Origin of the sequence: Halorientalis sp. (assembly GCF_028275115.1) — an archaeon.
GTDB lineage: Archaea > Halobacteriota > Halobacteria > Halobacteriales > Haloarculaceae > Halorientalis.
Window position 1 is genome coordinate 1 of record NZ_JAQCNH010000019.1, and the last position, 55,829, is coordinate 55,829.

At 65.2% G+C, this 55,829-nt stretch carries 55 protein-coding genes and 2 pseudogenes (1 of these 57 running past the window's edge); 26 read left to right on the forward strand and 31 right to left on the reverse strand.

Annotated elements, in window-relative coordinates; translation table 11 throughout:
* The first annotated feature begins 170 nt into the window (after positions 1-170).
* Complete coding sequence (locus Q0964_RS02075) at positions 171-1,517, forward strand: alkaline phosphatase family protein (protein ID WP_299262941.1); 1,347 nt, start codon at positions 171-173, stop codon at positions 1,515-1,517.
* Positions 1,518-1,586: 69 nt separating this feature from the next.
* Here Q0964_RS02075 and Q0964_RS02080 read toward each other — a convergent pair whose 3' ends face one another.
* Both Q0964_RS02080 and Q0964_RS02085 read right to left on the reverse strand, forming a co-directional pair.
* A complete protein-coding gene (locus tag Q0964_RS02080) occupies positions 1,587-2,006 on the reverse strand; it encodes a universal stress protein (RefSeq protein ID WP_299262943.1) in 420 nt (139 codons plus the stop codon).
* Between the two features lie 36 nt (positions 2,007-2,042).
* Positions 2,043-3,290 carry an inorganic phosphate transporter gene (locus tag Q0964_RS02085; RefSeq protein WP_299262945.1) on the reverse strand — a complete coding sequence of 416 codons (1,248 nt, stop codon included), beginning with the start codon at positions 3,288-3,290 and terminating at the stop codon, positions 2,043-2,045.
* Between the two features lie 119 nt (positions 3,291-3,409).
* Here Q0964_RS02085 and Q0964_RS02090 point away from each other — a divergent pair, with 119 nt between their 5' ends.
* Entirely contained in the window at positions 3,410-4,300 is an 891-nt protein-coding gene (locus Q0964_RS02090; protein WP_299262947.1) for a cell division protein CdpA domain-containing protein, read from the forward strand.
* Positions 4,301-4,335: 35 nt separating this feature from the next.
* Here Q0964_RS02090 and Q0964_RS02095 read toward each other — a convergent pair whose 3' ends face one another.
* Positions 4,336-4,779, reverse strand: coding sequence for a mechanosensitive ion channel domain-containing protein (locus Q0964_RS02095; protein ID WP_299262949.1), 444 nt, complete (start codon positions 4,777-4,779; stop codon positions 4,336-4,338).
* 64 nt (positions 4,780-4,843) lie between these two features.
* Complete coding sequence (locus Q0964_RS02100; RefSeq protein WP_299262950.1) at positions 4,844-5,170, reverse strand: hypothetical protein; 327 nt, start codon at positions 5,168-5,170, stop codon at positions 4,844-4,846.
* Between the two features lie 146 nt (positions 5,171-5,316).
* On the opposite strand from Q0964_RS02100, the gene Q0964_RS02105 reads away from it, so the two are divergent.
* A complete protein-coding gene (locus Q0964_RS02105; protein WP_299262952.1) occupies positions 5,317-5,640 on the forward strand; it encodes a transcription factor S in 324 nt (107 codons plus the stop codon).
* A 3-nt stretch (positions 5,641-5,643) separates the two neighbouring features.
* Positions 5,644-6,243 (forward strand): DUF6517 family protein, encoded by a 600-nt coding sequence (locus tag Q0964_RS02110; RefSeq protein ID WP_299262954.1) that lies wholly within the window; start codon positions 5,644-5,646, stop codon positions 6,241-6,243.
* Positions 6,244-6,303: 60 nt separating this feature from the next.
* Here the strand turns inward: Q0964_RS02110 and Q0964_RS02115 are convergent, their stop codons facing one another.
* The 4 genes from Q0964_RS02115 to Q0964_RS02130 all read right to left on the reverse strand — a co-directional run bounded on the left by Q0964_RS02115 (position 6,304) and on the right by Q0964_RS02130 (position 8,433).
* Positions 6,304-6,636 (reverse strand): hypothetical protein, encoded by a 333-nt coding sequence (locus Q0964_RS02115; protein WP_299262956.1) that lies wholly within the window; start codon positions 6,634-6,636, stop codon positions 6,304-6,306.
* A gap of 3 nt (positions 6,637-6,639) precedes the next feature.
* Positions 6,640-7,359 carry a tRNA (adenine-N1)-methyltransferase gene (locus Q0964_RS02120; RefSeq protein WP_299262958.1) on the reverse strand — a complete coding sequence of 240 codons (720 nt, stop codon included), beginning with the start codon at positions 7,357-7,359 and terminating at the stop codon, positions 6,640-6,642.
* 1 nt (position 7,360) lies between these two features.
* Positions 7,361-7,744: a nascent polypeptide-associated complex protein gene (locus Q0964_RS02125; RefSeq protein ID WP_299262960.1), complete on the reverse strand. Its 384-nt coding sequence runs from the start codon at positions 7,742-7,744 to the stop codon at positions 7,361-7,363.
* 176 nt (positions 7,745-7,920) lie between these two features.
* Positions 7,921-8,433, reverse strand: a complete 513-nt coding sequence (locus Q0964_RS02130; RefSeq protein WP_299262962.1) for a PUA domain-containing protein — start codon at positions 8,431-8,433, stop codon at positions 7,921-7,923.
* 167 nt (positions 8,434-8,600) lie between these two features.
* Here Q0964_RS02130 and Q0964_RS02135 point away from each other — a divergent pair, with 167 nt between their 5' ends.
* Positions 8,601-8,783: a DUF8178 family membrane protein gene (locus tag Q0964_RS02135; RefSeq protein WP_299262963.1), complete on the forward strand. Its 183-nt coding sequence runs from the start codon at positions 8,601-8,603 to the stop codon at positions 8,781-8,783.
* Here Q0964_RS02135 and Q0964_RS02140 read toward each other — a convergent pair.
* On the reverse strand, positions 8,780-9,277 hold the full coding sequence (locus Q0964_RS02140; protein ID WP_299262965.1) for a LabA-like NYN domain-containing protein: 498 nt from the start codon (positions 9,275-9,277) through the stop codon (positions 8,780-8,782). The genes Q0964_RS02135 and Q0964_RS02140 overlap by 4 nt on opposite strands.
* A gap of 359 nt (positions 9,278-9,636) precedes the next feature.
* Here Q0964_RS02140 and dapA point away from each other — a divergent pair, with 359 nt between their 5' ends.
* From dapA to Q0964_RS02180, 8 genes are all read left to right on the forward strand, one after another.
* Positions 9,637-10,557, forward strand: a complete 921-nt coding sequence (dapA, locus tag Q0964_RS02145; RefSeq protein ID WP_299262967.1) for a 4-hydroxy-tetrahydrodipicolinate synthase — start codon at positions 9,637-9,639, stop codon at positions 10,555-10,557.
* Complete coding sequence (dapB, locus tag Q0964_RS02150) at positions 10,554-11,312, forward strand: 4-hydroxy-tetrahydrodipicolinate reductase (RefSeq protein ID WP_299262968.1); 759 nt, start codon at positions 10,554-10,556, stop codon at positions 11,310-11,312. Before dapA ends, dapB begins: the two co-directional genes overlap by 4 nt.
* Positions 11,309-12,139, forward strand: a complete 831-nt coding sequence (locus tag Q0964_RS02155) for a 2,3,4,5-tetrahydropyridine-2,6-dicarboxylate N-succinyltransferase (RefSeq protein ID WP_299262970.1) — start codon at positions 11,309-11,311, stop codon at positions 12,137-12,139. The genes dapB and Q0964_RS02155 overlap by 4 nt, the downstream gene beginning before the upstream one ends.
* Positions 12,136-13,383, forward strand: coding sequence for a diaminopimelate decarboxylase (gene lysA, locus Q0964_RS02160; RefSeq protein ID WP_299262974.1), 1,248 nt, complete (start codon positions 12,136-12,138; stop codon positions 13,381-13,383). Before Q0964_RS02155 ends, lysA begins: the two co-directional genes overlap by 4 nt.
* Positions 13,371-14,276 (forward strand): diaminopimelate epimerase, encoded by a 906-nt coding sequence (gene dapF, locus Q0964_RS02165; protein WP_299262976.1) that lies wholly within the window; start codon positions 13,371-13,373, stop codon positions 14,274-14,276. The genes lysA and dapF overlap by 13 nt, the downstream gene beginning before the upstream one ends.
* On the forward strand, positions 14,276-15,391 hold the full coding sequence (locus tag Q0964_RS02170) for a M20 family metallopeptidase (protein ID WP_299262978.1): 1,116 nt from the start codon (positions 14,276-14,278) through the stop codon (positions 15,389-15,391). The genes dapF and Q0964_RS02170 overlap by 1 nt, the downstream gene beginning before the upstream one ends.
* Before the next feature lie 40 nt (positions 15,392-15,431).
* Positions 15,432-15,641: a hypothetical protein gene (locus Q0964_RS02175; RefSeq protein ID WP_299262980.1), complete on the forward strand. Its 210-nt coding sequence runs from the start codon at positions 15,432-15,434 to the stop codon at positions 15,639-15,641.
* A gap of 133 nt (positions 15,642-15,774) precedes the next feature.
* On the forward strand, positions 15,775-16,233 hold the full coding sequence (locus Q0964_RS02180) for a hypothetical protein (protein WP_299262982.1): 459 nt from the start codon (positions 15,775-15,777) through the stop codon (positions 16,231-16,233).
* Here Q0964_RS02180 and Q0964_RS02185 read toward each other — a convergent pair.
* Both Q0964_RS02185 and Q0964_RS02190 read right to left on the reverse strand, forming a co-directional pair.
* Positions 16,220-16,345, reverse strand: coding sequence for a hypothetical protein (locus Q0964_RS02185; protein ID WP_299262984.1), 126 nt, complete (start codon positions 16,343-16,345; stop codon positions 16,220-16,222). The two genes, Q0964_RS02180 and Q0964_RS02185, sit on opposite strands and share 14 nt — an antisense overlap.
* The gene (locus tag Q0964_RS02190) at positions 16,338-16,991 is read right to left on the reverse strand and encodes a potassium channel family protein (protein ID WP_299262986.1); all 654 of its coding nucleotides are present in this window, start codon (positions 16,989-16,991) and stop codon (positions 16,338-16,340) included. Before Q0964_RS02190 ends, Q0964_RS02185 begins: the two co-directional genes overlap by 8 nt.
* A gap of 219 nt (positions 16,992-17,210) precedes the next feature.
* On the opposite strand from Q0964_RS02190, the gene Q0964_RS02195 reads away from it, so the two are divergent.
* A complete protein-coding gene (locus Q0964_RS02195) occupies positions 17,211-17,387 on the forward strand; it encodes a hypothetical protein (protein ID WP_299262988.1) in 177 nt (58 codons plus the stop codon).
* A 164-nt stretch (positions 17,388-17,551) separates the two neighbouring features.
* On the opposite strand, the gene Q0964_RS02200 is transcribed toward Q0964_RS02195, so the two are convergent.
* Together Q0964_RS02200 and purB are read right to left on the reverse strand one after the other, a co-directional pair.
* Positions 17,552-18,202: a helix-turn-helix domain-containing protein gene (locus Q0964_RS02200; RefSeq protein ID WP_299262990.1), complete on the reverse strand. Its 651-nt coding sequence runs from the start codon at positions 18,200-18,202 to the stop codon at positions 17,552-17,554.
* Positions 18,203-18,256: 54 nt separating this feature from the next.
* Positions 18,257-19,645 (reverse strand): adenylosuccinate lyase, encoded by a 1,389-nt coding sequence (gene purB / locus Q0964_RS02205; protein WP_299262992.1) that lies wholly within the window; start codon positions 19,643-19,645, stop codon positions 18,257-18,259.
* Positions 19,646-20,108: 463 nt separating this feature from the next.
* Between purB and purH the strand changes: the two genes are divergently transcribed.
* Positions 20,109-21,722 (forward strand): bifunctional phosphoribosylaminoimidazolecarboxamide formyltransferase/IMP cyclohydrolase, encoded by a 1,614-nt coding sequence (gene purH, locus Q0964_RS02210; protein ID WP_299262994.1) that lies wholly within the window; start codon positions 20,109-20,111, stop codon positions 21,720-21,722.
* A gap of 179 nt (positions 21,723-21,901) precedes the next feature.
* On the opposite strand, the gene Q0964_RS02215 is transcribed toward purH, so the two are convergent.
* Entirely contained in the window at positions 21,902-22,102 is a 201-nt protein-coding gene (locus Q0964_RS02215) for a hypothetical protein (protein WP_299262996.1), read from the reverse strand.
* A gap of 215 nt (positions 22,103-22,317) precedes the next feature.
* Between Q0964_RS02215 and Q0964_RS02220 the strand changes: the two are divergent.
* Positions 22,318-22,802: pseudogene (locus tag Q0964_RS02220) on the forward strand (zinc ribbon domain-containing protein); the annotation flags it as partial.
* Positions 22,803-22,871: 69 nt separating this feature from the next.
* A complete protein-coding gene (locus Q0964_RS02225) occupies positions 22,872-23,318 on the forward strand; it encodes a hypothetical protein (protein WP_299262998.1) in 447 nt (148 codons plus the stop codon).
* On the opposite strand, the gene Q0964_RS02230 is transcribed toward Q0964_RS02225, so the two are convergent.
* The 6 genes from Q0964_RS02230 to Q0964_RS02255 form a co-directional block, all read right to left on the reverse strand.
* Positions 23,315-24,520 carry an acyl-CoA dehydrogenase family protein gene (locus tag Q0964_RS02230; protein ID WP_299263000.1) on the reverse strand — a complete coding sequence of 402 codons (1,206 nt, stop codon included), beginning with the start codon at positions 24,518-24,520 and terminating at the stop codon, positions 23,315-23,317. The two genes, Q0964_RS02225 and Q0964_RS02230, sit on opposite strands and share 4 nt — an antisense overlap.
* A gap of 172 nt (positions 24,521-24,692) precedes the next feature.
* Entirely contained in the window at positions 24,693-25,256 is a 564-nt protein-coding gene (locus Q0964_RS02235) for an SCP2 sterol-binding domain-containing protein (RefSeq protein WP_299263002.1), read from the reverse strand.
* A 210-nt stretch (positions 25,257-25,466) separates the two neighbouring features.
* The gene (locus Q0964_RS02240; RefSeq protein ID WP_299263004.1) at positions 25,467-26,198 is read right to left on the reverse strand and encodes an SCP2 sterol-binding domain-containing protein; all 732 of its coding nucleotides are present in this window, start codon (positions 26,196-26,198) and stop codon (positions 25,467-25,469) included.
* 208 nt (positions 26,199-26,406) lie between these two features.
* Positions 26,407-26,775 (reverse strand): 2Fe-2S iron-sulfur cluster-binding protein, encoded by a 369-nt coding sequence (locus Q0964_RS02245; RefSeq protein ID WP_299263006.1) that lies wholly within the window; start codon positions 26,773-26,775, stop codon positions 26,407-26,409.
* Positions 26,772-27,032: a hypothetical protein gene (locus tag Q0964_RS02250; protein WP_299263008.1), complete on the reverse strand. Its 261-nt coding sequence runs from the start codon at positions 27,030-27,032 to the stop codon at positions 26,772-26,774. Before Q0964_RS02250 ends, Q0964_RS02245 begins: the two co-directional genes overlap by 4 nt.
* 2 nt (positions 27,033-27,034) lie before the next feature.
* Positions 27,035-28,066, reverse strand: coding sequence for a ferritin family protein (locus Q0964_RS02255; RefSeq protein WP_299263010.1), 1,032 nt, complete (start codon positions 28,064-28,066; stop codon positions 27,035-27,037).
* 266 nt (positions 28,067-28,332) lie between these two features.
* On the opposite strand from Q0964_RS02255, the gene Q0964_RS02260 reads away from it, so the two are divergent.
* Positions 28,333-28,989, forward strand: a complete 657-nt coding sequence (locus Q0964_RS02260) for a helix-turn-helix domain-containing protein (protein ID WP_299263012.1) — start codon at positions 28,333-28,335, stop codon at positions 28,987-28,989.
* 53 nt (positions 28,990-29,042) lie between these two features.
* Complete coding sequence (gene folP / locus Q0964_RS02265) at positions 29,043-31,484, forward strand: dihydropteroate synthase (RefSeq protein WP_299263014.1); 2,442 nt, start codon at positions 29,043-29,045, stop codon at positions 31,482-31,484.
* Positions 31,485-31,490: 6 nt separating this feature from the next.
* Here the strand turns inward: folP and Q0964_RS02270 are convergent, their stop codons facing one another.
* Positions 31,491-32,549 carry a glycosyltransferase family 4 protein gene (locus Q0964_RS02270; protein WP_299263016.1) on the reverse strand — a complete coding sequence of 353 codons (1,059 nt, stop codon included), beginning with the start codon at positions 32,547-32,549 and terminating at the stop codon, positions 31,491-31,493.
* Between the two features lie 187 nt (positions 32,550-32,736).
* Here Q0964_RS02270 and Q0964_RS02275 point away from each other — a divergent pair, with 187 nt between their 5' ends.
* Genes Q0964_RS02275 through Q0964_RS02285 form a run of 3 tightly spaced genes read left to right on the forward strand, consistent with a single transcriptional unit; the run spans position 32,737 to position 36,436 of the window.
* Entirely contained in the window at positions 32,737-34,563 is a 1,827-nt protein-coding gene (locus Q0964_RS02275) for a S9 family peptidase (protein ID WP_299263018.1), read from the forward strand.
* A 53-nt stretch (positions 34,564-34,616) separates the two neighbouring features.
* On the forward strand, positions 34,617-35,552 hold the full coding sequence (locus Q0964_RS02280) for an ABC transporter ATP-binding protein (protein ID WP_299263020.1): 936 nt from the start codon (positions 34,617-34,619) through the stop codon (positions 35,550-35,552).
* Entirely contained in the window at positions 35,549-36,436 is an 888-nt protein-coding gene (locus Q0964_RS02285) for an ABC transporter permease (RefSeq protein ID WP_299263021.1), read from the forward strand. Before Q0964_RS02280 ends, Q0964_RS02285 begins: the two co-directional genes overlap by 4 nt.
* Positions 36,437-36,737: 301 nt before the next feature.
* Here the strand turns inward: Q0964_RS02285 and Q0964_RS02290 are convergent, their stop codons facing one another.
* Together Q0964_RS02290 and Q0964_RS02295 are read right to left on the reverse strand one after the other, a co-directional pair.
* Positions 36,738-37,793: an NAD(P)-dependent glycerol-1-phosphate dehydrogenase gene (locus Q0964_RS02290; RefSeq protein WP_299263022.1), complete on the reverse strand. Its 1,056-nt coding sequence runs from the start codon at positions 37,791-37,793 to the stop codon at positions 36,738-36,740.
* 273 nt (positions 37,794-38,066) lie between these two features.
* Positions 38,067-39,056 (reverse strand): NAD-dependent epimerase/dehydratase family protein, encoded by a 990-nt coding sequence (locus Q0964_RS02295; RefSeq protein ID WP_299263024.1) that lies wholly within the window; start codon positions 39,054-39,056, stop codon positions 38,067-38,069.
* Positions 39,057-39,399: 343 nt separating this feature from the next.
* Between Q0964_RS02295 and Q0964_RS02300 the strand changes: the two genes are divergently transcribed.
* Positions 39,400-39,564 (forward strand): hypothetical protein, encoded by a 165-nt coding sequence (locus Q0964_RS02300; RefSeq protein ID WP_299263026.1) that lies wholly within the window; start codon positions 39,400-39,402, stop codon positions 39,562-39,564.
* 170 nt (positions 39,565-39,734) lie between these two features.
* Here the strand turns inward: Q0964_RS02300 and gltB are convergent, their stop codons facing one another.
* The 3 genes from gltB to Q0964_RS02315 form a co-directional block, all read right to left on the reverse strand.
* Complete coding sequence (gltB, locus tag Q0964_RS02305) at positions 39,735-44,348, reverse strand: glutamate synthase large subunit (RefSeq protein ID WP_299263028.1); 4,614 nt, start codon at positions 44,346-44,348, stop codon at positions 39,735-39,737.
* Between the two features lie 259 nt (positions 44,349-44,607).
* Positions 44,608-46,059 carry a proline--tRNA ligase gene (proS, locus tag Q0964_RS02310; RefSeq protein WP_299263030.1) on the reverse strand — a complete coding sequence of 484 codons (1,452 nt, stop codon included), beginning with the start codon at positions 46,057-46,059 and terminating at the stop codon, positions 44,608-44,610.
* 662 nt (positions 46,060-46,721) lie between these two features.
* Positions 46,722-47,204 carry a DUF7984 family protein gene (locus Q0964_RS02315; RefSeq protein ID WP_299263032.1) on the reverse strand — a complete coding sequence of 161 codons (483 nt, stop codon included), beginning with the start codon at positions 47,202-47,204 and terminating at the stop codon, positions 46,722-46,724.
* 260 nt (positions 47,205-47,464) lie between these two features.
* Here Q0964_RS02315 and Q0964_RS02320 point away from each other — a divergent pair, with 260 nt between their 5' ends.
* The gene (locus Q0964_RS02320; protein WP_299263034.1) at positions 47,465-49,390 is read left to right on the forward strand and encodes a beta-CASP ribonuclease aCPSF1; all 1,926 of its coding nucleotides are present in this window, start codon (positions 47,465-47,467) and stop codon (positions 49,388-49,390) included.
* 354 nt (positions 49,391-49,744) lie between these two features.
* Here Q0964_RS02320 and Q0964_RS02325 read toward each other — a convergent pair whose 3' ends face one another.
* From Q0964_RS02325 to Q0964_RS02345, 5 genes and pseudogenes are all read right to left on the reverse strand, one after another.
* A complete protein-coding gene (locus Q0964_RS02325) occupies positions 49,745-50,806 on the reverse strand; it encodes a phosphotransferase family protein (protein WP_299263036.1) in 1,062 nt (353 codons plus the stop codon).
* Complete coding sequence (locus Q0964_RS02330) at positions 50,799-51,674, reverse strand: endonuclease III domain-containing protein (RefSeq protein ID WP_299263038.1); 876 nt, start codon at positions 51,672-51,674, stop codon at positions 50,799-50,801. Before Q0964_RS02330 ends, Q0964_RS02325 begins: the two co-directional genes overlap by 8 nt.
* A gap of 379 nt (positions 51,675-52,053) precedes the next feature.
* A pseudogene (locus Q0964_RS02335) lies at positions 52,054-52,200 on the reverse strand (RNA-guided endonuclease TnpB family protein); the annotation flags it as partial.
* 528 nt (positions 52,201-52,728) lie between these two features.
* Positions 52,729-53,142 (reverse strand): DUF371 domain-containing protein, encoded by a 414-nt coding sequence (locus tag Q0964_RS02340; protein WP_299263040.1) that lies wholly within the window; start codon positions 53,140-53,142, stop codon positions 52,729-52,731.
* A gap of 39 nt (positions 53,143-53,181) precedes the next feature.
* Entirely contained in the window at positions 53,182-53,328 is a 147-nt protein-coding gene (locus Q0964_RS02345; RefSeq protein ID WP_299263041.1) for a hypothetical protein, read from the reverse strand.
* 124 nt (positions 53,329-53,452) lie between these two features.
* Between Q0964_RS02345 and Q0964_RS02350 the strand changes: the two genes are divergently transcribed.
* Complete coding sequence (locus Q0964_RS02350) at positions 53,453-55,303, forward strand: glycoside hydrolase family 2 protein (RefSeq protein WP_299263044.1); 1,851 nt, start codon at positions 53,453-53,455, stop codon at positions 55,301-55,303.
* 248 nt (positions 55,304-55,551) lie between these two features.
* Positions 55,552-55,829, forward strand: the 5' portion of a protein-coding gene (locus tag Q0964_RS02355) for a coiled-coil protein (protein ID WP_299263046.1). 613 nt of this gene lie beyond the right edge of the window; the window shows 278 of its 891 coding nt (coding positions 1-278); it begins with the start codon at positions 55,552-55,554; its stop codon lies off the right edge, out of view.

A 55,829-nucleotide genomic window follows, 5' to 3' on the forward strand; every position in this document is an offset into this window, starting at 1 on the left:
TTTCACGTGACGGTCGTCCCCGAAAACTTCGAGTCCCGCACAGCGTCCTCGACCGACGACGCCGATCAGGACGACCGAGAGTAAAGACAGGTTTTGCCGGTGTCCCGGACGGCCGCCGATATTCCTCCGGGAAAAGAAGCTTCTTGTGCCCGCTCCTGATAGCTGACGATATGGGTCTGTTCGATCGGCTTCGTGGCGACGACGGTCCTCGAGTTGCGTTCTTCGGCATCGACGGGGTTCCGTATCGTATGCTTTCGGAGCACTTCGACGAGTTCGAGAACCTTGCCGCACTGGCAGAGGACGGTAGCGCGGGGGCCATCGACAGTATCGTGCCCCCCGAATCGAGCGCCTGTTGGCCGTCGCTGACGACCGGGGTCAACCCAGGGGAAACTGGTGTCTACGGCTTTCAGGATCGAGAAGTCGGTTCGTATGAGACGTACGTCCCGATGGGGCGGGACGTACAGGCCACCCGGGTCTGGGACCGTGTCGAGAACGCCGACCGGCAGGCGACGGTAATGAACGTCCCGGTCACGTTCCCGCCACAACGTGACGTCCAGCGGATGGTTTCGGGTTTTCTCTCGCCCGGCATCGACAAGGCGGCCTACCCGGACGAACTTCGGGACCACCTCGACGAGATCGACTACCGCATCGACGTGAACGCCAAACTCGGCCACGAGGAAGACAAAAGCGAATTTATCGCCGACGCCCACGAGACCATCGACCGCAACCACGAGGCGTTCAAACACTACGTCGAACAGGACGATTGGGACCTGTTTTTCGGCGTTTACATGACGACCGACCGCGTCAACCACTTTCTGTTCGAGGACTACGAGAGGGACGGCGAGTACAGAGCGGAGTTCCTCGAGTTCTACCGGAAAGTCGACCGATATCTCGGCGAGATGCGCGAGCTGCTGCCCGACGACGTGACGATGGTCGTCGCCTCCGACCACGGCTTCACCACGCTGGACTACGAGGTCCACTGTAACGAGTGGCTCGCCCAGAACGGCTGGCTCAGCTACGAGACCGACGACCACGACGAACTCGGCGACGTCGGCGAAGAGACGATGGCCTACTCGCTTATCCCCGGTCGCTTCTACATCAATCTTGAGGACCGCGAACCTCGCGGACTCGTCCCGGAGGACGACTACGAGGACGTCCGGGACGAACTCAAGGCGGAACTCGAAGCGCTCGAAGGACCGGACGGGAGGAAGGTCGCCGACCGCGTGGTCACTAAGGAAGACGCCTTCCGTGGCGACCACGACGATATCGCGCCCGACCTCACGGTCGTTCCGAACCACGGTTTCGACCTGAAATCCGGATTCAAAGGCGACGACGACGTGTTCGGCAAGGGGCCACGTAACGGTATGCACAGCTTCGACAACGCCAGCCTGTTCGTCGACAACGCCGACGCGCGCATCGAGGACGCCGACCTGCTCGACATCGCGCCGACGCTGATGGACCTGCTCGACCTCGACTACGACCGGACGACCTTCGACGGCTCGACGCTACTGTCCTGAACCGCCGGTCACCGTTTTTCGACCGCTCGTGCTCGATTACCACGCGCTTACTCGCGGGTCGCCTCGCTCTCACCGAACGACCGTCACCGGCACCGGCGCCCGCCGGAACACCGTCTCCGCGACGTTTCCGACCATCAACCGGTCGGCAACCGAGCCACCGTGGCTGCCGAGGACGATTGTGTCGTAGCCCTCGGCAGTGTCGAGGATCGCCCGCGCCGGATGGCCGGTCCGGACGTTCACGTCCACCTCGGCGTCGTGGTCGACCGCGATCTCGCTGGCCCGGTCCGCGACCGCCTGGCCGTGTTCCTCGGCCGCCTCCTGCATGTCGTCGGCCAGGGCTATCGACGTGGCCTCTCCCCACAGGAACGACGGCCCGCCGACGACGGTCAAAACGGTGACCGCGTCGTCCTCGTCGTCGTACACGTCGAGTGCGTATTCGAGCGCCCGTTCGGCCATCTCGGAGTCGTCCATGGGGACGAGAACGTGCATGCCTGTCCTACGACGGACGTCGACAAACCTGTTGGGTCACGCCAGCAGGGTAAAGAGGAGATAGGAGCCGACGACCGACAGCACCGGCGTGAGGACCCACAGCGTGACGATTCGGGCCGTCGCGGCGGGGTCGAACAGGCTCTCGGCGGTCACTTCCTCGGGCTCTTCTTTCCCGATTCCGGGAACGTCGACTTCCTCCGGGGGCTCCGTTGGCGCTTCGGCTTCACCGCTCGCGAGTTCACCGACGGTCGGTCCCGCCCCCTCGTCGGCGGCCGGTGAGGCGGTCAGCGATCCCGTCCCCAACTCCGCCTCGGCCCTGCCCGGCGGCGAGGGGGTCGCCAGTTCCGCCAGCGTGGCGGTGCGGCTCGCCCGTCCCCAGCCCAGGCCGATGATACAGCAGGTCGTACTCACCGCGAGACTCGCCGGGATGCCCAACTGTGAGAGGACGGTGATGATTGTCGCACCGACGAGCGAGACGATCAGCGCCGCCAGAATCGGCAGATCTGTGATGTCGTTGCCGACCGTCGCCAGCGTCCGCCGGGCGATGGTGAATCCGCCGAGGCTGATTGCCGCGACGGCCAGCAGGATGCCCTGATTCATGCTGATGGAGCCGTTGCCGACCAGCGGCGCGACGGCGTTGGCCACGTTGGACGCCCCCGCGCTGAACCCCATATAGCAGGCGATCACGAGCACCAGCCCGGCGCCGATCAGGTCCTGTCGTGAGGCGTTCTCGTTGAGTCTGGGCCGTGGGACGGTTCTGGACCGGTCGATCCGTAACAGGGGGCCACTCATCCGACCGAAAGAGAGGCGAGCGTCAAGATGAGGGTAGAAATAACGGCCGATGAGGGCACCGACGCCGAAGCCGAGTAGCGGCGCGACGATCCACGCCGAGACGATGGTGAACATCAGCGCTCCGTCGAGCGTCCCGGTCGCCAGCCCCAGACCGACGATGGCACCGACCGCTGTCATCGATGTGGAGGCGGGGACGCCATAGATGTTCGAGACTAGAAGCGCCAGTCCCGTAAAAAAGAGGACCCCGACGCTGGCGGTCGGCGAGAACTGTGCGGCCGGGACGATGCCGTCGCTCATGGTGTCGATGACGTTGCGCCCGACGGTCCACGCACCCACGAAGGCAAAGCCAGTGAACAGCGCCGCTGCGGTGGTCTTCCTGACGACTCGGCTGCCTACCGCTGGCCCGAACGCGACACCGGTCGACGAACCGCCGATGTTGTAGCCGACGAACGCTGCGACGAGCAGGCCGACGACGACGAGTGCCGTGACCATCGATTCGTTTGGCGTATGGAGCCAGCCCTTTTGAGGTTTGGTGCCTCGTCACCGGGCACCCGAACTGTCTGCCGCGTGTCTGACGGGTCGTTTTGTGGACCGGTCACGTATCCCCCCGCATGACAAATCTGACGAACGTCTACGACGGCGGCGTCGTGGGTCGACGGCGGCGAGTCCTCGGGCTGTCGCTGTTCGGCCTCGGGACGGTGATGGTCGTCGCTGCCATCGCCGTCGCGACGACGGGGCTATCCGACCTATTCGGCCTCACGACCTTCGGCGCGCGGGAGTTGGCCGGCGTCCTCGCGGGGCTGGGATTACCGGCGGCCTTCCTCGGTAGCTTCACCGTCCTCCCCGCTTCGCGGCGCGCTAGGGCCGCGGCCGTAATCGGGGCGAGCCTCTCGGTGTTCGGCGTTGTTCTGTTCCGTGCGGCCTATCCCTACCGGTGGGTCGGCTCGACGAGCGGTCCGGGCCTCACCCTGCCTGTCGTCGTCGTCTACCTCCTCGGGACGCTCACGCTGTTCTGGTGTCTGTTCCTCGCCGTCGCCAAGTTCAAAACTCGCACCGACCCCGGCGGCACGGTCCGGATGGAGGTGACTGACGAGGGAACCACGCGCATCCTCGAAGTCACCGGCTCCGTCCCCGGCTTGGGCGGGATCGGCCTGTTCGGCCGGAACCCCGACGGCGAGGTCCAGACACAGACCAACCCCACTGGAGGCGACGACAGTGATGTCCTCTACGCACGCGAAGAGACCACCACCCCGACTGGCGGCCAGCAGGCCGCGAGCGACGGCGGCGCAGCGGCTCAGCGGGGTGGGATAGACGACGCTGAACCCGTCCCGGACGAGGTTGTCGAGGCCGCCTCAACCCGCGGCCAGCCCGACGCCTACTGTGGCAACTGTGAACACTTTCAGTACGTTCGGGTCAACGACGAGATCCGCCCCGCCTGCACCCTCCACACCGAGGTTATGAACGACATGGAGGCCTGCGACGAGTGGCGGGCCAACAACTGACCCCGTCGCCCCGCCGGTCTGTCGCTCCGCTTTTTTTACCTGGTCTCGACGTCCCGATTGACGACCACCAGCCGGTCACCGCTGTCCAGCTCGAACCGGCTCTTCCGGAGTCCGAGCTCGTCGACGACGCCCGTCCCTGCGCTCGTCGTGACGGTGTCGCCGCGGTTGAAATCCGGGGCGCGAAGCAGGAAGACGCCTGCTACCGTGTCCTCAATCACCTCCGAGAGGGCGTAGGAGGCGCCCAGCGCGATGGACCCGACTGCGGCCCCGAGACTCGCAGCCAGGCTGCCGAGACCGACGACGTCCAACAGTGCGAGGCTGGCTCCGAACCAGGGCGAGATGCGCACGAGCGGCACGATCAGACCGACGACGAGCCCCTGTTCGGTGGGTCTGGTTCTGGACAAAACCGGCCGGAGGACGGCCGTCACCGCCTCGCTGCTGACGTACGCGAGGACGGCAGAGACGACGCCGCCAAGCAACTGGGGACGCCCCGACGAGACCGGCCACGAACGCCTCGAACGCCCTCAGTACCGGTTCCGAGAGTTACAGGGTCTGGCTCGCGGCTCGCTCAAGCGATGGAACGGTGATACCGATTGTCCCAGCGGCCATCGCCGAGTGGCACCCGGTGCCCGGGAGTGTCTCCGCGACCCGTGTGTAGACCACAACCAGTGTAACCAGTCCGAGGCCAGCGCCAAACGCGAAGGGAACGAGGAAATCAAAACGGACGAGACAACCCGACGCTAGCGGCCCCAGCGCCGTCTCGACCACCTCCGTGATGTCGACGCCGCCGGCGATGGACAGCGGTAGCACGACGGCCAGAGATGGGCCGGCAACCGCGTCAGCCGTCCGCGCCAGCGCGAGAATCAGCATCCGACGGTCCGTCCCGAACGTCTGTCCATATGAAGGCACTCTTTGTGCGGTCGCTGTGGTCCGACCCCCGGAGTTCCCGCAGACCGGCGCCGATTGCTGTGTAATCCGAGGGGTTTTATGGGGCCATCGTGTAATCGAAAGCTAACATGGAGTTCTGTGACGAGTGCGGTTCGATGATGAAAACTGACGACGGAATGTGGATCTGCGGAAGCTGTGGGCACGAGACCCCTCGCGACGAGGAGACCGAAATGGCGATGACGTCCATCCAGTCCCAGGAGGAAAGCGAAGTCATCGACACCTCCGAGGTGGAGGCCGAGGACATGGGACCGACCACCGAGACCCGCTGTCCGGAGTGTGGCAACGACCGCGCGTTCTGGGAGATGAAACAGATCCGTGCCGCCGACGAGAGCGAAACCCGGTTTTTTACCTGCACCGAGTGTAGCCACAAGTGGCGTGAAGACGATCACTGACGGATGAGCGGTGACGGAACCCCGCGGGTGCCCGAGGACGCCCTCGACGGTTGGGCCGTCACCGACAGGTCGAGCGAAACCGTCTTCGAGTTGCCGGTCGCCCGCGTCGTCGGCCACACTGCCGTCTACGACGACGAGGACCTCCGGTCTGCGGTGAGCGGTCTCACCGGAGGAACCGTCGACCGCATGTGGCGGTTTTTTTTTGCGACCCGACTCGAGTTCACCCCGGCGCTCCCACCGGCCGTCGGCCCGGCGGCCGTGTTCACCACCGTCCGCACACAGGCAAACAGCGTGTTCAAGAACCGACTGCAGGACCGTGGCTTCGGCGAGGTGTCGAAGGCCGGTCACGACCGGATTCGTGTGGACAGCGGCGACCGCGCCTCGCTGCAGGCCTACGAGGCCGCTATCGAGACCAGCGTCGTGGACGTGCCCGTCGAGGGGTACCTCGCCGTCTGGTCGACCGGCGGCGAGTTCCGTCTCGCCGGCGGCGCCTATCCTGCGGCGTCGCTCTCTGACCTGCTGGGCATCTCGATTCCCGGCATTGACATCGACCCCAACTCGTTCCGTCAGGAGCTGATTTCGATCGTCAAATCCGTTCGTTGAGCCGCTCTGAACGCCGCGACACACACCAGTCGCCAGCAACTCGGTCCGCCCGTTACCGAGCTACCGACGCACCCGCCCGGGCGCTGCATCGGCGCCGAGCAACGCCACTCGGGTCTCTCCGACGTACACCTCCGCCGTGTACCCGCCGGCCCGGAGCATCGTGTCGAGTCGTTTCAGCGTTTCGCCCTCCGTTCGGACGATACGGACAGCCTCCCGGAACCGCTCGATCTCGATGTGGACCGGCCTGCCGACCGACGGGAGACGCAGGCGCGCGTCGTCGATGTCGACCAGTAGGTTGACGGCCGCCTCCACCGCGGGCGCAGCCGCTATCGTGAGTGCACTGTCGACCACTTCGAGACGCCCCGGCCGGTCCGGGTCGCGTCGGTCGGACACGGCTCACTCCCGGCGAGCGAACGTCAGGAAGCCGGTGTGGCCGACGCCCGCCGTCGACGGCCGAGACCCCCGCTCGTCGAAGTCCATCTGCCGCTGGATCGTTTCCAGCGTCTCGACGCCCTCCAACCCGACACCGCGGGCGGCCCGGACGGCCTCCCGCGTCCCCTCCACGAACGGTGAGTACACTGCGAGGCAGCCGCCGGGCGTCAGCAGATCCGCGGCGTGTTCGACCACCGTCGGTGCGTCCTCGGTGTCGAGCGTCAGCACGTCCACCGGCCCGACGTCAAGTTCGGCCGTCACGTCGCCCGTCCGCACGTCAACCTGCTCGGCGACGCCGGCCAGTTCCATGTTCTCGCGTGCCACCTCGGCGAACTCGGAGTCGCGTTCGTAGGTGGTCACCTCGGCTCCGGCCCGCCCCATGTACGCCGCAAGCACGCCGGTTCCCGTCCCCGCGTCCAGCACCGTGTCGCCCGCCGAGACGCCGGTGTGGCCCATGATAAGTCCGACGTCGCGGGGCATCATCGGTGCGCCCGTGCGCTCGAAGTGATTGAAACAGTCCGGGCCCCTGAGTTCACGAACGGTGAACGCCTCGTCGAGGTGCGTGGTAACGACCTCGCCCGCTGTGGCGTCCTCGGGTACCTCGAGAATCCCCAGATCCGTCTCTAGGGTCTCGCCCCGTTCCAGGAGATACTCGCGGTCGTTCCGGACCAGAAGCAGCGCCACGCTACTCCAGGCGCTCGACGGCCGCCGCGAGGTTGCCGTCCTCCGCCTCGAGGGCCTCGCGCGCGTCGTCCTCGCTCACACCGGCGCGGTTAGCGACAATCTCGACGTCGGCGTCGGGAATGCCATCGCTGTCACCGCTCCCGCTAGGATCACCGCCCTCGATTGCCGACCCGTCGCCAGCCTCGCGGGACTCGGGCGTGCCGATGACTTGGTACGTCTCCTGGCCCTGGGCGTCCATCCGCTGCACTTCGGCGTCAGTGAAGACAAGTTCCTCCTCGGCTGTGCGGATGACGACTTCCTCGGCGTCGAGTTCCTCGATGTCGATGCCGAACTGGTCCATCATCTGTTGCATCTTCTGCGGATCGAAGCCGCCTCCTCCGAACATACTCGGAGGTTGCGGCGCTGGCGGAAAACCCCTTCGGGACCACCTTTTTCCGCCTCGGGTTCGCGGCAAGGCCGCGACTCACTCGGCGCAAAAGTGGGTGAAAAAGCGGAACTCGGGCCGCGCACGAGTTCCGGTGCTGTGTGAGCGCCTCCACAACCGCACCACCACCGCCCTGCTCACCCCTCTACCTCCGTCCCGTCCGCGTCCGTCTCGCCATCCTCGGCCGGCCCGACCCCGTGGCGCACGAACACGGCCATCCCTGTCTCGAAATCTAGCATGTCCCAGCCAGACAGTTCGGCGCGGCCAACGCCGAGCAGGGTGTCGTCGTCGCGGACGACCGCCACTTCGTCGCCCGGCCGGACCGCCGGGTCGGCCTGCTGGACGAACTTCGCGAAGGTGTTGCGCCCCTCCCGAACGAACGGGTCGCTGTCCTCGCCGACGACGACCCGATAGGCCGGCCCGTCGAGCGCGTCGAGCAGCCGTCGCGCCCCTGCTGGACTGAGTGTGAACCGGCCATCGACGGCGTACGTCACCAGCCGACCGGCGTCGGCGACGACCTGCTGTGGCCGGCCGGAACTCGTCCGATACACCTCCAAGTCCTCGTCGGGCGGAAAGAGCGCCTCGCCCGCGCTCGCACCGAACTGGTAGTCTGCGACCCGGCGGAGCGTCCGCCCGTCCTCGTTGTTCATTGCGTTTTCGTTTCCGAGCCAACGACTAAACACCTTCCACCCGTGGCAGAGTCCGTGAACTGCGTTACCAATCCACGTGATACTTCCATACTGTCACGAATTATCACTGCCCTCGCTGGCGGTTTTTGGATGGATTTATACGCTATAATTACATAGCTCGGAACAACATGCCACGCAATTCGGTGAAAATCATCGTTGGTGCGGTCCTGCTGTTGATCGGATCGGTGCTCATCCTCGGGGCGGGCCTCCAGGAGGTTCCGATGCCAGCCGTCACCGCCAGCGTCGCGGCGATGCTGCTTGCGGCCGGGTCGGTGCTCCTGGGTACCTCCGAGGGCGGCCAGCCGGTTTAGAGCAGGAACGTCTCCTGTTCTTCGCTGAGGTCGCGGAACGTGTCGGCCGCCTCGACCAGTTCTTCGGCGGTCGACTCGCGAAAGGCCATGATCTCGACCTTGCAGCCCTCGTGTTTCAGGTGACGGCAGAGCCGCGAGAAGTCGCCGTCTCCCGTACAGAGGACCACGCTGTCGACGTGGTCGGCCAGCGTCACCGCGTCGAGGCTCATACCGACGTCCCAGTCGGCTTTTTTCGAGCCGTCGCCGAACGTCTTGATGTCCTTGATCTTCGTCTCGAACCCGATGTCGACCAGCGCCTCGAAGAAACTCTCCTCGTCTTCGGCCTCGGCGCGGATCACGTAGGCGATCGCGCGAGTCAACTCCCGGCCGTTGACGCCTTCTTCAAGTAGTGACGCGTAGTCGATGTTGCGTGTATAGAGGCTCCGGGCGGTGTGATAGAGGTTCTGCGCGTCGGCGAGCATCGCCACGCGCTGCCCGGGATGCACGTCAGTCATACGCAACTGTTGAAGACCCCATCTGATAAAAGCTGTCGGATGGGCGACGGCTGGGAACGTGGTGGAGAGGTGTCGCAACTCCTAAGTCGTCTCGTCACACTCGCTCGTGTATGCAACGGTCCACGCCGGAACTGTCTGGTCCAGTCACCAGCCGTCGGTGTGGCGCGGTCCGTTTTGGGGGGACTCGCTCGCGGGCGGCGAGCGCCCACTCGCCCAGTGCGTCGCGGCAGAGCCGCCACGTGAACGGTAAACGCACGCGGTAGGCTCACGGCGGGCGTAGCATCCCCGTCGCGGGCCGCACTCGTTGTTCCGCGCGCACCGACTTCCGACCGACCCCAACTCACGGACACACAACAGCAATGACACACGAGACGTTCACCGGCGTGTTCCCCGCGATGACCACGCCGTTCCACGAGGACGAGAGCATCGACTTCGAGACACTCCGCGACCACGCACAGTGGCTCGAGCAGCGCGGCGTCGATGGCGTCGTGCCGATGGGCACGACTGGCGAGAGCGCGACCCTCTCCCACGACGAACACGTCGAGGTCATCGAGGCCGTCACCGACGCCGTCGAAGACGTGCCAGTTGTCGCCGGTTCGGGCAGCAACAGCACCCGCGAAGCGCTGGACCTCTCCGAACGGGCCGCCGACGCCGGCGCCGATGGCTTGCTTCTGATCTCACCGTACTACAACAGGCCCGAACCCGCCGGCATGGAACACCACTTCCGGCAGGTCGCCGACGCTGTGGACCTCCCGCAGATCATCTACAACGTCCCCTCCCGGACGGGCCGCAACATCGCCGTCGAGACTGCTGTCAACCTGGCCGACCACCCCAACGTCGTCGGCTACAAGGCCGCCTCCGGCGACATGAACCGTATCACCGAGGTCATCGAGCGCACGCGTGCGGAGACCTTCGCCGTCCTCTCGGGCGACGACGCCATGACCCTGCCCATCATCGCAACCGGTGGCAGTGGCTGTATCAGCGTCTCGGCCAACGTCGAACCCGCCCGGACCTGCGCGATGGTCGGTGCGGCGCTGTCGGGCGACTACGACCGCGCCCGGGAGTATCACCACGAACTCGGCGAACTCTTCCGGGTCCTGTTCACCGAGAGCAATCCCATCCCGGTCAAGGAGGCCATGGAGATACGCGGACACTACGACTCCGGTCGGATGCGCTCGCCACTGTCCCGTGCCGGCGAGGCGACCCTTGACGCGCTCCGTGACACGCTCGCGGACCTCGCCGACGAGGACGCCCCCGAACCGGCGGAGGTCGAGCGATGACACGGGTCGCGGTCAACGGTGCGGCCGGCCGGATGGGCCAGACCGTGATCGAAACCGCGGCCGACCGCGACGACGTGACCGTCGTCGTCGGCCTCGACGTGTCTGGTCCCGACGAGGTGCAGGGCGTGCCGGTCGCCGACGCCGCCGCCGCTGCCGACGCGCTCGTAGAACACGACGCCGACGTAGCGGTCGACTTCACCGCCCCCGACGCCACGCGCTCGCTGGCCGAGGCCTGCACCGATGCGGGCGTCGGCATGGTCGTCGGCACCACCGGGTTCGACGAAGACGGCTTCGCCGCGCTGGACGACGCCGCCGAGGCCGTCCCGCTGTTGAAAGCTACCAACTTCGCCCGCGGCGTCCACGCCCTGCTCCGGGCGATTTCGGAGGCCCTGCCCGCGGTGTCCGACTACGACCTCGAACTGATGGAGACACACCACAACGGGAAGATCGACGCGCCCTCCGGGACGGCGAAGACGATGCTCGAAACCGTTCAAGACGAACGCGACGTGGAACCGGTCTACGGCCGGGAGGGCCGTGCGCCGCGCGACGAGGACGAGATCGGCGTTTTCGCCCGTCGGGCCGGCGATATCCGCGGCGAACACGAACTGATCGCGGCGGGCAACGACGAGGTGCTCTCGCTGTCCCACCACGCCGAGGACCGGAGCGTCTTCGCGGCCGGCGCGCTCGACGCCGCGGTCTGGATCGAAAGCCAGGAGCCCGGCCGATACGACTTCGGGAACGTCATCGACCAATGAGCCTGCAATCCGACATCGAAGACCTGTGGAACCGCTACGACGACGGCCTGACCGCCGACGGCGCCACTGCCGAGGACGCCGACACGCTCGACACGTTTCTCGACGCCCTCGAGGCCGGCGAGGTCCGTGCCGCCGAACCCGCCGGTAGCGACTGGCATGTCAACGAGTGGGTCAAACAGGGCATCCTGTGTAACTTCGGCCTCCGCGAGATCGAGTCCCGCGAGTACGGCGACGTGGCCTACCACGACGTGCTGCCCCTGCGCGAGACCGGCGACATCGGCGACCGTGGCTCCCGCAACACGCCGGACGGAACCGTTATTCGTCGCGGTGCCTACGTGGGAAGTGACGCGATCATAATGAGTCCGTCGTTCGTCAACATCGGCGCGTACGTCGGCGACGGCACGCTCGTCGACTCGTGTGATACGGTCGGGTCGTGTGCCCAGATCGGCGAGAACGTCAAGTTGGGTGCGAACACGCTGGTCGGCGGCGTCCTCGAACCGGTAGAGGACGACCCTGTGATCGTCGAGGACGGCGTCTCGCTTGGCGCTGGCTGTCGGGTCACGTCCGGGTTCCGCGTCGGTGAGAACTCCATCGTCGGCGAGAATACCCTCCTGACGCCGCGGATTCCGGTGTACGACCTGGTGGACGACGAGGTGCTGTACGGCGAACTCCCGCCCGAGCGCCGGGCGTTCGCCCGCTACGTCGAATCCTCTGTCAGCGACGAGGACCTGATTCCCGGCGCAGCGTACAAGCCGGCGGTCGTCGCCACGGATATCGAGACCGAAACCCTCGAAGGGACCGAGCGTGAAGACGCACTCCGAGAATGACGACCGGGCCCGCGGTTCGCCGGTTGTCCGCGTGGGACGCCGAGTTGCTGCGCGGTCTGGCCGCCGAATACGACACGCCACTGTACGTCCTCGACCCCGAGCGGGTGCGCGAGAACGCCGCCCGCCTCCGGGCGGCCTTCGACGCCGAAGAGATCAGCTACGCCGTCAAGGCAAACACTACCCGCCCAGTGCTTGCGACGCTCCGGGCGACAGGCGTCGGAGCGGAGTGTGCCTCGGCAGGCGAAGTCGAGCGTGCACTCGCCGCTGGGTTCGCGGGGGAAGACGTGCGGTACACGGCAGTCAACCCACCGGAGCGAGACCTAAACTACGTGACCGACGTGGCGGCGGACCACGACCTGGTCGTGACCGTGGGGGCGGCAGACGCGCTCGACCGTCTCGACGAGCGCGACTTCGACGGCCGGCTCTGCATCCGCGCGAACCCGGGTGTCGGTGCCGGCCACCACGAGAAGGTCGCAACCGGGGCGGCCCCGAAATTCGGGGTCCCGATGGGTCGAGTCCCCGACCTCGCGGCCGAGGCGGTCGACCGCGGGTTCCAGCTGGTGGGTCTGCACGCCCACGCCGGCAGCGGCATCTCCGGTGAGGACCTCGAAGCACACCGCGAACTCGTCGCACGCATGGGTGAACTGGCCCGGAGCGTAATCGCCGACGTGAGTTCTCTGGGCTTCGTCAATGTCGGCGGCGGTATCGGGGTTCCGTACCGCGCAGACGAGGACCCGCTGGACTTGGACGCGGTGGCGACGGCGACACGGGATGCCTTCGGCGACGTGGATGCTCGGCTGGGAATCGAACCCGGTCGGTACTTCGTCGCGGACGCAGGTGTCCTGCTGACGCAGGTGAACACGGTGAAGCCGACCCCAGAGACCACCGTCGCAGGCGTGGACGCCGGGATGACGACGCTGGTCCGTCCAGCGATGTACGGTTCCTACCACGCGGTCCGCTCGCTGGCAGGTGACGCCGACGAACGCGAGACGGTCCCGACGACCGTCGCCGGCCCCATCTGCGAGACCGCGGACGTACTGTGTGAGGATCGGCCCCTGTCCGACCCCGAGCGGGGTGACCTGCTCGCGGTCGGCAACGCAGGGGCCTACGGCTACGAGATGAGTAGCAACTACAACTCCCGGCCACGACCGGCGGTCGTCGCCATCGAGGGTGAGGGGGGGAGGCTGGCGGTTCGCCGGGAAGCAGTCGCGGACATCACAGGACTGGAAACATGGTCGGAGTAGAGAAATACCACGGGACGGGCAACGATTTCATTATCGTCGACGCGGCCGAGGACGTTCCGGACCGCCGGGCGTTCGCGGCCGACCTCTGCGACCGGGAGCGTGGACTCTCTCACCCCAACGCGCGGAAACGTGGGGCCGACGGGGTTCTCTTTCTGGCGCTGGAACGCGAGTACTCGCCCCCCCGTGTCGTGATGACGCTCGTCCAGCCCGACGGCAGCGTCGCGGCGATGTGTGGCAACGGGGCCCGCTGTGCGGCCAAGTGGGTCGCCGAGCGCACGGGGGCGACGGAAGTCATGATCGACACGCAGGCCGGCACCCGCCGCGCCGAGGTCGGCGAGCAGGGCGTTACCATCGAGATGGGCGCGCCCGTGTTCGATACCGACGGCGTCCCTGTCGTCGGCGACGAACCCCTCGTCGAACGAGACGTCGAGGGACTGCGCGTCACGGCGGTCAACACAGGCGTCCCCCACGCCGTCGCGTTCGTCGACGAGGTGACGACGGTCGACGTGGACGCCGTTGCGCCTGCGGTCCGGGACGCCGACGTGTTCCCCGAGGGCGCGAACGTCAACTTCGCGACACCCCGGGACGGCGACGACGACGCGGGAACGGTTCGGGGCTTCGACCAGCGGACCTTCGAGCGGGGCGTCGAGGCCGAGACCGACTCCTGTGGGACGGGCGCCGTCGCTATCGTCGCCGTCGCCGAACGCCTCGGTAGGGTCGAGCGGGGTCAGCGCGTCCCGGTCCACCCGCCAGGGGGCCGCCTCGTCGTCCAGTTGACCGAGCGCGACGCCCTCCTCCAGGGTCCGGTCGAGCGCGAGTACACCGGCACTGTGACCGTCGTCGACTCGTCGACCTTCGACGTGGAGCTCGACGGCATCGTGGGTGACGATTGATGACGTTCGATCTGCTCGGGTTCCACGAGACTGCCGTCGACATTCCGTCCCACGAGGACGTGACCGAGATGCGGGAGTTCCTAGTCGAGACGCTCCGGGAGGCGGGTCTCGAACCGGTCGTCGACGATGCCGGCAACACGCTGGCAACCCGGACGGGTGAGGACGACGGGCCACATATCGTCCTCAATACGCACATCGACACGGTGCCGCCTCACGTCCCGCTCGAAACCGACGGGGCAGTCGTCCGCGGTCGAGGGGCCTGCGACGCGAAGGGGCCGCTGGCCGCGCTGCTGTCCGCGTTCCTCGAAGCCGAGGTCGGGGCCGGAACACTGACGCTCGCGGTCACGCCCGACGAAGAGGTGTACTCGACCGGTGCGGCCGCACTCGATTTCGATGTCGTCGGACCGCCGACGAGTCACGAGACGATGTCTCGCCCGCCCGACGGCTACATCGTCGGTGAACCCACCGGGCTGGACATCTGTAACGCGGCGAAGGGCCGGTTCGAGGGCACAGTCACCGTCGAGGGGACAGCGGCCCACGCCGCCGAACCCGAGAGCGGTGCGAACGCGATTCGTGCGGTCGCGCCCGTCCTGCAGGCCATCGAGTCCTACGACGAGACGGTCGGGCCGCCCGAACACGACTCGCTCGGCCGGCCGACGCTCGAACCCACGGTGGTCGAGGGTGGAGAAGCCACGAACCAGATCCCCGGTGCGTGTGCGATCACGGTGGATCGGCGAAGCGTCCCGCCCGAGACACAGGACGGCTTCCGCGAGCAACTGGCGGCCCACCTCCAGTCGTGGATTCCGACGTCGATGACACTCTCTTTCGAGTACACCGAGCGCGAGACGCCGTTTCTGGAGGCGTTCGCCACGCCCACGGACAGCGGGGTCGTGTCCGCCCTCCGGGACGCCGGCGCTGGTGAGGTCCGGCCGTTCGGGGCCGCGACGGAGGCCTCGTACTTCGCCGCCGACGCGCCGACGGTCGTGTTCGGTCCCGGCGTCCTGGCCGACGAGGCGGGTGCAGTGGCACACGCCGAGCGCGAGTACGTCCGCCGCCCCGAGGTCGAACGGGCCGGTGAGGTCGCGACGGCGGCCGTCGAGTCGCTACTGAACTGACTGCGAGGCAGCTTCTCTGGAGTGCGGGCGATACACCGGCGTGTCCTCCGACGTAACGACGCTGGCGCTGGTGTTCGGGGCGGTGTTCGCCGATGTGCTGGTCACCGGCTTCGGAGACGCCATCGTCGGCACCACCGCGAGGAAACGACGCCGCCCGCTGGTCACACCACGGGTCCGAACGGCCGCCGGCTACACCACGCTGACCGTCACCGGCGTCCGTCTCACGGGCACCGACCCGCCCTCGCTCTGAGCAGCGAACCGATACGCGACAGCACGTCCGTTCGGTCACCGTTTCCATCGCTGATAGCCCCCGGCAGTCAGGTGGCAGACGCCCGTCAGACGCCGCGTAAACGCTTTTATTCGGGGACTCTGGAGGTACGGGTATGTCTATGGCACGGCGAAGACGGCTCGACGCGGAATCGCTCGGGCGGGCGGGCGTGTTGGTCGCCGGGTGTACACTCGTTCTGACGGCGAGCTTTCTCGGATTGGTCGCACTGGTGTCGGGTGAGGCGACCGGACTGAGCGACCGCCTCCCGGTGTACGTTCTCGGGATGGCGACGGCGTTCGTAGGGTCCGTCCTGATCGCAGAGACCCGCGGCCTCGACGGCCGGAGCGTCATCGGGGCCGCGGGCGCGACTGCGCTCGGCACCTTCGTCATCCTGACACTGGGCGGTGAGGGCGTGTTACACGCGGTCAGAAACCCCGACGCACTCCTCACTTCGCAACTGCTCTTTTATTTTTTGGCGGCGGGAATGATCGCCACCGGTTTCGGCTACTGGGCGATCAAGCACTGGCAGGAGCTGTCGATCCGGTCGCGAAAAAGCAGTTTCACGCGCGGATAGCGACGCACCATCGTTCGCGTTCCCGGACTCCGAGCCACCGCCGTCGGTCGATGTCGACCCGCCTGATACGCTCGAAATCCTCGCGCTTCAGCGCGGGGAGCGTGTCACTCACCGCGGAAAGCCGAGATAACTGAATCTGCGGCGTCGGGGTCGGCCGCGATAACGTACCGTTCGCCGGCCTCTAGTCGCGTCTCGGACGTGGCTGTCCGCTCTCCCCCGGCCCCGGAAATCACGAGACTTCCTGCCGGGAGGTCGACGTTGTCGAGCGACTGTCCTGCTATCGGCGAATCCGGGGCGACACGGATATCGAACACCTCCATCTCGCCGGTGACGTCCTCGAACGTTCGCACGTCGCTCCCGCTGAGCGCGTTCACTGCGGTTCTGACGCCCGCTCGCTCGGGAAATACGACCTCGTCGACGAGTTGCTCGTACTCGTCGCTATCGGCGTCGGTGATACGCGCGGTCGTCCGAATGTCCGGCCGAAACTCCCTGGCAGCCAGGCACACCGCGAGATTGGTGCTGTCGCTGTCGGTCAGCGCGCCGATAACCGTCGTTTCGTCGGTGAGAACGTCCGATAGCACGGACGGGTTCGTCGCGTCACCTACGACGACCTCGATGTCGTCCGACTCCTGCCGGTCCACGCTACCTGGGTCTCGCTCGACAACGGTTACACTGTTGCCACGCTGTTTGAAGAACTGTGCGACCCTGAACCCGACCCGTCCGCCGCCAGCGATCACCATATGACGATTGTTACCCATATACACGTAGCACAACAGCGGCACACAGTAAAGGCCGCCGGCTTGGAACGGCCGGTGTCCAGTCGACTGGTGGCTGCCCCCGTCCCGCTCGTTCAGCCGTCGCCGTCCGCGACGACGACTCCACTGCGCGCAACTGCCTGGCGTGGAGCCGGTGCGGGGCGACATCGGGCGAATCGCGGGAGGCCAACACATAAACAATCCCGGTGACATAACACACGCATGGGATTCACGAAGCACACGGTCAACGGACTCATTTCGCTAGTCATCAGTGTCGTCGCAACGGCAGCCATGTCGGACAGTGCCGACGAGGGGTATAGCTCCGAGGAGGTGCTCCTGTCGGTCGCAGTGTCGGCGTTCCTCTCGGGCTTTTTCACCAGCTACTTCGCCGGCGAGTAGCCGAGCCTCACCGGTCCGTATCGACGAGTGCTGAACCGCGTAGACAGCACTGCCGGTCGCGTCGGCGGTTCCACAGCACGCAGCAGGATTCTCGACGGACCTGCGACACTCGGGCGGAACGGACGGAAGCCCGTTGCCCGAGCGCTCGGCGACTCCCGGTGGCTTCACCCAAGAAGAGCGTTCAGCAGGCGGGACTCGACCTTTCTGAGAATCTCACCGACAGTGCCCGGGGCTACGTCGACTTCCTCAGCGATGTCGTCGTACGTGACCTGGCGCGGCGTGTCGTAGTAGCCCATTCGCACGGCGATTTCGGCGACCTCGCGCTGTCGGCTAGTGAGCCGCGAGAGAAGCCGCTCGTTTTCCGGCGCGTAGTCGCCCAACTTCTGTAGTTCGACCGTAATCCCCTCGGGGACGGCGTCCATCGCCTCGCGAATCTGGTCCTCGTCGCCGACGACCGTCAGCCTGATACCGCCGTTGCCGCCGAATTCGATCGGGAAGTCCGGGACGATCTGGTACGTGTGGGGCAGTTCCAGCAGGCCCGTGAGCATCTCGTTGGACTCCAGATGCGCGTAGGTGATAATCCGGTCTTGCATCGGCGAGACCTGGTAGGTGATGAGTTCGGGGACGTACTCGGCGGCGAACTCGATGACCTCGCGGTCGCCGCTGAGTTCGTACATCGTCGTCACCGTCCCGTCGTCGAGCAACTCCATCTGGAGAATACGCTCGTTCTCGATGCCCGGTGCCTGCTGGATGCGCCGCTCGATGGGGTGAATCCACCCGCGGTCCGGCGTCAACAGGCCCTCGACGTATCTCATTTGCTCAGTGATTGCGCCCGACCAGCATATGCGTTTGGTACCGACAGTGCCACCTCACCCGTCTAACTCCCCGACCAGTCGGTCACCGACGCCGACGTACCCGGCTGGCGTCAGGGCTGTCAGTTCCTCGCGGACGTCTTCGCTCACGTCCAGGTCGGCGAACAGGTCGCGGAAATCCGCCAGCGTAACCTGGCGACCGCGCGTGAGTTCTTTCACTCGCTCGTAAGCGTCCGTGTGGCCCTCCCGGCGGAGGATGGTCTGGACGGCTTCACCGATGATTTCCGGCGTCGCCTCCAGGTCGTTGCGCATCACCTGCTCGTTCGGGACGACCGTCGTCAGCCCCCGCTCACACTTCCGGTAGCCGACGAGACAGTGAGCCAGTGCTGCGCCGACGTTGCGCTTGACCGTCGAGTCTGAGAGGTCTCGCTGGAGCCGCGACGTCGTGACGTAGTCGCCGAGAAAGACCAGGTCGGCGTTGGCCTTCGAGAGGTTCCCTTCGCTGTTCTCGAAGTCGATCGGATTGACCTTGTGGGGCATCGTCGAGGACCCAGTCTCGCCGGCGGTAGCCTCCTGCCCGAGGTACCGGTCGGAAACGTACAGCCACACGTCCAAATCGAGGTCGAGCAGGATGTTGTTCGCGCCCCGGAGCGCGTCGAACAGCGTTTCGAGGTCGTCACAGGGGTTGACCTGTGTGGCAAGCTCCGTGTGGTCGAGGCCCAGTCCAGTCACGAATCGCTCGGCGAAGGCGGGCCAGTCCACGCTGGGATAGGCAGCGTCGTGGGCGGCGTATGTGCCAGAGGCACCTGCGAGCTTGCCGGAGAGCCCGTCTGTCGCGCGCTCGATGCGTCCGAGCGCCCGGCCGAGGCGAGCGGCGTAGACGGCCATCTCCTTGCCGAAGGTCGTCGGGGTCGCTGGCTGGCCGTGGGTGCGGGCGAGCATCGGGACGTCGCGGTGGTCGCGGGCCAGCTTTGCCAGTGCGTCCCGCACGTCACGGAGTGCGGGCACCAGCACCTCCTCGACGGCTGGCTTGACCAGCAGCCGGTGGGCGAGGTTGTTCACGTCCTCGCTCGTGAGCCCGAAGTGAATCCACTGTGCCGCCTCAAGTTCTTCGGGCAGGTGTTCCCGCACGAAGTACTCGACGGCCTTCACGTCGTGGTTGGTCGCCGAGTAATCCTTCCAGCCCTGCGTTTCGAGAGCCTTCACCACCTCGGCGTCTCCCTCGTCGAACTCCGTATAAAGGGCCTGCAGGTGACCGCGCTGGTCGGCGTCGATTTCGAGGGGGGTCGCGTCGAGGCCGGCCAGTGCGAGCAGGTACTCGACTTCGACGCGCACGCGGGCGCGGACCAGCGCCTGTTCGCTCGCGTGGGGAACGAGCGGTTCGGTGTAGCGGGCGTACCGCCCGTCCAGCGGCGAGACGGCGGAAAGCGGACTGCGGTCTGTCATACCCGTCGATGGGCGACTCCGGCCCAAAGGGGTGTCGAAGCCTGGCGGCGACGCGAGCTTCCCAGACACCCCACCAGCACCGGGGTCGCCACCCGGGCCCGAGCACTCGCGTCGACGGCGCTGACGCGCCGAGCGAGGACGCGCTGGTCGTCGACCCGCCACGAGCGAACGCGAAGCCCTACCCGTGGCGCTCGCTCCATCGAGAATTACACGAAATAAAATTACATCACTCTCTCTGAACGCTGTAAGATTCAAACGGCTAAATTAGAAACGATAATAAGCAATCGCTCGTAAACTGCCGGTGGGGAGTCTGTCACCCCCACCAAGGTTCACTCTACGCCTGCCCTCGCGTCCCCGAACCCCTACGTCTCCCCTCGCCCCTCCGTCCCCTTTCGACCGGATTCGGAGAGCCACGGCTGAGCGATTCGCAACGCCTTTGCGCCCGGACCGCGCCCCTCCGCATATGAAGCTAGCGGGCATGGCCAGCAACCGCGGCCGCAATCTCGTGAACGTCCACGACCTGGCACCGGGCGGAGCCGAACTCGCCGTCGTCCTCACTAACAGCGAGGACGCGCCGGTCGTCGAGAAGGCCGAGAAGCGTGGTATTCCGACAGAGACGGTCGTCCAGCACGACGACGAGAGCCGACGCGAACACGAACGACGTGTCGTCGAGGCGCTCGACGACTACGACTTCGACCTCGTCTGTCTCGACGGCTACATGCGCGTCCTCTCGGACACGTTCTTACAGCCGATGCCGACCACCCTGAACGTCCACCCCTCCCTGCTGCCCGCCTTCCCAGGCATGGACGCGTGGGGCGACGCTCTGGAGTACGGCGTCGACGTGATAGGCTGTACCGTCCACGCCGTCACGAACGCCGTCGCGGAGGACGGCTCGCTGATCGAGGACGAGATCGACGGCGGCCCAGTCCTCGCTCAGGAACCGGTCCCTGTCTACGAGGGCGACGACGAAGCGGCCCTAAAAAAGCGCGTCCTCTACCAGGGCGAGATGAAAGCGTATCCGCGCGCTGTCAGGTGGTTCGCACAGGACCGCGTCGAGATCGACTGGGAGAACAATCTGGTTCACGTCGAGGACGACACCGGTGGCGAGTTGCCGGAGCGACGGGTCACCAGCGAGGACCGCCACGCCGAACTGCGCTACGGGGAGAACCCCCATCAGGACGCGGCGCTGTACGCCGACCCGACCTGCGAGGAGGCCAGCGTCGTCTCGGCCGACCAGTTGAACGAGGGCGCGAAGGGGATGTCCTACAACAACTACAACGACACGGACGCCGCCCTGGACATCGTCAAGGAGTTCGACGAGCCAGCGGCCGCGGTCATCAAGCACACGAACCCCGCGGGGTGTGCCACTGCCGACACGCTCGCCGAGGCCTACGCCGACGCCCTCGCCACCGACCCCAAGAGTGCCTTCGGCGGTATCGTCGGCTTGAACCGCGAGTGCGACGAGGAAACCGCGGCACAGATCGTCGACTCGTTCAAGGAGGTCGTCGTCGCGCCCGGCTACACCGACGACGCTCTCGACACTCTCTTACAGAAGGAGAATCTCCGTGTGCTGGACGTGAGTGATGCGTACGACGTGACCGAACCCGTTACCGAAAAAGACCTCGTCGGCGGCACGCTCGTGCAGGAACGGGACACCCAGGCCCCCACTCGCGCGGACCTGGAAGTGGTCACCGAGCGCGAACCCACCGACGAGCAACTCGAATCCCTGCTGTTCGCCTGGCAGACGGTCAAACACGTCAAATCCAACGCCATCCTGTTCGCGACGGGCACGGAAACTGTCGGCGTCGGTGCGGGACAGGTCTCCCGGGTCGACGCCGTCGAGATCGCGAAAATGAAAGCCGAGAAAGACGCCGAGGGCAAGTCGGCCGCGGGTGCGGTCATGGCCTCGGACGCCTTCTTCCCGTTCCCTGACGGGATCGAGGCCGCCGCCGAGGCCGGTATCGAGGCGGTCGTCCAGCCCGGCGGCTCGGTCAACGACGACGACGTGATCGCGGCCGCGGACGAACACGACATGGCGATGGTGTTCACAGGCAGTCGGGCGTTTCGACACGACTGACTGGCTTTTCACTTCCCGAGTTTACCAGGGGGTCTTCGGGACAGCATCGAAGCCCCGGGCAGAATCCGTGGCAGAACACCGACCGGGACGGAGGCCGTGACTCGATGGGCAGCCCCGAGCAGTGATCGCAACGCGAAGTCGAAACCGGCGGTGGTGCTCGGCTCCGTGGTCGGTGTCGGTCAGGCGTCGGCCGACATGTCGGTCATCTCGTAGCCGACGATGAGCTTCATGATCTCCTCGGTGCCGTCGGGAATCGTCAGTCCCGAGTGCGGAGAGCGCGAAGCGACGATTCGCCGCGAGGATTCGTTGACGTGCCCGTGTGGATTCGAGGGGCACGCTGACCCTGTGGCTTCAGAATCGTTCTTGAGACGGCAGAACAACGAACTCGGGGCGATGGCACGCCCTGTGTATGTTAAGTGGAACAATCACGAATGGCGGGACCACCAGACCCCGCCCTCCATTGCGCTGGAGACAACGGCCAACGAGGAATACACAGACCAGAGTACCGCGTCTAGCGGGAATATCGCTCTCGGAGAGGCTCAGAACGACTGAGGCTCCCACGGGAGGAATCCTCGCCCTTCAGCCCGGGGAGGATGTCACGACGTGGCTCGTCCGCGAGTACGACGCCGTATTCGTCGAGGACTTGGACCCGAAGCGGATGCTGGAACAGTCGCACAACGCTCACAACAAGCAGGATACGGCGTGACGACAGTTCATCACTCTCCTCAATACAACGCCGACCTGTGTGACTGTCAGGGCAAGCAGGTCGAAGCGCGACGTACCACGAAAGAGTGTGCGTCGTGTGGCGTGGAGACGGCGAAGCCCACTGGGTCGGGGAACGCTCCCGTCCGTCGTATGGGTTCGAGACGGATAGAGATGCGAACGCGACAATGAACGCCCTACAACGCGGCTTTTCTGAACTGGGCTGGGATGGCCCGAAGACACGCCCGTAGAGACTACGCTCCTACGGACACGACTCCGGTGTCTGCAAGTCACGTCGTAGAAACGGGAAGCCTCGGGGTTGTACGGAAGACTCCGCTTTCCGTGATGGCGAGAGACGACGTCTCTCGAACCACTTGACCCCGAGGCGATTCACACTGGGACCGACTGCCGCAAACGTAATACGCTGGCACCCGTAGCCGCGGGCAAATGAATCGACCGAACCTCCGCGGGCGCGTTCCCGAGACGATCGCCGCACGGCTGCCGGGCGGAGAGTCCGACGGTGCGGGGAACGTGGCAGGTAACTCGAGTGACGACGGTGTGGCCGACGAGGCAGACGGCTCCGGTTCTCGGCGATGGACGACGCTACTTGCCCTCTCCGGACTGGGACTGGCGGCACTCGGTGTCGGTCTCCGGTACGCCCTCGACGGTCGCAGTGATAGCGAGACCGACGCCGCGACCGAGACGGGAACCGACGTGACCGACGAGACGCTCGAGGCGAGTGCGGACACCGGTGACGGCAACGAGAACACAGACGACGACGGGCCGCCGCGGATCGCGCCAGCGGTCGGGATGGTCGCGCTGGTCGGAATACGGCTGTTCGTCGAGCGTGTCAGAAAACAGTACGCCGACGCCACGAACGGAGCCGCGGGTTAGTTGTAAGCGGACCGGCCCGTGATTTCTTTGCCGACGATTAGCTTCTGAATCTCCGTTGTCCCGTCGGGGATCGGCATGACACGGGCGTCACGGAAGTAGCGTTCGAGGCGGTTCTCGGTCTTGAGTCCCTCGCCGCCCATCACCTGGAGAGCGTTCGAGGTTGCGTCGTGGGCCTTCTCGGCAGTATACCCTTTCGCCATCGAGGAGAGCAGGCGTGCGTCGCTATCGCCGTTCTCCAGCGATTCGACCGCCCGCCGCGAGAGCTGCCGGGACGTTTCGAGGTCCACCCGGATGTCGTAGAGCAGTTCCTGCACGAGCTGGTGTTCGGCGATCGGCTTGCCGAACGTCTCGCGCTCTTCGACGTAGTCGACGACCTCGTCGAACGCCGCCTGCATGATGCCGACGGACATGAACGACATCCCGGTCCGCATGAACGAGAACGTCGCGTTCAGCGCCTTCTGCTCGAAGAATAGTTCCGCGACCGAATCCGGGAACGGGACCACGTCGGTCAACTCGTTCCCGTCACGGAGCGCGTTGCCGATGATCGCCGACAGTTTGTTATCCTCCGGAACACGGACGCCGTCGAGGTACATCCGGCCGTTGTTGACGGCTTTCCAACCGATCTTGTTCAGCGTGTCCGCCTCGTAGTCCGAGTACTCGCGGTCGACTAGGAACATGTCCTGTGCGTCGTTTTCTTCGTCGTGAGCGACGACCAGTGAAACGTCCGCGATGGGTGCGTTGCCGACCCAGGTCTTCCCCCCTTCGAGGACGTACTCGTCACCCTCCTTGTGAGCGACGGTCCGTGGCTGGGCCGTATCGGAGCCACCCTCCGGTTCCGAGACCGCGAGCGAGCCGATACACTCGCCGGTTTCCAGTTTCGACAGCTGGTTTGCCTGCGTCTCCTCGCTGGCAAAGCGAACGAACTGGGCAGGAAAGCCCATCATCAGTCCGACGTTGAGACTCGGCCAGTAGTAGCTGACCTCCTCACAGACGATGGCGAACTGACGCAGGTCACCGAAGAACTCCTCGACGGTATCCGGACTGAATCCGACGCCGAGTTCTTCGAGATCCTTCATATACTTCACCATCTCGTCGCGGGTAAACGGTTCCTGATCTGCTTCGTCGACGACTGGCTCGACTTCGCGCTGCAGATACGCACGCAACTCTTTCCGGAACGCCTCCTGTTGTTCAGTCAATTGCATGGTTAATCGTGTTTGTTTGATCTGATGGATCGAGGGTGTCGTCTTCGACGCGTGTTGTCGGTCGGTAGTTCGGGACGTCGTCAAACCGAAACGAGTACGCTGTCCCGCGTGCTCGGGTCGGTGTCCACGTGATGTGCCTGTGGATAACTCCTGCTCGCAGCCACAACGGACGTTAGTTCGGGACGTTGTCCGTAATCTCGCCCATCACGGAGGCGAGCTGGGTGCCTTTCTGTACGGAGCCGTCCAACTCGTACTGCTGCTGCATGAAGCCCTGCACCGGGTCGATGCCGCCGGTGATGAGCCCGGTCAGCGTGTCGGCGGGACCGCTCAGCGTCAGGTCGGCGTCCGAAACCGTCCCGGAGCCGCCCGTGATGGTCTCCTCGCCGGCGTCGACGTCAAGGTGACCCTGCATCGGGCAGTCGTCGGCCTCGAAGTTGGCCGTGATGTCGGCGGCGATCTGGTCTTTGATGCCGGGGTTCTCCTTGACGAGCATATTGACGCCCGTCCAGAGCAGGTCCTGGAACTGGTCGCCGGCTTCCGGTTCCTCCTCGTAGAAACTCGCGATGTCGATGTCGTCCATCCGGCCGATGACCTGTGCGAACAGTTCCGGGTTCTCGCCGACGAGTTCCGCTTCCTGTCCCTGGATATCCTCGAGCAGACCCGGCAGGTCGCCTTTGAGCTGTGCCTCGTTCTTGTCGAGTGTTCCCTCGACGCGTGTGATGAGTTCGTCTGACATAGTTTCGCCCATTCCCCACCGGCACCCTGTGGCCGATGGCTACCACTACATCTTCGCGCTATCCACCTGAGGCTACTCCGTCGCATGTGAGGCGGTTTTATATGCCAGCACGGACACAATCCCATTTGTTGAACAACACGAAGGAAATTTGTCCACTGAGGGCTCTGAAACCGACCTTCGCGTATCGAGAAAATATTGGATTCCGGACAGTTAGAACAGGAACCGCTTGTCCAAGTCGCTGGCGACGTCCGTCATCGTCAGGGCGGCGTCGGAGTACTGGAGAATTTTCTGCATGTCGCCGTCTAGCTCCAGTTTCCCGGACATGATCGCCTCGACGACGTCCAGGTCGCCGCTGACCAGGTCGACCCACTGGTCGAAGTCGCCGGTCAGGACGAACCCGTGGTCGCGCTCGTCGAGACTGTCCATCGTGGTCGTGTTGTAACAGCCCCCGTCTTCCAGACCGATCCAGGCGTAGACCGTCCCGTCGTCGGTGACGTTCTGCTCGAGTTCGTCGAGCAGGTCGTCCATGATGTCCGGCATGACGCGGCGGAGGCCGGGCCAGACCTTCTCGGGCGCTTCGGAGATCTTCGTCTCCAGCAGTTCCTGAGCGGCCCGCTCGGGGAGCGGCCCGTCGCGAGCCTCGATCCCGTCGGCGACGTCCTCGGGCGCGTCTTCGAGGACTGTCTCGAGCGTGTTCTCCGGCAGCTGCGTGATCCCCTCTTCGAGGGCCCCCCAGACCTCCTCGGGAAGGTCGCCGACCGTCCGTTCCTCGATCGGAAGATTCAGCATCTCGAAAACGAAGTCACCGTTCCAGCCGACGCCCCAGCCTCCACCCGTGTCTTCGAGCTCTTGGCTGTCGTCGAGCGCGTGCTGGTACCTGGTAAGCCATGCCGTGGTCGGAAAGTAATCGTCGAGTTCGAACTGTTGTTCCTGTGTACTCATAGGTATCACCCCGTTGCGCGGGAACGTCCCCCAGCCGTGCCCGCCAACGGATCCACCCGAATGAACATCGGAGATTAATAAATTAGTTACCCCGTCAATGTGAGGTTATTTAAACACGATTCGATGTCGAAAGTTCGGGTTATTAAGTAGACCGTCGACGCATACCCGACACTCGGTAAAAAAGTGAGAACCGACCGCATCGACCGGCTCAGAGGATATCCATGTCGCCGCCGAACATATCGCTCTGAGTGTCGGTCTCGATGGTGCAGTCCGACTCGGGATAGGCGATACAGAGGAGTGCGAACCCGTCGTCTCTCTGCATCGGGTCCAGCGCCGCACCCTCGCTCTGGTCGACCTCTCCGTCCCCGACGGTTCCGACACACGAGGTACACTGTCCTTTCCGGCAGGAGTAAGGCAGGTTCAGTCCCACCTCCTCGGCCGCGTCGAGGATGTACTCGTCCTCGTCCACGGAAAACGAGACTTCCTCGCCCTCGTGGTCGAGGGTCACCTCGTGGGTCCCGCCGTCGGCCACGGCCTCCTCGCTCGCCTCGTCCTGCCTGTCTGCCCGTCCGCTCATAGCTCCTGACGAAGCTTGAACATCTCTAAGGCTTCCAGACGCGGGTCGTTGTCGGTGTCTTCGTTGTCGGCCGCTGCTGCGCCGGCCACACCTTCGTTGTTGGCTCGGCCTGTGCCCGAGTCGAGGATGTAGGCTACCTCCTCTTCGACCTTCTCGGGAGTCATCCCGAGGTCATCCGCGGCCTCGTCGACCGCCTCTTGAATCCGCTCGTCGTCCGCAGTGAACTCCGCGCCCTCGATGTCGGTGAGTTCCGTCATCGTCAGTCACCGGCCATCTTCTGTGAGTAGATGTGGTCGTACCTGTCGATCACGTCGTCGTAGTCGCTGCCCTGTGCGTTCTCCATGGCGTCCGCAGAGGCCTGCATGAACTCCGTGGCGCTCCCAGCATCCAGGTCGAGCGTGTCGAACATCATGTCGCCGGCCAGCCGCGCGCCCCGGTTGACGAGCTCGCTGAAGTCGACATCCAGCGGGTCGTTGATGTCCGCGGTGATGAAGTATGCAGTGTCGGTAATGTATCCGATATCTTCGATAGCCTGCTCCCAGATGGCGTTTTCGACGCCCTGGTAGTCCGGGAGCCCCTCGCGTTCCTTCTCGATCAGCTCCTGCAGGAGCTCCAGCCCGAAGGTAATGTGCCGCCCCTCGTCGGTGCTGATGAACTGGAAGCCCTTGTTGAGCAGTTTCAGCGGTGCTTCCTGCATCATCCGGTTCTTGGCGAAGTATCCACCACGGGCGAGGATTCCCTCGACACCGATATGGTAGTTTGTCGCGGCACGGGCGATGTCCGCGGGGTCACCGCCGTGGGCCGCCTGCGCCTGGAGGGTGCCCTGCCGCTCGAACATCTCACCGGCACCACAGGCCTCCGTCCGGGGAATCTGAATTCCCCCGCGACGGCTGTCGAGTTCGTACTGGGGGAACTTGTCGCTCATCACGTTGGTGAGGTACAGGTCAAAAAACTGCGTGTGCTTCGCCTCCTCCAGTCCGAGCGCCGAGGCCATCATCTCTTTTTCCATGGACCGATCGAAGTACGGCGAGGACACCGTCTTCATGATCCGGCGCGCGTCCGCTGCGACGGCCTGTTCGCCGTCGATAAAGTACGAAATGAGTCGCGCCCACTGCTCCTTTTCGTTGTCGTTCAGTCCTCCCCAGACCTCACGGTCGTCCTCGAAACCAACTTTCCGAACTAGCTTTTCCGCGTCCCACGTCCCCAGTTCGACCGACTTCTGGTAGAGTTCGTAGTACTGACTGTCGGTGTCGACTCGCCCCGCCTTGATCTGATCAGTGCTGGCGTCCATACCCACGCTACAGTACACCACACTGGCTGATACAAATACCCCCAGTGATATGAGGACCTTTTTATCGACACCGTCGATTCCGGAATTAGCCGTCGGACAACGGATACGACCGGGCACGCACCAACGCCGGGGGTATCCGCTCCGACTGGCGACCCACGTTTGTCATCATCAAAAGAGACGTTTAGCCTCTGTGACTCCCGTTACCGGGCCGCTCACCTCACATGACTGCCGAACACCTTTTGTTCCCTTGGCTAGAAGTGGGTGATATGCGGGAGTTCAATATCGTCCTTCAAGCGGAGGACGGCACGTACAATCCGCTTGACGAGGCTATCGTCGAGCATCCGGAGCTGACCCGCGAGGCCGCGCTTCACTTCGACCTGATGTCCGATGGGACGAGTGTCTTGTTGTACCACCTCACCGGTGACGCCGACGAACTCGAAGCCATTCTGGACGACGAGGAGAGCGCACTCTCCTACGACGTGTTCGAGGTCGACGGCGACGGCGTGCGTGCTCACGTTCGCTTCGCGGCTAACACGACTCTCTCGGCGATGATCCAGTTGATGGACGAGTACGACCTCATTATCGACCCGCCGGTCGACATCGACGAGGACGGGGGCCTACACATGTCGGTCGCGGGTGACTTCAAGCACATTCGCGAGGCTGCCCGGATGCGCCCTGGCAACTTAGATATCCAACTTCAAGAGGACGACTCCGGCCCCGTCGACCGCGTCGACGTCACGTCACTGCTGACCGCGCGCCAGCACGAGGTGCTGGCGGTCGCTCTGTCGAAAGGCTACTACGAGATTCCGCGTCAGGCGACCAACGAGGATATTGCCGGGAAACTCGACTGTTCGACCAGCACCGTCGGCGAACACCTCCGGAAGATCGAGTCTCGAATCATCTCTCAGGTCGGTCCGGACTGACGGAGACGGCCGAGTCCGACAGTCTAAAGCGCGCCGCTCCGTTCGGTCGCGGTATGGAGTTCCACGACGCGGCGAACTTCCTCTTCGACCTGCGCCGATATCCGCCTCGGACGGGCACGGCGGCGACGCGGGACTTTCTGTCACATCTCGACGACCCGCAGGAATCCGTCCGGGCCATCCAGATCGCCGGCTCGAACGGGAAGGGTAGCACCGCGCGGATGACCGAACGCGTTCTCCGTGAAGCGGGTCTCGACGTCGGTCTCTACACCTCTCCGCACCTCGACGACGTACGCGAACGCGTCCGCATCAACGGCCACAAGCTCACCGAGGGCGCCCTCGTCGAGTTCGTCGAGACGACCAAGCCGTACATCACCGACAGCGCGGCCGACGGGGACGCCCCCACCTTCTTCGAGACCCTCACAGTGATGGCGCTGTGGGCCTTCCGCCGTGCCGAAGTCGACGTCGCTGTCCTCGAAGTCGGCATCGGCGGCCGCTACGACGCCACCAGCGCCGTCGACCCCGTCGCCAGCGCCGTCACGACCGTCACCATCGAACACACCGACCTGCTGGGCGACACCGTCGCCGAAATCGCCCGCGACAAGGCCCACGTCGCTCCCGACGACGCGCCCCTCGTCACTGGCGCGACCGGCGATGCCCGCGAGGCCGCCGCCGAGGTCGCCGGTGACCTCCTCACTGTCGGCCCCGATACCGACGACGACTGTACCGTCGCCTACGCGGGCCGCGACGGGCTGGAGGCGGCGATCTCTATCGATAGCGACGGCCGGCGAGTCGATACGAAACTCCCGCTGCTCGGTGAACACCAGGCCCGAAACGCCGGTGTCGCGGCCGTGCTGGCCCGACAGGCCGCGGACGTGAACGGTGACGACCTCGCACGGGGCCTGCGTAACGCACACTGGCCCGGTCGGTTCGAGGTGATGAGCCGAGAGCCGCTGATCGTGCTGGACGGCGCCCACAACCCCGGTGGCTGTGACGCACTCGCCGGGACGCTCGCGTCGTTCGAGTACGAGGAGTTGCACGTCGTGGTCGGTGCGATGAGCGACAAGGACCACCGCGGAATCGCGGCGGCGCTGCCCGAGGCCGACTACGTCGTCGCCTGCGAACCGGACCTCGGACGCGCCGAGGACGACGACGTGCTCGCACGTGCGTTCGAGGCCGAGGGTGACGCGACGGTCGAGACCCGGAGCGACGTGGCCGGCGCGTTCGAGACGGCCCGCGAGACCGCCGGTCCCGACGACTGCGTCCTGGTGACTGGCTCGCTGTACTGCGTCGCGGAAGCCCGAACGGGTTGGACTCGGCCGACCGTCCCCAAGCGTGTCGACTCGATCGCTGGAGCGCGTGAAACGCTCGCGGACGCCCACGTTACCGACGCGGGTGTCTGGCGGATGGGCGGCAAAGGAGTCCACCGTGTTCTGCGAACCCGCGTTCAACCTCGACAGGCCCAGTACCTCAAAGAGGAGATGCTCTCGTTGGGCGGGGAGTGTAGCGTCTCCGGGCTGGCCGACCAGGACCGCGAGAACGTTGAGGCGGTCCTGATGGGGACGCTGGCACAGTTCAAGCGCCTCGCCGGAAAGCTCGACGGCCAGCCCTACGGGCTCTCGCCGCTTTCGGACGACATCCGGGCGGCACTGGAGATCGAGGGCCACGGTCCGGACGACCGGGGGTATCCGTGGGACGACGGTACCGCGGTTATGGGCATTCTGAACGTCACGCCAGACAGCTTCCACGACGGTGGCGAGTACGACGCCCTCGGCGCGGCCGTCGCCCGTGCCGAGGAGATGGTCGACCACGGCGTCGACATCGTCGACGTGGGCGGCGAGTCGACCCGACCTGGTGCGGACCCGGTTCCCGCCGACGAGGAAATCGACCGCGTTGTTCCGGTTATCGAGCAGATCAGCGACCTCGACACCACGGTCGCCGTCGACACGCGCAAGGCGGCCGTCGCCAGGGCGGCCCTCGATGCGGGTGCGGACATCCTCAACGACGTCTCCGGACTCGAAGACCCGGAGATGCGACTGGTCGCGGCCGACCACGACGTGCCCGTCGTCGTGATGCACAGTGAGGAGACACCGGTCGATCCCGACACCGAGCGCGAGTACGACGACGTGGTCACGGACGTCCTGGAGGAGGTGACCGAACGCATTCTTCTGGCCGAGAAGGCCGGTCTGGACCGCGAACAGATCATCGTCGACCCCGGACTGGGCTTCGGCAAGTCCCCCACCGAGGACTTCGAGCTGCTCGGCCGGGTCGACGAGTTCCAGGCGCTGGGATGCCCGGTTCTGGTCGGTCACTCCCACAAGTCGATGTTCGGTTGTATCGACCGCGGCCCCGACGAGCGACTGGCGGCGACCGTCGCGGCGACGACCATCGCCGCCGAGCGCGGAGCCGACATCGTCCGGGTCCACGACGTCGAGGAAAACGTCGCTGCCGTCCGGGCCGTCGACGCCGCGAACGATCCGACCGCTACCGACGAGTAAGCCGCCTCAAAACAGCCCCTGTTCCTCGCGCAGGTCTCGGTAGCAGTCGAGGTACCGGTCAAGCACGTCTTCGTGGTCGTACCGGTCCAGACTAGGGTCCCGGTCCAGTCGTTCCATGCCGGCGGCCTCGCGGATTGCCTCCGTGAGTTCCTCGTCGTCGGTAACCCGGAAACTCCGTGGGTAGGTTTCGATGAGTTCGTGAGCGCTGGATTCGGCCTGGTACTCGACGATTCCGATACAGCCACAGGCGAGCGCCCAGAGCAACTCCGTGGCGAAGTTCTCCCTGAAGGCGGTGTGTACGAAGGTGTGAGCCCCCCGATAGATCGAGAGTCGCTCCGCTCGGTCGAGGTCGCCGGCGAACGTGATCCGGTCGTCGATACGGAGGTCTGCTGCCGCCGACTCGACCGCCTCGCGACGCGGACCGTCGCCGATAATCGTCGCCGACCAGTCCCGCCGACGCAACTCCGCCAGAGCGAGCAACAGCGTCTGGACGTTCGCGTCCGCGTCCAGGCCGCGGGCGTAAACGATATCGGCGTCCTCGTCCGGTTCCACGCCGTCGATCAGCGACGCGTCGATACTCTCGGGAATGACACGGGTGTTCTCGCTCGTTGCGCCGTGTTCGCGGACGTGGGTCCGGACCAGTTCCGACGGCGTGACGACCGTGTCTGGCATCTTCGCGGCGTATCTCGTCACCCGCGAGTCAGGCAGGCTCTCGTCACCGAACCACTCGACGACGAGCGGCGCGCGAGCAGGAACGGCCGCGAACTTCGCGGCGGCGACGACGGCTGGCGGTTCGGGTGTCGCGTGGATTACGTCCGGGCGGTCCAGCGCCACCACCCAGGGGATTCGAGTGAGGAAGGCGGCTTTCGACTCGGAGACGGTGACTCCGCGGTACGTGATTCCTTCGTGTTCGATGGTTTCGGGGTAGTCCGGCCACCACTGGGCGCAGTAGACGATCACGTCGTGACCGCGAGCGTCGAGGTTCGTCGCGATGCGGTGGAGGCGTTCCCGTCCGTCCGTGAACTCGTGAAACACCGTCCGCTCCGACACGATAGCGACCCGCATACCGGGGGGACACGGCGCCCGCTCAAAAATCCCGGTCTTTTGCCCGACGCGGCGGCGCTCGCGCGTTCGGAGACGCTCCCTTCGTCGCCGGCGCGTGGCGCCGGTTGCCTGAGGGATTCCCGAGCCCTCTCCGGTCGGGTCTCCCGGCCCGCACAAAACGTATACCGCGTCCGTCCGACCCACAGCCATGCACGACCTGGAACGGTACCTCAACGTCCGCAGCGCGTACGGCGCGTCCGTCGGTCCGGAGGGCACCGTCGCGTTCCTCATGAATACGACCGGCACGCCGCAGGTCTGGACGCTCGACGAACCCGGTGAGTGGCCCGAGCAACGCACCTTCTACGACGAACGGGTCACATTCTGCTCGTTCTCACCAGAGCGCTGCGAACTCGCCTTCGGCATGGACGATGGCGGAGACGAGTTCACCCAGCTATTCAGGCTGGACCTCGCCTCCGGTGAGGTAACACCTCTCACCGATATGCCAGACGCCATTCACTACTGGGGTGGCTGGTCTCACGGCGGCGACCGCATAGCGTTTGCCGCAAACCGTCGCGACGAGTCCGTCTTCGACGTGCACGTGCAGGGCCGTGAGGAACGCGGTGACGAGGCCGAACTGGTCCACGAGGGTGACGGCTGGCTCGCGCTCGCGGGCTGGAGCCCCGACGACGACCGCCTGCTGGTCACCGAACACGCCTCCTCGTTCGACACGGATCTGTACGTCCTCCATCTGGACTCGGGCGACCTCGAACGCGTCACACCCCACGACGGCGACGTCCGCTACAACAGCCCTTCTTGGGGGCCCGACGGGGACGCAATCTATTGCTGTACCGACCGGGAGAGCAACACTCTCAGGCTCGAACGACTCGCCCTCGACACGCTCGACTTCGAACTGGTCGAGAGTGGGGGCCAGTGGAACGTCGACGGGGTGGCCCTGGACGACGAGACCGGCCACCTGGCCTACTCCCGGAACGTCGACGGCTACACTGAACTCACCGTCGGCGAACTGACTGGCGAGACCACATACGAGACCCGGCCCACGCCGGACCTCCCCGACGGCACCGCAGGCGGTGTGAGTTTCGGCCCCGACGGTGAGGCGCTCGCGCTCTCTGCGTCCAGCCGCACGAGCAACACCAACGTCCACCGCGTCACGCTCGAGACCGGCGAGACCGAACAGTGGACCTGCGCCTCGACCGCCGGCATCCCCCGCTCGTCGTTTCGTGACCCTGAACTGATCCACTACGAGAGTTTCGACGGGCGTGAGATTCCGGCGTACTTTACGCTACCCGAAGGGGCTACCGACGGCGAGTCTGCCGACAACGACGGTGACGGGAACGGGGTGTCGGTCGTCGTCGACATCCACGGCGGCCCCGAGAGCCAGCGTCGCCCCTCGTTTTCGGGACTCACACAGTACTTTCTGTCGCGGGGCTACGCCGTTTTCGAGCCCAACGTCCGGGGCTCGACGGGGTACGGCAAGGCCTACACGCACCTCGACGACGTCGAAAAGCGGCTCGACTCGGTGAAAGACCTGCGGGCGGCCGTCGAGTGGCTCGGTGCGCGTCCCGAGGTTGACCCCGACCGGGTCGTCGCCAAAGGCGGCTCCTACGGTGGGTTCATGATCCTGTCGGCGCTAACGGAGTACCCGGACCTCTGGGCGGCCGGCGTCGACTCCGTGGGCATCGCCAACTTCGTCACGTTCCTGGAGAATACGGGAGCCTGGCGGCAGGACCACCGCGAGGCCGAGTACGGTTCGCTGGACGACGACCGGGACCTCCTCGAATCGATCAGCCCGCTCAACGACGCCGACCGCATCGAAGCGCCCTTGTTCGTCCTCCACGGCGCGAACGACCCGCGGGTGCCCGTCGGCGAGGCCGAACAGATTGCAGAGGAGGTCGAGTCACAGGGCGTTCCTGTCGAGAAACTGGTCTTCGAGGACGAAGGGCACGGAATCTCGAAACTCGAAAACAGGATCGAAGCCTACACGGCCGTGATCGACTTCCTCGACCGACACGTGTAACGTATCACTGCCGAATCAGAAAGCTTGTTCACGGGGCAGTAGAGAGGGAGTATATGGCAGCGATCGAGACGGACGCCTTGATGCGGCGCTACGGGGAGGTGGTCGCCGTCGATTCGGTCGATTTGACTGTCGAACAGGGGGAGGTGTTCGGCTTTCTCGGGCCAAACGGCGCCGGGAAGTCGACGCTCATCAACATGTTACTTGATTACACGCCGCCGACGTCGGGGGAGGCGCGCGTCTTCGGCCACCGGACCCGGGGGGAGGCCGTCGACATCCGCGAACGCGTCGGGGTCCTGCCCGACGGCTACCAGCTGTACGAACGGCTCTCGGGCCGTCGGCACCTGGAGTTCGTCGCCGGGGCCCGCCAGGCCGACGACGACCCCGCCGACGTCCTCGACAGAGTCGGACTCGATCCCGACGACGCCGACCGCAACGCCGGGGACTACTCGAAAGGAATGGCACAGCGACTCGTGCTGGGGATGGCGCTGATCGGTCAGCCGGACCTGCTGATTCTGGACGAGCCGTCCACCGGACTAGACCCGAACGGTATCCGCCTGATGCGGGACGTCATCCGCGAGGAGGTCGACCGCGGTGCGACCGTCTTCTTCTCCAGTCACATCCTGAGCCAGGTCGAGGCGGTCTGTGACCGAGTCGGCGTTATGAACCAAGGCCGGCTCATTGAGGTGGCCGCCCTCGACGAGATTCGGGATGCCATCGGCGTCGGGACGACGTTGCACGTGACCGTCGACCAACAGCCGAAGCTCACGCTGTCGGATCTGGAGGCGATGGACGACGTGACGAACGCCGAGGCCGACGGTCCCGACCTGACCCTGACGCTGTCGGACTCGACGGCGAAGGCCAGAGTCGTCAGCCGGATCGAGGAGGCGGGCGCGACGGTCACCGACTTCGAGACCACGGAGTCCTCGCTCGAAGACCTGTTCGCGGAACTGATCGACGAGGACGAGGCCGTCGAGGAGGCATCGGCATGAGAGACCGACGACTCGTCGTCATGGCCCGGAAGGACTTCGACGACGCCATTCGGTCGAAAACAGTCTGGTTCATCAGCGGTATCTTCGCACTGCTCGTCGTCGGTATCACGTATCAACTTTCTCAGGCCGTCCCGCCGGACTTCCCACAAAGTGCTATCCCGTTCGTCGCCCTCAACGGAGTGGCGCAGTGGATCAGCTGGGTAGTTTCGATTCTCTCCTTGGTTGCCGGATACGCCTCTGTAATCAGCGAGCGGCGCTCGGGGAGCATGAAGATCCTGCTCGGACTCCCGTTCGAGCGAGCGGAAGTCCTCGTTGGCAAGATGCTCGGCCGAACCGCGGTCATCGCCGTCAGCGTCGCCGCCGGCTTCGTCACAGTCGCGCTCAGCATCGTGGTGTTCATCGGCGTACCAGAACTGGCGGATTTCCTCTGGCGATTCCTCGGTCTCTTTTTCCTGACCGTCCTCCTGGGTGCGGTGTACACCACTCTCGCGGTGAGTGTCTCGGCAGTGGTGAGTACGCGACGGCGAGCGATGCTCTCGGTCGTCGCGCTGTTTTTCATCACTCAGGCCGTCTGGACCGGGTTCACGCAGTTCGTCTACCTGTTCTTTGGCGGCGGTAGCGTCCCTCTTCGTCCGCCGGACTGGTACCTGTTCCTCACGTATCTCGCCCCGAGCGCCGCTTATACCCGTGCGGCGTCCGCTCTGGACCTGCTCGTTAGACATCCCAGCCTCGCGATCGACGGCGTCCCACGGCGTGCCGCACAGGCCCAACAGTCGGGGTCGTTCCTGCTCTCCGAGTACCTCGCGTTTCTCGTCTTGATCCTCTGGGCGGTCCTCGGCGGCCTCTTGGCCTACAACGTCTTCCGGAACGCAGACCTCGGGTGACCCCCGTTCTCGGTCGACTCGCTACTCGACACCACCCTGCCCCAGTCCAGCGTCAGTCGAGGGTTGTGCCCTTCTACAGAGGTCGAGAAACTCTGACGGGCCCATTCCACGACAGCTCGTGTCCGGGTCCTCTCCAGGTCACAGGTCACAGACGACGGTGTTGGATCGACGGAGCGCAGGCCGTCGCCATCGCGACGTTCAGAACGCCCACGACACCCAGACCGGGCCGGTGTATCGGGTGGTCGTCCGCCCGACGAGCACGCACGTCGGTAGCGCGCCGAACCGTGAGGGAGTCACCGCCTCATATGACGCCGGTCGCGCGGGCCGCTTCGCGGGCCGCGGGTTCGCTCACGCCGTCACCCAGGATCGTGTAACGGTCCCGGATGCGGTGGGCGGTCGTCAGCGACTCGGTGACGGTCTCGTCGTCGATTCCCAGCTCCTCGGCGGTCGTCGGTGCCCCGATCCGGGCCAGCGCGTCTCGAATTTTTCGCCACTCCGTCTCGCCGCTGTGGAGGTACTCCATAACAATCGAGCCGACACCGACCTGATGACCGTGGAGCGCCGCTCCGGGCACGAGTCGGTCGAGCTGGTGTGAAAAAAGGTGCTCTGCACCGCTGGCTGGCCGCGACGACCCCGCGATGGACATCGCCACACCCGAGGAGACTAAGGCCTTGACTACGATCCAGGCCGACTCCTCCAAGCCCTGTTTCACAGAGTCGGCGTTCTCGACGAGCATTTCGGCGGTCATCTGACTGAGTGCGCCGGCGTACTCGGAGTACTCGACGTTTTTCAACCGGTGGGCGAGCTGCCAGTCCTTGACGGCGGTGTAGTTGCTGATGATGTCCGCACACCCGGCCGTCGTCAGCCGCCAGGGGGCGTTCGCGAGAATTTCGGTGTCCGCCACGACCGCCAGTGGCGGTTCGGCGGCCACGCTGTGGCGCGTATCTTCTCCGGGCACCGAACCGCGGCCGCTGACGATCCCGTCGTGGCTGGCCGCCGTCGGCACCGAGACGAACCCTCTCCCCAACTGGTCGGCGGCCATCTTCGTGATGTCGATGACCTTCCCACCACCGACGCCGATCAGGAACCCGACGTCCGCGGCCCGAGCCGTCTCGATAACGCGCTCGACGGCCTCGAAACTGGCCTCCTGAATCGTCGTCAGTGCCGGGTCGGTCCCCTCCGTTTCGAACGCCCCGACGACGCGGTTCCCTGCCACCTCCTTGGGCGTCGGGCTCGTCACCACGAGCGGCCGCCCCGCCAGGTGGAGTTCCGCGACCGCGTCGACCGTCTGGTCGAGAACCCCGTGCCCCACCACCACGTTCCGGGGCAGGCGTATCCACGTCGACTTATCGAACATGTGTTTCTGTCTCGGCCGACACCTGAAACCCTTTTCTCTCGATAGAAGCCCTCGACACCTGTCTGCCCGACTGGCAGTCCAGCAGAGTTACTCACGGGCAGTGACAGAATCGACCGACTGGTCGGACGCCGGGCCGACCGCGACAGGCACGAGTATCGCGGTCGGTTCCACATCGACGGCGAGTGTGCACGCGCGTTCAGCGAGGGTCGTCTCGACAGCGAAGCGTACGTCGGTCGTGTCGCCGAGACGTCCGTTGTTTCGGGGTACCGTCGTCTACACCAGCGTGTCCAACACGTTAAGCACCCTCGCCTCGTCCTCGCGGTCGGGGCCGTGCTCGTACCCGTCGCGGTCGCTCTCGACGTACTCGTCGACCGTGGCGGCGAGTGCCTCCGCGTGCGGCGTCGATTCCCAGCCCAGCCTCGCCAGTTTCGTCGTCGACAGTAGGTGCGGATAGTACCGGTAGAGCGGGAAGTCGTCGGTGTCGATGTCACCGGCCGCGAGTTCCCGCGACCCGGCGTGGACCGTCTCGACCGACTCGCCCAACACTGTGGCGATGCCCCCGACGAGTTCGTCCAGTGTCGTCGCCCGACGGTCGCCGACGTTGTACGCCTCGCCCGAGTCGCCGTTCTCCGCGACGAACCGGAGCGCCGCGGCCACGTCCTCGACGTAGGCTCGGTGCCACACGTTCGTCCCGTCGCCGGGAACGAGGACGCGGTCGTGATTCGAGACGCGCTCGATCCAGTAGTCCACCCGACCGGTGTAGTCGTGGGGACCGTAAACGTTGCACGGCCGGACGCTCATCGCCCGGACCCCCTCGGCCGCGGCGTCGAAGACGGCGCGGTCCCCCTCGGCCTTCCGGGGGCCGTAACTCGCGTTCGAGTCGTCAGTTGCCTGCTCGTCCGAGCACAGACAGAGCGCGGTTTCGCCCTCGCGTTTCGGGATGGCCTCCTCACCGTAGGCCGCGCCGCTGGAGACGTAGACGTAGGCGTCTGCATCGTCGAAGACGCGGGTCGCCGTCCGAACCTCGCGGGGCCGGTATGCCACGCAGTCGATCACCACGTCAGGGGAGACTGCGCGGGCGGCGTCCGCCAAGTCCGCGTCGTCGGTCCGGTCTCCCCGGACGTGTTCGACGGCCGTGTCGGCGAAGGGGTTGTCGTGTTCGCCTCGGTTGAAGATCGCTACGTCGTAGCCGTGATCGCGCAACTCGGCGACAGTGTGGCGACCGATGAACCGCGTCCCGCCGATGACGAGCGCCGTGTCCATGGGACAGCCTCGATGCGACGGCTCAAAAAAGTCCGTCCGTGGAGCGTCCGTCCCCCACTCGGTCGTCGGTCCTCGTCGAGCGTGGCTTCGGCGTCGGGACGGTCTGTTTCAGTTCAGCTGACATCAAAACTATTTATGACTACTCCGTGGATGGCCGAACATGTCCGCGGAGTGTTGGGCAGACAGCAACGTCAGCAACGTCCTCGACGTGCTCCTCGGGTGAGCCACGATGGCCGCGACCGACGACGCCGATGGGTCCTGACCGCGCCCCTGGCCTGGGCCGGTGCTGGAATCGTCTCCGATCCGCCGATAACTCTCACCACTCACGAGTGACATCTTACGGATGCCTATCCCGGACAAGGCCGACCAGGCGCTCGAACGCCTTTGGAACGCCTTTGACAACGCCGTCGAAGAAACCGAGCAGATGAGCGAGTCGGCGAAGCAGAACGTCCGGGCGGCCATCGACGACCTCGAAGCCCGAATCGAGGGCCTCCGGGACAGCGGCTAACGTCGCCGACCCGGTCGGTTTTTTGCGGCGCGAAGGCGAAAAGATGGGTAGTCACGGGTGCGGAGAGCGGCGAGCACAGCAACCGCGAGCGCGCCGTCGGCGCGCTCACGGCTTTTTCGCCCACGTTTTTCGATGAGCGGCCGCCGGAGGCGACCCGAGGAAAACGGTGGTTAGTCGTCAGCCTGGCCCGTTGCCCGTTCGCCGGCCTCGGCGCTCGGAGTCGCAGCCTCGGGCGGTTCGGTCCGCACGTCGGCCTCGTCGTCCTCTTCGATAATTTCCGCGTAGGCGTCGGGTAGGACCTTCACGAAGTTGTTCAACTCGTCCTCCCAGTTCTCGAGGATGTACTGACCCCGGTCCGAACTGGTGTACGCGACGTGGTTCTCGAGCAGTCGGCGGAGCATCGAGCGGTCCCGCTCGTCCAGGGTCTCGGACGTCGAGACCATCCCGCGATTCACCTTCTGCGGGAAGTCGCCCTCCCGGTCGAGGACGTAGGCGACTCCGCCCGACATGCCGGCTGCGAAGTTCTTGCCCGTGTCGCCAAGCACCGCGACCGCACCGCCGGTCATGTACTCACAGCCGTGGTCGCCGACCGACTCGACGACGGCTTTCACGCCGGAGTTTCGGACCGCGAACCGTTCGCCGGCCTGACCGTTGACGTAGAGCTCGCCCTGGGTCGCCCCGTAGAGGGCGACGTTGCCGATCAGGGTGTTCTCCTCTGGTTCGTACGGCGCCTCTGCGGGTGTGTTGATGACCATCTTTCCGCCGGAGAGACCTTTGCCGACGTAGTCGTTGGCGGTGCCGGTCAGCTCGAACGTGACACCGTCCTGGAGGAAGGCACCGAAGCTCTGTCCGGCCACACCCTCGAAGTCGACGCGGATGGTGTCGCTGGGGAGGCCGGGTGCGCCGTGTTCCTGTGAGATACGGTTCGAGAGCGTCGCGCCGACCGCGCGGTCGACGTTGTCGATGTCCATCGACAGGCTGACCGGGTCGCCCGTCTCGATCGTGTCGCCGATCTCCTCGAGAATGTCCCAGCCGAGTTGTTCGTCGACTTCGTGTGTCTGCTCGCGAGTCTTGTAGCGGTCGTCGTCGCCCGCGGGTTCGGCGAGGATAGACGAGAGGTCGAGCTTCCTGGCCTTGGGATGCTCGACGTCGTCACGCTGCTGGAGCACGTCCACACGACCGATCATCTCGTTGACCGTCTCGAAGCCGAGCTCGGCCATAATCTCGCGTAGTTCCTGTGCGACGAAGGTCATGTAGTTGATGACGTTCTCCGGCGTGCCAGGGAACCGAGCGCGCAACTTCTCGTTCTGGGTGGCTACGCCGACCGGGCAGGTGTTCTCGTGGCACTGCCGGGCCATCACACAGCCGGAGGTGACCATCGAGGCGGTCCCGAAGGCGTACCCCTCCGCGCCGAACAGAGCGGCGACGGCCACGTCGCGGCCGGTTTTCATTCCGCCGTCGGTCGAGACCTTGATTCGCGAACGAAGACCCGTCGCCCGGAGCATCTGGTTGGCCTCCGCCACGCCCAGTTCCCAGGGCAGACCCGCGCTCTTGATCGAGGTCTTCGGCGACGCACCCGTCCCGCCGTCGTGACCGGAAATGTGGACTTTGTCGGCGTTGGCTTTTGCCACACCTGCGGCGATTGTACCGATGCCGTCCTCGGCAACCAGTTTGACGTTGACGTCGGCGTCGGGGTTGGCCGCCTTGAGGTCGTGGATCAACTGCTTGAGGTCCTCGATGGAGTAGATGTCGTGCAGCGGCGGCGGCGAGATGAGACCGACGCCCGGTGTGGCGTACCGGACGTGGGCGATCATCTCGTTGACCTTTTTGCCAGGCAGGTGACCACCCTCACCCGGCTTCGACCCCTGTGCCATCTTGATCTGAATCTCCTCGGCGGCCGAGAGGTAGTCGCTGGTGACCCCGAAGCGGCCGGACGCGACCTGTTTGGTCGTACACTCCTTCTCGGTGCCGAAGCGCTCTGGCGGTTCACCGCCCTCGCCGGTGTTGGCGTTGGCCCCCAACCGGTTCATTGCGATGGCGTTGTTCTCGTGCATCTCCGGCGACAGCGAACCGAGGCTCATCGCGGCCGTCTCGAAGCGCTCGACGATGTCTCCGATGGGCTCAACATCTTCGACCGGGATAGACTCACGCTCCTCCTCGAACTCGAGCAGTCCCCGGAGAGTCTGGAGCTTCCGTGTCTGGTCGTTGATTTTCTCGGCGAACTCCCTGTACTTCTCGTAGTCGCCCTGACGAACGGCCTGCTGGAGTGTGCCGACCGTCTCGGGGTTCCACTGGTGATGGATGCCGCCCGTCCGGTGCTCGAACTCGCCCTGGCGTTCGATTTCGGGGTCGTCGCCGAAGGCCACGCCGTAGCGGGCCTGCAGATCGTTTTCGATGTCCTCTATCTCTATACCATCGGTACGGCAGGTCGTCCCCGTGAAATACTCGGCGACGAAGTCCGAGTCGAGACCGACGGCCTCGAAAATCTGGGCGCCCTGGTAGCTCTCGACCGTGGCGATGCCCATCTTGGCCATCGTCTTGAGGAGACCGTCCTCGACGGCCCCGATGTAGGCTTCGATTGCGGCGTCGAGGTTCGCACCGTCCGGGCCGGCCACGAGGTCTTCGATGGTCTGGTAGGCCAGGTACGGGTTAACCGCGCCAGCACCGTAGCCGATCAGCGTCGCGAAGTGGTGCACGGTCCTGGGGTCGCCCGATTCGACGACGAGCCCGACGTGGTTGCGCAGGCCGTTACGGACGAGATGATGATGAACGCCACCCACGGCAAGCAGACTCGGAATCGGGACGGCGTCCTCGCCGGCACTCCGGTCGGAGAGGACGAGGATGTCGTACTCGGTCGCAGCCTCGTCGGCCTCCGCCCGAACCCCCTCGACGGCCTCACGGAGATCCGTCTCTTCGGGGTCGTATGTGATGTCGACCACCGCCGTCGACAGCCCGTTCTCGTCGGTCTCACCAGAGCTCGCAGAGCTCTGATTTGCAGGGGCATCGTCAGATGACCCCAGCTTCTTGATAGCTGCCGTCTCCTCGTCCGTGAGGACGGGTGAGTCGACGACGAGCTGGCGGGCGTGGTCCTGGCTCTCGTCTAGCAGGTTCTGCTGGTGGCCCAGTCGGGACTCAAGCGAGGTTACGAGTTCCTCTCGAATGTAGTCGAGCGGCGGGTTCGTAACCTGGGCGAACAGCTGTTTGAAGTAGCTGAACAGCGGCCGGTTGTGGTCGGTGAGGACCGATAGCGGCGTGTCGTCGCCCATCGAACCCACCGGGTCCTTCCCCTTCTCGGCCATCGGCTGAATGAGGTGGTCGACCTCGTCGTACGTGTAGCCGTACAATGCCTGGTAAGCACGCAGCGCGTCGACTCCGTCTCGGGGGTCGGTCTCGTGGTCGGCCACGTCGTCGATGTGGACCTGTTCCTGTTCGACCCATTCGGCGTACTTCTCGTCGGTGAGCCGGTCGAACACTTCGTCGTCGGGAATGACCCGACCCTCGTTGGGGTCGGCGAGGAACAACTGGCCCGGCTGGAGGCGACCGCGCTCCCTGATCTCCGCGGGGTCGTGGTCCAGCGCGCCGGCCTCGCTGGACATTACGAGGCGGCCGTCCTGGAGGATGTCGTAGCGACAGGGACGCAGGCCGTTTCGGTCCAGCACCGCGCCGATTCGTTCGCCGTCGGTTGCGGCGACCAGCGCCGGCCCGTCCCAGGGCTCGACCAGCGAGGCGTGGTAGTCGTACCAGTCCCGTCGCTTCTCGGAGATCATGTTGGCCTCGCCGCGCCAGGCCTCCGGAATGAGCATTCGGAGGGCGTGGGGAAGGTCACGGCCCCCCTCCATGAGCAGTTCCAGGCCGTTGTCGACGCTGGCCGTGTCTGACTGCTCGGGGTCGTCGATGATCGGCATGAGTTTCTCCATCTCCTCGTCGGAGTAGTGGTCGGCGAAGCCTTCCGCGGAGAGGTCCGTTTCGCGGGCGCGCATCCAGTTGATGTTCCCCTGGATGGTGTTGAACTCGCCGTTGTGGATGACGTTGCGGTAGGGGTGTGCGAGGTGCCACGCGCCGAGCGTGTTCGTCGAGAACCGCGCGTGAACCATCGCGAACGTCGAAGCCATCCGCTCGTCGGTGAGATCGGGGTAGTAGTCCGGGAGTTGTTCCGCGAGCAGGAGACCCTTGTAGACGACCGTGTCCTGATCGAGAGAGACGACGTAGAAGCGATCGTGACCCGCCGGTTGCTCGTCTTCGACCGTGTTCTCCACGACCCGTCGCCCGACGTAGAGACGCTTGTCGAACTCCTCGTCGTCCACCGCTCCGTCGGGGCGAACGAACGCCTGCTCGACGCGCGGCTCGGACTCGACCGCCGTCGAGCCGAGCGTCTCGTTGTCCGTCGGGACGGTGCGCCAGTGGAACACTTCCAGCCCCGCAGACGCGAGTTCCGACTCGAACAGGTCTTTCAGTCCAGCGGCAGTTTCGTCGTCCCGTGGGAGAAAGAGCGACCCGACCGCGTACTCACCCCGAGGCGGGAGTTCGGCGTCGACCTCGGCGTCGAAGAACTCGTGGGGCATCTGGAGCAAGATTCCGGCACCGTCGCCGGTGTCTTCCTCCGCGCCCGTCGTTCCGCGGTGTTCGAGGTTCGCGAGCAGTTCCAAACCGTCGGCGACGACATCGTTATCTCGACCCCCGTCAAGGTCCATCACGATGCCAACGCCACAGTTAGACCGTGCGTCAGTGGGATCCGCGAGCCCGACCTCGCTCGCAGACTCATCAGTAGTCCGTTGCCCAACCATACACACTAGTAAGACTGACCAGTTAAGAGACTGTCCCTCAAGGGCTAAGGGTCTGTTAAACGCAAATAAGGGCATATAAACACGTTCATTACGACGCTGCCGGAACATGACAGAGAGGAAGAATAGAGGACGGCTGCCTCTGACCGCTGGAACCTGCCCCCGACCGGCGGACGTTTTGGACTCGGCCGCGTGGGAGTACCGGTCAGAGCGTCGGGTTGCCACGCGTCGGGGACGAGATCGGCTGGTTGTTCTCCGGGGCTCAGTAGCTTTTCGCGAAGTATGCGGTTTCTGTGGCCGACTCGCCACAGATCGCACACTCGTCGCCGATGGGCTCCTCGTCGGGGTCCATCGGGACCATGACGATCTCGGCGGCGATGGCGTTCTTGATTGGCTCCTCGCAGTCCTCGTCGCTACACCACGGCGCCTTGACGTAGCCACCGTGCTGGCCGATGGTACCCAAGATCTCCTCGCGGCTGTGTGCTTCGCGAACGTTCGTCTCGAGGTTCTGTTCGGCGTCGGCTTTCAGCTTGGCGAACACGGTGTCGAGGTGGCTGTCGACGGCGCCTGCGAGTCCGTCGCGGTCGACGGTCTCGGTCTCGCCGTCGGGGCGGTGGACCAGCGTGACCTCCTCGTCGTCGACCTCGTCGGGGCCGACCTCGATCCGAAGTGGGACCCCTTTGAGCTCCCACTCGTTGAATTTGAACCCGGGATTGCGCTCGTCGCGGCCGTCGAAGTGAACGCGGAACCGGTCCGAGAGCGCTGTCTCCAGTTCCTCTGCGTATCGCAGTACGTCGTCTTTCGTGTCCTCCTGCCAGATGGGAACGATTACGACCTGTTCGGGTGCCAGGGCGGGTGGGAGGACGAGTCCCTGGTCGTCGGAGTGAGTCATTACCAGCGCGCCCAGCGAGCGCCAAGACAGCCCCCAGGAGGTAGTGTGTGCGGTCTGTTCGTCTTCGCTCTCGTCGACGTAGGTCACGTCGTAGGCCTCGGCGAAGGAAGTCCCGAGATAGTGTGACGTCGCGCCCTGTACGGACTTGCCGTCGGGCATCAGTGCCTCGACGGTAGTCGTGGTGTCGGCACCCGGGAACTTGTCGTGGTCCGGCTTGCGACCGCGCAGCACCGGGATGGCGAGCACGTCCTCGTACAGATTCTCGTACTGGTCAAGACGGGTCATCGCCTCGTCCCGGGCCTCGTCGCCGTCCTCGTGGGCGGTGTGACCCTCCTGCCAGAGGAACTCCTTGGTGCGGAAGAAGGGCTTGGTCTCTGTGGCCTCCCAGCGGACGACCGAACACCACTGGTTGACCCGATGGGGGAGGTCGCGGTGGCTCCGGGTCCACTGAGCGAGAAAGGGCGTAATGATCGATTCGCTCGTCGGGCGCACGGCCAGGCGCTCCTCGAGTTCGTCGTAGCCACCGTGAGTGACCCACGCCACTTCGGGGTCGAACCCCTCCACGATGTCCTTTTCTCTCTCGAGGTAGGATTCCGGAATGAACATCGGAAAGTACGCGTTGGTGACACCCGTGTCTTTGAACCACGCGTCGAGATGGTTCTGGAGGCGCTCCCAAAGCGCGTAGCCACGCGGACGCGTCACGATGAACCCGCCCATCGGGGCGTAGTCAGCGAGTTTGGCTTTCTGAATCACTTCTGCGTACCACTCGCCCGTCGCGTGTTCTTTGCTCTCGGTGATGCCGAGTTCCTGCGAATCGCTCATATACCGTAGTCCGACACGAGAGTAATAAACCCGCCGTGTCCGGTGGAGTTACCGCCGGAGTATATCGCGGCCACGCCGCGAAAATAAATAACCAGCCTGCGCTCAAATGTGATTATGCGTCGCGATGCTATCCCCGTTCCGCCCCACCCCGACGAGGACCGTCTTGAAACACTGTCGAACTACACCCGTCGGTTCATCTTCCACTACCTCCGAGAGTACAGCAACGCCACGCGGGCCGAATTGACCTGCGGCTTCGTCGAGTCCGACCCGGAGACCGGTATCGTCGCCGCCGCGGACCATCCTGATTGGGTCGACCAGTGCCTCGACGTGACCTTTCGGGCCGAGGCTGCAGTCCCGGGCGACTGTCCTCAGTCACCCGTGGATCCGAACCGCGTTGGCACCACCATCCGGGCGGTAGCTAATATAAATGCCCATCTATATCCGGCGAAGCTTACAGGACCCGAGAGTGTCTGCAAATACGTAGCCCGATGGTTGAGGGGGCCATCGGGGAACGACCCGTGGTACGCAATCGGTTCCCTCGCGACGGTACCTGGGGGGGTACAGTGGGAACCACTGGGGTGTGGCCCAGAGGGTGGCACCAACTCGCGCTCGCCGTTCTATGGTTTCCGACCTGTTTCCGAGCGCCCGCCGTGGCCGGTCGATCACTCGCTCTCGAACGGACTCCGGCTCTCTGTCCACTCCCAACCAGGCAGGCGCGTCTGGAACCCCGCGGCCAGTGCAGCGTCGAGGTCGTCCGCGCCGGCCGGGTCGCCGGCGTCGCCGTGGGTCAGCACGTCCGCGTAATGGAACGTCGCCTCACCCAGCAACCGGAGTGGCTGGGTCCCTGCGACCATGCCAGCCAGTTCCCGACCGAGCAACTCGTCGACGACGAATCCCGGGTAGTCCCCGTCGACATCGAGGTCCCGCAGCAAACGGGTCAGCGCGGCGACGTTGACCGCCAAGTCGCCGTTGGCGAACACCTCGTCGACGGCTGCGTGGTACTGGCCAAGCGTTACTGTGCCCACTTCGGTCCCGAACTGGTCGCATAAGTCGGCCCGGACGGTGTCGATCAACGCGACGACGGTCGGTGCGCGGTTGCGAACCCACTCGTGTTCGTCGGCGACGACGGACTGAGAGACGTTCATACACACCTCTCGTCTCGAAATACCTACTGTTTTGCGAAGGCTTTTATAATGGAGGGGCAATAAAGCCGCATACAGGCCGGTTTTCCGGACCCATCCTGCAACGAGGCGTTCGGACCGCATATAGCGGATCACAAAGACACTATGACCCTTACAGGAGATAGCCTGTATCCCGCCGTCTGGGGGCCGGTGGAGAACCTCCCCACCATCCGCCAGCGACGCACCGCTGGGATGCAGGACCGCTTTTCGGCCATTTTCGAGCTATGAGTACGGTAGAAAATCAGTTAGACGAGTTGAAAGCAGAGATCGTCAGCGAAGTCCCCGACGACATTTCCATTTCGGACGTCCAGTACGAGGGGCCCGAGTTGGTCGTGTACACACGCGACCCGAAGAAGTTCGCACAGAACGGCGATCTCATCCGGCAACTGGCGAGCCAGTTGCGTAAACGCATCACCGTCCGGCCGGACCCGGACGTGCTCTCGGTGCCGGACACGGCCCGCGAGCAGATCATGGACGTGACGCCCGAGGAGGCCGGTATCACCGATCTGGACTTCCACGCCGACACCGGTGAAGTCGTCGTCGAAGCCGAGAAACCCGGCATGGTGATCGGCCGTCACGGATCGACGTTACGGGAGATCACACAGCTGGTCGGCTGGACCCCCGAGGTCGTTCGGACACCGCCTATCGAGTCCTCGACGGTCTCGAACGTTCGAAACTTCCTCAAACAGGAACGTGACGAACGCCGAGACATCCTCGAACGGATCGGCCGACAGATCCACCGCGAGGAGATGTCCGACGACGAGTGGGTGCGTATCACCACCCTCGGGTGCTGCCGGGAGGTCGGGCGCGCCTCGTTCATCCTCTCGACGCCGGAGACCAGAATCCTGGTCGACTGCGGCGACAAGCCCGGTGCCGAGGACGAAGTGCCATACCTGCAGGTCCCCGAGGCGCTGGGGTCAGGCGCGAACTCGCTTGATGCAGTCGTCTTGACTCACGCCCACCTCGACCACTCGGCGCTCATCCCGCTCCTGTTCAAATACGGCTACGACGGCCCGATCTACTGCACGGAACCCACCCGTGACCTGATGGGACTGCTCACGCTGGACTATCTCGACGTAGCAGCCAAGGAGGGCCGCGCGCCGCCGTACGAGTCTGAGATGGTTCGCGAGGCGATCAAACACTGCATCCCCCTCGAGTACGGCGACGTGACCGACATCTCGCCGGATATCAAGCTCACGCTCCACAACGCGGGCCACATCCTCGGTTCCTCCATCTCTCACTTCCACGTCGGCGACGGACTGTACAACGTCGCCTTCTCCGGCGATATCCACTACGAGGACACACGCCTGTTCAATGGCGCAGTCAACGAGTTCCCTCGGGTCGAGACCCTCGTCCTCGAGTCCACATACGGTGGGCGCAACGACTACCAGACCGACCAGGAAGACTCCGAGCGCAGACTCAAAGACGTCATCCAGGAGACCCACGACGAAGGCGGGAAGATTCTGATCCCCGCGTTCGCGGTGGGCCGCTCTCAGGAGATGATGCTCGTCATCGAGGAGGCGATGCGTAGCGGCGACGTTCCGGAGATGCCGGTTCACCTCGACGGGATGATCTGGGAGGCGACGGCTATCCACACCACCTATCCGGAGTATCTGCGCGACGACCTGCGCGACCGGATCTTCCACGACGACGAGAACCCGTTTCTGGCCGACCAGTTCAACCACATCGACGGCGGCGAGGAAGAGCGTCAGGAGGTCGCCGACGGCGACCCCGCCATCATCCTCTCGACTTCGGGGATGGTCACTGGCGGCCCGATCATGTCCTGGCTCGAACACCTCGGGCCGGACCCGGACACGACGCTGACGTTCGTCGGGTACCAGGCACAGGGGACGCTCGGCCGCCGCATCCAGAAGGGCCAGGACAAGGTCCCGCTGGGCAACAGTCGCGGTCGCGGGCGGTCGGACTCGCTGACGCTGAACTGCGACGTCGAGACCGTCGACGGGTTCTCCGGCCACGCCGACCGACAGGGCCTCGAGAACTTCGTGAAGACGATGAACCCACGTCCGGAAAAAGTACTCTGTGTCCACGGCGACGAACAGTCCACACAGGACCTGTCCTCGGCGCTGTACCACGAATTCAACATGCGGACGTTCGCGCCGAAGAACCTGGAGACGTTCCGGTTTCTCTGATCGGAGCCAGACCGTCGTCCAAGTCGGCTTCGAGCACGAGAGTGCGAAACGACTCGTCTGACTCGACACACGTCGCGGACGTCGCCCGCCTCGCAAACGACGGTCTCACCGGCCACCGGTGTCTCTCAGTGCTATCGATTACCAACCGGCCGCCAGTTGCTACGCGTCGAGCCGCCGGCCATACCGGCCGTAGATTTATACCCCGAACCCCGACCAGCCCCGACCGTGACCTGACCGCGGCCGCGGAGCGGACTTGGCGAGTGTGCGACACGCCGCTCCGTCGGACACCCCCCGTGTCGCCTGCTCGCTCACCCCCCGGCTCTCCGGGATGACGGTCACAGCGGGGTCACCCGCTCAGGGTCCGCGCGCTGCTCCCTCGATTATCTGCCTGGCGCGTCCAACCAGTGCCGGAACCGCGTCGCCCATCGCCGCGAACGCCGGCCGGTCCGACTCGCCTCGCAGGTGCCGGAGATAATAACCCTCGCAGACGGCGGCCTGTTCGTACACCGCGAGCGCGCGGTAGAACTGGCTGTTCGTGAACGTCCGGCCGGTCTCGCGCTCGTAACGGTCCACGAGTGCCGACCGCGCCGGGAACCCCTCGCGCGTCGTGAACCCTGGCACCGCGGCCGTGGGGAGGGCCGCGCGTTCTGTCTCGTCCTCGAACCAGAACGCCGTCAACCGGCCGAGGTCGACCAGCGGATCACCGGCACCTGCCCGCTCCCAGTCCAACACACCGACGAGCTCGGGCGGCGTCGAGCGGCTGAACGTCACGTTCGCCAGCGTATAGTCCCCGTGGACGAGCGTTCGGTCGACCGACGCCGGGATATTCGTGGCGAGCCAGCCGGCCACCGCGTCGGCGTCCGGAACCTCGCGGTCCGTTTCGGCGCGGTATCGGTCGAACCGGCCGCGCCAGGCTTCGAGTCGGGCCGAGAGGTCTGAATGGCCGAGGTCGGCCAGTTCGACGTCTGTCGGGTCGACAGCGTGAATCGCCGCGAGCGTGTCGACGAGTTCCTCGGCCACCGTCTCTCGATGGCTCGGCGCCGCGTACTCGACGGGTTCGCCGTGGCGGAGTACGTCCCCCGACAGCCGTTGCTGGACGGTGAACGTTGCGCCAGCGACGGCTTCGTCTTCGCAGGCTAGCACCGGCCGTGGCGTCGGGAGGTCGGTCCAGTCCAGCGCCGACAACACCTGGTACTCCCGGCCCACGTCGTGGCTCGCCGTCGCCGTCCCCGAGAGTGGCGGTCGGCGGAGGACGAATTGCCGCGGCCCCCAGCCGAGAAACAGCGTCTCGTTGCCCAGTCCAGCGTCGTGGTGGCTAAGTGACCACGTCTCGGCCCGGCCGAGGCGCTCCGCGACCCGGCTGTAGACCCCCTCCGTGTCGAGATAGCGGCTCGCACCGCCGGTCGTCTCAGTCATCGGCCACCCCGGCCTCGGCGGGGTCGGTTGCGTCGCCGCTCGCCGGGTCGACGCCGACCCGCTCGCAGATGTCCGCCATCGGACAGGCCTCGGGGTCGTCGAGACAGTCGGGCCTCCGGGCCGAACAGTACTCGCGTCCGAACTGAATCATGGCGGTGTGGCCGAAACCGCACTTTCCGCCGGGTACGTCCCGTTCTAGATGTTCCCGGACGCCCTCGTGGTCGGCCTCGGGCGGCGCGAGTCCGATCCGGCGGGCGATGCGGTGGACGTGTGTGTCGACGGGGAAGACGCCGTCACGGCCGCCCGCGAACAGCAACACACAGTCCGCGGTTTTCGGGCCGACGCCGGTCACGTCCAGCAGCGTGTCTCGTACCGCCTCGGGGCCGTCTTCGCGGACGAACGCGTTGAACCCCGCTTCGCCGCCGTACTCCGTGACGACCCGAGCGGCGACGTTGACGATCCGCTCCGACTTCTGGTTGTAGAGTCCAGCCGAACTGATCGTCTCGGCGAGTGTGGGCTGGTCGGCGTTCGCGAGGGCCACCGCGAGGTCATCCTCTGCTCGCGGTTCGCTTTGCTCACCGCCCGCGCTATTCGAGCCACGTTGTTCCTCTCGCGCCCTATACCGGTCCATCAGGGCGTCGTAGGCCGGCTGGCTGGCCACGTCGCTGGTGTTCTGGCTCAGTATCGTGCGGACGAGGCACTCGAACGCGTCCCGGCCGCCGTACGATTTCTGCCAGTACAGGTCGCCGAGGCGGTCGACGACGGCTTCGGCGCGGGTCGCGGGCGTGTCGGCGTCGAAGGTGTCGGTGTAGCCACCGCCCGCGGTCCCACCGCTGATATTCTCGGCCGGTTCGGGGTCGTCGGACATACTGCGTCTAGCGACCCAGCCTCAAAAGGCCCACCGGATCCTCAGAAACGGACGCCGACACCAGGGGGGATGTTCTTTCCGTGGTACAGTCGGACGGCCATTACGAACCCGAGAAAGAATGTGACCTGGTACACCGGCCCGGGTATCGTCCCGATCCCACCCCACCGCCGGCCAGTGCGAAACTCGGAATCCTCCCCACCAGCGACCCCACGTACACCAGCGGACTACCCCTGAGCAACGCGTCTCTGCTCGCTTGAGTCATCGCTGCCCAGACGACCCTAATAAAGAGGCCGGCACGGTACGCTGGTCAACGGGCCAGTGAACGAGTCGACGGCGTCGACCCGTCCACCCTGGATCGCGATACTGAGTACAGCGTGAACTACCCCACCCTGCTCGCGCTGACGCGCTCGCTGAGGGTGGGTTTTCCTGCTTCCACGACGCGCTTTGCAGGAACCGGCGTGGTTCCCGTAGGGAGCGCAGTCTCCACAGGCGTACCTTCGGAGTGACCCACTCCTAGTGTCTCGACGGGAGCGTTCCGTGGGACAGCGCACGCTTCTTGTCGCGTTCTAACGCTGTCCGTGACTGGGAACTTCGCAAGGAACGAGCCGTTCGACGTGGAACGACCAGTGAGTCGAAGTTCACAGGTCGGAACGCCCATCTTACACTCTGACTGAGCGTTCTCGGATAAAAATGCTTGCGTGGGCCTGTGGGCCAGCAACAGGAAGGTGCAAAAAGACGATGACGGCGTGGACGAATCGCTCCGCGATTCGTTCGCACACCAGAAATCGCCGATTTCTGGGGACGCTGTATCCCCGCCCCACTGCGCCCCTTGTCCGCTTGCACGGACTGCGGTGCTTGTTGAGGACGGGGGCTTAGCGCCTGCATTCAGCTAAATAACCGTCCCGACGAGGACGACGGCCGCCGCTGCGAAGACGATTTTGACGAGTCGCTCCGCTTCGAACGGCAGTCCCTGCTGTTGTCGTGACATGCGTTCGCCTCCGGTCGATGTGTTAAAACCGATTCACTCTCGAGCAGGACTGTCCGATTGTGGTTCTCACTCGACGGTCAGTGTCACCGTCAGGTCCGCGCCGTCGGTCAGTGCCGCGACGAGGTCACGGTCGAGGCCGCCGGCGGCCTTGTCGGCGTCGAGCACAATCGTGCGGTCGTCGACGTAGTCGCTCGTGCGGCCAACGGCGCTGCGTTCGTTCTCGAAGACGAGGCTGGGATGGCCACGACCGCTGACGGTCTCGGTGTAGCCATCCGCCGCCAGCGTGACGGTGATCGTCGCGTCGGCCGATTGGCAGGCAGCGACGAACTCGGCGTCGAAATCGGCGGGGACGCGGTCGGCTCCGACCCCCAGGATACAGTCGCCAGCCGGGGTGAGGTGGTCGTCGCTCGTGACCTCGAAGGTGCTCGCGTGCTCGGCCGAGACGTTCTCGTGACCGCGTGCGTGTATGACCTCTTCCATGCTCCGGCGTATCCACCCGGTCCACTTCAGCGGGTCGTTTCACCGTGCGACAGTGATCGTGACGGCTCCACAAGGACACTCGTCGGCGCGGCGCTCGCCGGCCTCGGTCCAGTAGGTGATTCGGCGCGACTCCGCGCGGAACTCCCGGTCGCAACCACCGCATGTACAGGACAGCTCTTCGGTCATGTCAGTGTGGACGACTTCGAAACGAGCCCTCTGCGGAGTGGAAGTGAACGTAGTCGGCTGGCTCTCCTTCGAGGCCCGATCATCGCGTAAAGGATATAGCACAGGCGGCCGCCCGAACACGTACATGCTGGGCGAGTGGACCGGGACGTCGGTCGAGCCGGGGGCGGGCAAACCCGAACCGGACGTGTGGACGCCGGTGGAGATACCGGGCCGTCCACAGGTATTTTCCGACGCCGAGGCCGCTGCGTACCGTTCCGTCTTCGACGACCCTCGGTCGGGAGACGAGGACCGCGCCGTCATCGAACTCCACGGGCTGTTCGCCCACGCCCGCATCTGGCTCAACGGCGACCTCGTCGGCGAACACGGCGCGTACTTCAAACCCTTCCGCCACTCGTTCGAACCCGAAGACCGGAACGAGGTGGTCGTCGAGTGCCGCCCGCCCGAGGGCCGCTTCGGTGGCGTCCACGACACCGACCGCGTCCCGGAGAGCGACCGAATTCCCGGAATCTGGTGGAGCGCGACCGTCGAGACACACCCTAGCACGTACATCTACGACCTGGACCTCCACCCACGGCTGGTCGACGGTGAGGCACAGATCGACGTTCGGGCGGTCGTCGAGACGGACACCGCCCTCGACGACCGCCTGACGTTCTCTCTCCGACCGGAAGGGGAGTTTCAGAGCCGGGGCATGATGGACCGGGCGGCCGTCGTAGCGGACGCCGGCGAGCAGGCCGTCGTTGAGCACACTATCGACGTGCGCGACCCGTCGCTGTGGTGGCCTCGTGGACACGGCTCACAGCACCAGTACGACGTCCGGGCGAAGATCGGCGACGCGACCCGCTCGGCCGTGACCGGCCTCTGTTCCGTGGACCGCGATACCGAAGGCCTGCTCGTCAACGGGGAACGTATTCCGGGTCGGGGCGTTACACTCCTCTCGGCGACTCCAGACGATATCGACCGGGCGGTCAGAGTGAACGCGACGTTCGTCCGCATGCACGCCCACGCGCCTGACCCAGCCGTCTACGAGGCCTGCAACGAGGCCGGCCTGCTGGTCTGGCAGGACCTCCCACTGACCGGTCCCGGTGCGTTCGACGTCGACCGCGGCCGGACCCTCGCGAGTGGGCTCGACCGAACGTACGGCCGTCACCCGTCGCTTTTCGCCTACAGCGTTCACGACGACCCACTCGACATCTTTCCAAACCCGATGGGCTCGGGGACCGTCGACCGATTGCGCACGCGCTGGCGGACCTGGCGCGCCAGCTACGACCGCGGGCCGGCGGAGTCGGTCGCCGAGGGGTTCCCCGACGACCGCCTCGTCTTCCCGGTGGTGGGCACACTCGGCAGCGGGGCCGATGCGCCGACGCTGTATCCGGGTTGGGACTACGGCCAGGCCGACGACGTGGCCTGGCTACTCGATACGTTCGAGGTCGGTGGCGTTGTCGGCGAGTTCGGGGCCGGTGCGTTCGGCGCCGTCGTGCCAGACGACGAACCGGCGTTCGACCGGTCGAAACACGACGCCCACGTCGACGGCGGAACCGACGCCTCACAGGCGTACCAGGCCCGCGTTCTCAAGCGCGTCGCGGAGGCACTCCGGCGGCGCGACACGCCGCTGTTCGCCGCACATACCCTCCGGGACGTAGCGCCCGCCGGAATGGGCACCGTCGAACGCGACGGTGACCCGAAGACCGGATACGAGGCGCTTCGGCGGGCCTACGAACCTGTCCAGGCCACGCTTTCTGCCCCGACTCCCGGCGAGTCGACACTGCTAACGGTCGTCAACGACGGGCCGGAACACGTCTCGGGGACGGTCGAGTGGTCGGCCGGCGACGACGGTGGCGAGGTTGACGTCGGCGTCGGTGCCCGCGACACCGCGACGCCGGACTCGATCCGGATACCGGCCGACGCCGAGTCGGCGACGTTGTTGCTGTCGCTCCCGGACCGGGTCGTCGAAAACAGCTACCGACTCGGCAACTGACCCCGTGCCTGTGGGTGACTGTACCGTGGCCCCGTCGGGCGTTTGGTAGCTGTTTTCAGGGGTCCCGACGACCGGAATATTTAAATTGCCTTCACCGGTATAACGAGTTACCAGAACGCCTCCAGCGTTCCGGCAGTATCGCGCGATGCCCGTAGAATGACAGGGAATCCTACTTATCAGGTACTGACTGCCACTATGCAGTCCCGACTGTCGCGTGCTGGAGCGGTAATGGCATAGAGGTGTAAACTATGGCAGAGTCAATAGACGAATCCGAAAATATTGAAGTAACAGACGACGACATCGAAAACAAATCCAAAGGTGAACTGATCAAACTCGCCGGTCAGCTCCGCGACCGACGGAACGATCTGAACCAGCTCGCCTCCGAACGTGCGTCCGAGCGGGACGACCTCAACGCGAAGACCCGCGAGAAGGTCGACGAGGCCCAAGAACACCGCGAGCAGCGCGACGACCTCAACTCTCAGGTACAGGAGCACAAGGAAAAGCGCAACCAGCTCAACGCCGAGGC

Coding starts and splice junctions, on each gene's coding strand:
- Q0964_RS02275 (WP_299263018.1), top strand. CDS start 32,737: ATGCACGACCTGGAACGGTACCTCAACGTCCGCAGCGCGTACGGCGCG.
- Q0964_RS02200 (WP_299262990.1), bottom strand. CDS start 18,202: ATGAGATACGTCGAGGGCCTGTTGACGCCGGACCGCGGGTGGATTCAC.
- Q0964_RS02080 (WP_299262943.1), bottom strand. CDS start 2,006: ATGCACGTTCTCGTCCCCATGGACGACTCCGAGATGGCCGAACGGGCG.
- lysA (WP_299262974.1), top strand. CDS start 12,136: ATGACGACCGGGCCCGCGGTTCGCCGGTTGTCCGCGTGGGACGCCGAG.
- Q0964_RS02195 (WP_299262988.1), top strand. CDS start 17,211: ATGGGATTCACGAAGCACACGGTCAACGGACTCATTTCGCTAGTCATC.
- Q0964_RS02075 (WP_299262941.1), top strand. CDS start 171: ATGGGTCTGTTCGATCGGCTTCGTGGCGACGACGGTCCTCGAGTTGCG.
- Q0964_RS02255 (WP_299263010.1), bottom strand. CDS start 28,066: ATGGACGCCAGCACTGATCAGATCAAGGCGGGGCGAGTCGACACCGAC.
- Q0964_RS02140 (WP_299262965.1), bottom strand. CDS start 9,277: ATGACTGACGTGCATCCCGGGCAGCGCGTGGCGATGCTCGCCGACGCG.
- Q0964_RS02170 (WP_299262978.1), top strand. CDS start 14,276: ATGACGTTCGATCTGCTCGGGTTCCACGAGACTGCCGTCGACATTCCG.
- proS (WP_299263030.1), bottom strand. CDS start 46,059: ATGAGCGATTCGCAGGAACTCGGCATCACCGAGAGCAAAGAACACGCG.
- Q0964_RS02245 (WP_299263006.1), bottom strand. CDS start 26,775: ATGAGCGGACGGGCAGACAGGCAGGACGAGGCGAGCGAGGAGGCCGTG.
- Q0964_RS02280 (WP_299263020.1), top strand. CDS start 34,617: ATGGCAGCGATCGAGACGGACGCCTTGATGCGGCGCTACGGGGAGGTG.
- Q0964_RS02110 (WP_299262954.1), top strand. CDS start 5,644: ATGAGCGGTGACGGAACCCCGCGGGTGCCCGAGGACGCCCTCGACGGT.
- Q0964_RS02235 (WP_299263002.1), bottom strand. CDS start 25,256: ATGTCAGACGAACTCATCACACGCGTCGAGGGAACACTCGACAAGAAC.
- Q0964_RS02125 (WP_299262960.1), bottom strand. CDS start 7,744: ATGTTCGGAGGAGGCGGCTTCGATCCGCAGAAGATGCAACAGATGATG.
- Q0964_RS02240 (WP_299263004.1), bottom strand. CDS start 26,198: ATGAGTACACAGGAACAACAGTTCGAACTCGACGATTACTTTCCGACC.
- Q0964_RS02250 (WP_299263008.1), bottom strand. CDS start 27,032: ATGACGGAACTCACCGACATCGAGGGCGCGGAGTTCACTGCGGACGAC.
- Q0964_RS02295 (WP_299263024.1), bottom strand. CDS start 39,056: ATGGACACGGCGCTCGTCATCGGCGGGACGCGGTTCATCGGTCGCCAC.
- dapA (WP_299262967.1), top strand. CDS start 9,637: ATGACACACGAGACGTTCACCGGCGTGTTCCCCGCGATGACCACGCCG.
- Q0964_RS02105 (WP_299262952.1), top strand. CDS start 5,317: ATGGAGTTCTGTGACGAGTGCGGTTCGATGATGAAAACTGACGACGGA.
- Q0964_RS02090 (WP_299262947.1), top strand. CDS start 3,410: ATGACAAATCTGACGAACGTCTACGACGGCGGCGTCGTGGGTCGACGG.
- Q0964_RS02270 (WP_299263016.1), bottom strand. CDS start 32,549: ATGCGGGTCGCTATCGTGTCGGAGCGGACGGTGTTTCACGAGTTCACG.
- Q0964_RS02130 (WP_299262962.1), bottom strand. CDS start 8,433: ATGAACAACGAGGACGGGCGGACGCTCCGCCGGGTCGCAGACTACCAG.
- Q0964_RS02340 (WP_299263040.1), bottom strand. CDS start 53,142: ATGGAAGAGGTCATACACGCACGCGGTCACGAGAACGTCTCGGCCGAG.
- purB (WP_299262992.1), bottom strand. CDS start 19,645: ATGACAGACCGCAGTCCGCTTTCCGCCGTCTCGCCGCTGGACGGGCGG.
- purH (WP_299262994.1), top strand. CDS start 20,109: ATGAAGCTAGCGGGCATGGCCAGCAACCGCGGCCGCAATCTCGTGAAC.
- Q0964_RS02315 (WP_299263032.1), bottom strand. CDS start 47,204: ATGAACGTCTCTCAGTCCGTCGTCGCCGACGAACACGAGTGGGTTCGC.
- Q0964_RS02320 (WP_299263034.1), top strand. CDS start 47,465: ATGAGTACGGTAGAAAATCAGTTAGACGAGTTGAAAGCAGAGATCGTC.
- Q0964_RS02285 (WP_299263021.1), top strand. CDS start 35,549: ATGAGAGACCGACGACTCGTCGTCATGGCCCGGAAGGACTTCGACGAC.
- Q0964_RS02100 (WP_299262950.1), bottom strand. CDS start 5,170: ATGCTGATTCTCGCGCTGGCGCGGACGGCTGACGCGGTTGCCGGCCCA.
- Q0964_RS02225 (WP_299262998.1), top strand. CDS start 22,872: ATGAATCGACCGAACCTCCGCGGGCGCGTTCCCGAGACGATCGCCGCA.
- Q0964_RS02345 (WP_299263041.1), bottom strand. CDS start 53,328: ATGACCGAAGAGCTGTCCTGTACATGCGGTGGTTGCGACCGGGAGTTC.
- Q0964_RS02190 (WP_299262986.1), bottom strand. CDS start 16,991: ATGGGTAACAATCGTCATATGGTGATCGCTGGCGGCGGACGGGTCGGG.
- Q0964_RS02230 (WP_299263000.1), bottom strand. CDS start 24,520: ATGCAATTGACTGAACAACAGGAGGCGTTCCGGAAAGAGTTGCGTGCG.
- Q0964_RS02300 (WP_299263026.1), top strand. CDS start 39,400: ATGCCTATCCCGGACAAGGCCGACCAGGCGCTCGAACGCCTTTGGAAC.
- gltB (WP_299263028.1), bottom strand. CDS start 44,348: ATGGTTGGGCAACGGACTACTGATGAGTCTGCGAGCGAGGTCGGGCTC.
- Q0964_RS02155 (WP_299262970.1), top strand. CDS start 11,309: ATGAGCCTGCAATCCGACATCGAAGACCTGTGGAACCGCTACGACGAC.
- Q0964_RS02290 (WP_299263022.1), bottom strand. CDS start 37,793: ATGTTCGATAAGTCGACGTGGATACGCCTGCCCCGGAACGTGGTGGTG.
- Q0964_RS02085 (WP_299262945.1), bottom strand. CDS start 3,290: ATGGTCACGGCACTCGTCGTCGTCGGCCTGCTCGTCGCAGCGTTCGTC.
- Q0964_RS02260 (WP_299263012.1), top strand. CDS start 28,333: ATGCGGGAGTTCAATATCGTCCTTCAAGCGGAGGACGGCACGTACAAT.
- folP (WP_299263014.1), top strand. CDS start 29,043: ATGGAGTTCCACGACGCGGCGAACTTCCTCTTCGACCTGCGCCGATAT.
- Q0964_RS02330 (WP_299263038.1), bottom strand. CDS start 51,674: ATGTCCGACGACCCCGAACCGGCCGAGAATATCAGCGGTGGGACCGCG.
- dapB (WP_299262968.1), top strand. CDS start 10,554: ATGACACGGGTCGCGGTCAACGGTGCGGCCGGCCGGATGGGCCAGACC.
- Q0964_RS02350 (WP_299263044.1), top strand. CDS start 53,453: ATGCTGGGCGAGTGGACCGGGACGTCGGTCGAGCCGGGGGCGGGCAAA.
- Q0964_RS02135 (WP_299262963.1), top strand. CDS start 8,601: ATGCCACGCAATTCGGTGAAAATCATCGTTGGTGCGGTCCTGCTGTTG.
- dapF (WP_299262976.1), top strand. CDS start 13,371: ATGGTCGGAGTAGAGAAATACCACGGGACGGGCAACGATTTCATTATC.
- Q0964_RS02180 (WP_299262982.1), top strand. CDS start 15,775: ATGTCTATGGCACGGCGAAGACGGCTCGACGCGGAATCGCTCGGGCGG.
- Q0964_RS02325 (WP_299263036.1), bottom strand. CDS start 50,806: ATGACTGAGACGACCGGCGGTGCGAGCCGCTATCTCGACACGGAGGGG.